This is a genomic window from Leifsonia williamsii, assembly GCF_030433685.1.
GTDB lineage: Bacteria > Actinomycetota > Actinomycetes > Actinomycetales > Microbacteriaceae > Leifsonia > Leifsonia williamsii.
Window position 1 is genome coordinate 1,808,710 of record NZ_JAROCF010000001.1, and the last position, 54,728, is coordinate 1,863,437.

General features: G+C 72.1%; 57 protein-coding genes (2 of these 57 only partly in view). 34 read left to right on the forward strand and 23 right to left on the reverse strand.

Features of this window, described 5'->3' with window-relative positions; all coding sequences use genetic code 11:
* Positions 1–3,235, reverse strand: the 5' portion of a protein-coding gene (locus P5G50_RS08445) for a multifunctional oxoglutarate decarboxylase/oxoglutarate dehydrogenase thiamine pyrophosphate-binding subunit/dihydrolipoyllysine-residue succinyltransferase subunit (RefSeq protein WP_301210973.1). It extends 668 nt beyond the left edge of the window; the window shows 3,235 of its 3,903 coding nt (coding positions 1–3,235); its start codon is at positions 3,233–3,235; its stop codon lies beyond the left edge, outside the window.
* A 133-nt stretch (positions 3,236–3,368) separates the two neighbouring features.
* On the opposite strand from P5G50_RS08445, the gene guaB1 reads away from it, so the two are divergent.
* From guaB1 to P5G50_RS08465, 4 genes are all read left to right on the forward strand, one after another.
* Positions 3,369–4,808 (forward strand): GMP reductase, encoded by a 1,440-nt coding sequence (gene guaB1, locus P5G50_RS08450; protein ID WP_301210970.1) that lies wholly within the window; start codon positions 3,369–3,371, stop codon positions 4,806–4,808.
* 193 nt (positions 4,809–5,001) lie between these two features.
* Entirely contained in the window at positions 5,002–6,330 is a 1,329-nt protein-coding gene (locus P5G50_RS08455) for a hemolysin family protein (RefSeq protein WP_301211406.1), read from the forward strand.
* A complete protein-coding gene (locus P5G50_RS08460) occupies positions 6,323–7,360 on the forward strand; it encodes a hemolysin family protein (RefSeq protein WP_301210969.1) in 1,038 nt (345 codons plus the stop codon). Before P5G50_RS08455 ends, P5G50_RS08460 begins: the two co-directional genes overlap by 8 nt.
* A gap of 153 nt (positions 7,361–7,513) precedes the next feature.
* Positions 7,514–7,891 (forward strand): VOC family protein, encoded by a 378-nt coding sequence (locus P5G50_RS08465; RefSeq protein ID WP_301210966.1) that lies wholly within the window; start codon positions 7,514–7,516, stop codon positions 7,889–7,891.
* A gap of 13 nt (positions 7,892–7,904) precedes the next feature.
* On the opposite strand, the gene P5G50_RS08470 is transcribed toward P5G50_RS08465, so the two are convergent.
* Both P5G50_RS08470 and P5G50_RS08475 read right to left on the reverse strand, forming a co-directional pair.
* A complete protein-coding gene (locus P5G50_RS08470) occupies positions 7,905–9,011 on the reverse strand; it encodes an NADH:flavin oxidoreductase/NADH oxidase (RefSeq protein ID WP_301210964.1) in 1,107 nt (368 codons plus the stop codon).
* 8 nt (positions 9,012–9,019) lie between these two features.
* On the reverse strand, positions 9,020–9,661 hold the full coding sequence (locus tag P5G50_RS08475; RefSeq protein WP_301210963.1) for an HAD family hydrolase: 642 nt from the start codon (positions 9,659–9,661) through the stop codon (positions 9,020–9,022).
* An 85-nt stretch (positions 9,662–9,746) separates the two neighbouring features.
* Between P5G50_RS08475 and P5G50_RS08480 the strand changes: the two genes are divergently transcribed.
* The 4 genes from P5G50_RS08480 (at position 9,747) to P5G50_RS08495 (ending at position 13,705) form a co-directional block, all read left to right on the forward strand.
* Positions 9,747–10,616 (forward strand): ADP-dependent NAD(P)H-hydrate dehydratase, encoded by an 870-nt coding sequence (locus tag P5G50_RS08480; protein WP_301210961.1) that lies wholly within the window; start codon positions 9,747–9,749, stop codon positions 10,614–10,616.
* A gap of 24 nt (positions 10,617–10,640) precedes the next feature.
* A complete protein-coding gene (locus P5G50_RS08485) occupies positions 10,641–11,930 on the forward strand; it encodes a hypothetical protein (protein WP_301210960.1) in 1,290 nt (429 codons plus the stop codon).
* Between the two features lie 39 nt (positions 11,931–11,969).
* A complete protein-coding gene (locus tag P5G50_RS08490; RefSeq protein ID WP_301210959.1) occupies positions 11,970–12,275 on the forward strand; it encodes a thiamine-binding protein in 306 nt (101 codons plus the stop codon).
* Positions 12,276–12,424: 149 nt separating this feature from the next.
* Positions 12,425–13,705 carry an MFS transporter gene (locus tag P5G50_RS08495; RefSeq protein ID WP_435870856.1) on the forward strand — a complete coding sequence of 427 codons (1,281 nt, stop codon included), beginning with the start codon at positions 12,425–12,427 and terminating at the stop codon, positions 13,703–13,705.
* 25 nt (positions 13,706–13,730) lie between these two features.
* On the opposite strand, the gene P5G50_RS08500 is transcribed toward P5G50_RS08495, so the two are convergent.
* Genes P5G50_RS08500 through P5G50_RS08525 form a run of 6 tightly spaced genes read right to left on the reverse strand, consistent with a single transcriptional unit; the run spans position 13,731 to position 19,565 of the window.
* Entirely contained in the window at positions 13,731–14,384 is a 654-nt protein-coding gene (locus tag P5G50_RS08500) for a response regulator (RefSeq protein WP_301210957.1), read from the reverse strand.
* A 36-nt stretch (positions 14,385–14,420) separates the two neighbouring features.
* Positions 14,421–15,647 carry a hypothetical protein gene (locus P5G50_RS08505; RefSeq protein WP_301210956.1) on the reverse strand — a complete coding sequence of 409 codons (1,227 nt, stop codon included), beginning with the start codon at positions 15,645–15,647 and terminating at the stop codon, positions 14,421–14,423.
* Positions 15,644–16,810 (reverse strand): sensor histidine kinase, encoded by a 1,167-nt coding sequence (locus P5G50_RS08510; protein ID WP_301210953.1) that lies wholly within the window; start codon positions 16,808–16,810, stop codon positions 15,644–15,646. Before P5G50_RS08510 ends, P5G50_RS08505 begins: the two co-directional genes overlap by 4 nt.
* A 15-nt stretch (positions 16,811–16,825) precedes the next feature.
* Positions 16,826–18,031 carry a homoserine O-acetyltransferase MetX gene (metX, locus tag P5G50_RS08515; protein ID WP_301210952.1) on the reverse strand — a complete coding sequence of 402 codons (1,206 nt, stop codon included), beginning with the start codon at positions 18,029–18,031 and terminating at the stop codon, positions 16,826–16,828.
* A gap of 41 nt (positions 18,032–18,072) precedes the next feature.
* Positions 18,073–18,765, reverse strand: coding sequence for a potassium channel family protein (locus P5G50_RS08520; protein WP_301210950.1), 693 nt, complete (start codon positions 18,763–18,765; stop codon positions 18,073–18,075).
* Positions 18,766–18,791: 26 nt separating this feature from the next.
* Positions 18,792–19,565, reverse strand: coding sequence for an SDR family oxidoreductase (locus P5G50_RS08525; RefSeq protein WP_301210949.1), 774 nt, complete (start codon positions 19,563–19,565; stop codon positions 18,792–18,794).
* A gap of 138 nt (positions 19,566–19,703) precedes the next feature.
* Between P5G50_RS08525 and P5G50_RS08530 the strand changes: the two genes are divergently transcribed.
* Positions 19,704–21,026 (forward strand): bifunctional o-acetylhomoserine/o-acetylserine sulfhydrylase, encoded by a 1,323-nt coding sequence (locus P5G50_RS08530; protein ID WP_301210947.1) that lies wholly within the window; start codon positions 19,704–19,706, stop codon positions 21,024–21,026.
* 79 nt (positions 21,027–21,105) lie between these two features.
* Here P5G50_RS08530 and P5G50_RS08535 read toward each other — a convergent pair whose 3' ends face one another.
* Positions 21,106–21,915: a nucleotidyltransferase domain-containing protein gene (locus tag P5G50_RS08535; RefSeq protein WP_301210946.1), complete on the reverse strand. Its 810-nt coding sequence runs from the start codon at positions 21,913–21,915 to the stop codon at positions 21,106–21,108.
* A 35-nt stretch (positions 21,916–21,950) separates the two neighbouring features.
* Entirely contained in the window at positions 21,951–23,411 is a 1,461-nt protein-coding gene (locus P5G50_RS08540) for an MFS transporter (RefSeq protein WP_301210944.1), read from the reverse strand.
* Between the two features lie 41 nt (positions 23,412–23,452).
* Here P5G50_RS08540 and P5G50_RS08545 point away from each other — a divergent pair, with 41 nt between their 5' ends.
* From P5G50_RS08545 to P5G50_RS08570, 6 genes are all read left to right on the forward strand, one after another.
* Positions 23,453–23,974: a phosphoribosyltransferase gene (locus P5G50_RS08545; RefSeq protein WP_301210942.1), complete on the forward strand. Its 522-nt coding sequence runs from the start codon at positions 23,453–23,455 to the stop codon at positions 23,972–23,974.
* Positions 23,975–24,041: 67 nt separating this feature from the next.
* Positions 24,042–24,695, forward strand: a complete 654-nt coding sequence (locus P5G50_RS08550; protein WP_301211401.1) for a uracil-DNA glycosylase — start codon at positions 24,042–24,044, stop codon at positions 24,693–24,695.
* Positions 24,696–24,758: 63 nt separating this feature from the next.
* The gene (locus P5G50_RS08555; protein ID WP_301210941.1) at positions 24,759–25,337 is read left to right on the forward strand and encodes a GNAT family N-acetyltransferase; all 579 of its coding nucleotides are present in this window, start codon (positions 24,759–24,761) and stop codon (positions 25,335–25,337) included.
* Between the two features lie 25 nt (positions 25,338–25,362).
* Entirely contained in the window at positions 25,363–26,031 is a 669-nt protein-coding gene (locus P5G50_RS08560) for a class I SAM-dependent DNA methyltransferase (RefSeq protein ID WP_301210939.1), read from the forward strand.
* 10 nt (positions 26,032–26,041) lie between these two features.
* Positions 26,042–26,590 (forward strand): EXPERA domain-containing protein, encoded by a 549-nt coding sequence (locus P5G50_RS08565; RefSeq protein WP_301210938.1) that lies wholly within the window; start codon positions 26,042–26,044, stop codon positions 26,588–26,590.
* The gene (locus tag P5G50_RS08570; RefSeq protein WP_301210936.1) at positions 26,591–26,824 is read left to right on the forward strand and encodes a hypothetical protein; all 234 of its coding nucleotides are present in this window, start codon (positions 26,591–26,593) and stop codon (positions 26,822–26,824) included.
* Between the two features lie 9 nt (positions 26,825–26,833).
* Here the strand turns inward: P5G50_RS08570 and P5G50_RS08575 are convergent, their stop codons facing one another.
* Complete coding sequence (locus P5G50_RS08575) at positions 26,834–27,172, reverse strand: DMT family transporter (protein WP_301210934.1); 339 nt, start codon at positions 27,170–27,172, stop codon at positions 26,834–26,836.
* Positions 27,173–27,207: 35 nt separating this feature from the next.
* Here P5G50_RS08575 and P5G50_RS08580 point away from each other — a divergent pair, with 35 nt between their 5' ends.
* Positions 27,208–27,642, forward strand: a complete 435-nt coding sequence (locus P5G50_RS08580) for a VOC family protein (protein WP_301210932.1) — start codon at positions 27,208–27,210, stop codon at positions 27,640–27,642.
* Between the two features lie 14 nt (positions 27,643–27,656).
* Here the strand turns inward: P5G50_RS08580 and P5G50_RS08585 are convergent, their stop codons facing one another.
* Genes P5G50_RS08585 through P5G50_RS08595 form a run of 3 tightly spaced genes read right to left on the reverse strand, consistent with a single transcriptional unit; the run spans position 27,657 to position 29,733 of the window.
* A complete protein-coding gene (locus P5G50_RS08585) occupies positions 27,657–28,436 on the reverse strand; it encodes a hypothetical protein (protein WP_301210931.1) in 780 nt (259 codons plus the stop codon).
* A complete protein-coding gene (locus P5G50_RS08590; protein ID WP_301210929.1) occupies positions 28,433–29,374 on the reverse strand; it encodes an ABC transporter ATP-binding protein in 942 nt (313 codons plus the stop codon). The genes P5G50_RS08585 and P5G50_RS08590 overlap by 4 nt, the downstream gene beginning before the upstream one ends.
* Complete coding sequence (locus tag P5G50_RS08595) at positions 29,371–29,733, reverse strand: GntR family transcriptional regulator (protein ID WP_301210928.1); 363 nt, start codon at positions 29,731–29,733, stop codon at positions 29,371–29,373. Before P5G50_RS08595 ends, P5G50_RS08590 begins: the two co-directional genes overlap by 4 nt.
* A gap of 92 nt (positions 29,734–29,825) precedes the next feature.
* Between P5G50_RS08595 and P5G50_RS08600 the strand changes: the two genes are divergently transcribed.
* Both P5G50_RS08600 and P5G50_RS08605 read left to right on the forward strand, forming a co-directional pair.
* Positions 29,826–31,253, forward strand: a complete 1,428-nt coding sequence (locus P5G50_RS08600) for an amidase (protein WP_301210926.1) — start codon at positions 29,826–29,828, stop codon at positions 31,251–31,253.
* Positions 31,254–31,309: 56 nt separating this feature from the next.
* A complete protein-coding gene (locus tag P5G50_RS08605) occupies positions 31,310–32,689 on the forward strand; it encodes a pyridoxal phosphate-dependent decarboxylase family protein (protein WP_301210925.1) in 1,380 nt (459 codons plus the stop codon).
* A 38-nt stretch (positions 32,690–32,727) separates the two neighbouring features.
* Here the strand turns inward: P5G50_RS08605 and P5G50_RS08610 are convergent, their stop codons facing one another.
* Positions 32,728–34,533 carry a gamma-glutamyltransferase family protein gene (locus tag P5G50_RS08610; RefSeq protein WP_301210922.1) on the reverse strand — a complete coding sequence of 602 codons (1,806 nt, stop codon included), beginning with the start codon at positions 34,531–34,533 and terminating at the stop codon, positions 32,728–32,730.
* Positions 34,534–34,586: 53 nt separating this feature from the next.
* Here P5G50_RS08610 and P5G50_RS08615 point away from each other — a divergent pair, with 53 nt between their 5' ends.
* On the forward strand, positions 34,587–35,309 hold the full coding sequence (locus tag P5G50_RS08615) for a YoaK family protein (protein ID WP_363319461.1): 723 nt from the start codon (positions 34,587–34,589) through the stop codon (positions 35,307–35,309).
* 44 nt (positions 35,310–35,353) lie between these two features.
* On the opposite strand, the gene P5G50_RS08620 is transcribed toward P5G50_RS08615, so the two are convergent.
* Together P5G50_RS08620 and P5G50_RS08625 are read right to left on the reverse strand one after the other, a co-directional pair.
* On the reverse strand, positions 35,354–35,686 hold the full coding sequence (locus P5G50_RS08620) for an MmcQ/YjbR family DNA-binding protein (RefSeq protein ID WP_301210921.1): 333 nt from the start codon (positions 35,684–35,686) through the stop codon (positions 35,354–35,356).
* A gap of 6 nt (positions 35,687–35,692) precedes the next feature.
* Entirely contained in the window at positions 35,693–36,079 is a 387-nt protein-coding gene (locus P5G50_RS08625; RefSeq protein ID WP_301210919.1) for a DUF1844 domain-containing protein, read from the reverse strand.
* Positions 36,080–36,323: 244 nt separating this feature from the next.
* On the opposite strand from P5G50_RS08625, the gene infC reads away from it, so the two are divergent.
* The 3 genes from infC to rplT are packed head-to-tail and all read left to right on the forward strand — an operon-like array spanning position 36,324 to position 37,621.
* Positions 36,324–37,004 carry a translation initiation factor IF-3 gene (gene infC / locus P5G50_RS08630; RefSeq protein ID WP_435870918.1) on the forward strand — a complete coding sequence of 227 codons (681 nt, stop codon included), beginning with the start codon at positions 36,324–36,326 and terminating at the stop codon, positions 37,002–37,004.
* Positions 37,004–37,198, forward strand: coding sequence for a 50S ribosomal protein L35 (gene rpmI, locus P5G50_RS08635; protein ID WP_301210918.1), 195 nt, complete (start codon positions 37,004–37,006; stop codon positions 37,196–37,198). Before infC ends, rpmI begins: the two co-directional genes overlap by 1 nt.
* A gap of 30 nt (positions 37,199–37,228) precedes the next feature.
* Entirely contained in the window at positions 37,229–37,621 is a 393-nt protein-coding gene (rplT, locus tag P5G50_RS08640) for a 50S ribosomal protein L20 (protein WP_301210916.1), read from the forward strand.
* Positions 37,622–37,683: 62 nt separating this feature from the next.
* Here rplT and P5G50_RS08645 read toward each other — a convergent pair whose 3' ends face one another.
* Positions 37,684–38,103 (reverse strand): hypothetical protein, encoded by a 420-nt coding sequence (locus P5G50_RS08645; RefSeq protein WP_301210915.1) that lies wholly within the window; start codon positions 38,101–38,103, stop codon positions 37,684–37,686.
* 91 nt (positions 38,104–38,194) lie between these two features.
* On the opposite strand from P5G50_RS08645, the gene P5G50_RS08650 reads away from it, so the two are divergent.
* From P5G50_RS08650 to P5G50_RS08700, 11 genes are all read left to right on the forward strand, one after another.
* Positions 38,195–38,995 carry a TrmH family RNA methyltransferase gene (locus P5G50_RS08650; RefSeq protein WP_301210913.1) on the forward strand — a complete coding sequence of 267 codons (801 nt, stop codon included), beginning with the start codon at positions 38,195–38,197 and terminating at the stop codon, positions 38,993–38,995.
* A gap of 47 nt (positions 38,996–39,042) precedes the next feature.
* Positions 39,043–40,083: a phenylalanine--tRNA ligase subunit alpha gene (gene pheS, locus P5G50_RS08655; RefSeq protein ID WP_301210911.1), complete on the forward strand. Its 1,041-nt coding sequence runs from the start codon at positions 39,043–39,045 to the stop codon at positions 40,081–40,083.
* Positions 40,083–42,626 (forward strand): phenylalanine--tRNA ligase subunit beta, encoded by a 2,544-nt coding sequence (pheT, locus tag P5G50_RS08660; protein ID WP_301210909.1) that lies wholly within the window; start codon positions 40,083–40,085, stop codon positions 42,624–42,626. The genes pheS and pheT overlap by 1 nt, the downstream gene beginning before the upstream one ends.
* Positions 42,627–42,931: 305 nt before the next feature.
* Positions 42,932–44,002: an N-acetyl-gamma-glutamyl-phosphate reductase gene (gene argC / locus P5G50_RS08665; protein WP_301210907.1), complete on the forward strand. Its 1,071-nt coding sequence runs from the start codon at positions 42,932–42,934 to the stop codon at positions 44,000–44,002.
* Positions 43,999–45,153, forward strand: a complete 1,155-nt coding sequence (gene argJ / locus P5G50_RS08670; RefSeq protein ID WP_301210905.1) for a bifunctional glutamate N-acetyltransferase/amino-acid acetyltransferase ArgJ — start codon at positions 43,999–44,001, stop codon at positions 45,151–45,153. The genes argC and argJ overlap by 4 nt, the downstream gene beginning before the upstream one ends.
* 19 nt (positions 45,154–45,172) lie before the next feature.
* Positions 45,173–46,090 (forward strand): acetylglutamate kinase, encoded by a 918-nt coding sequence (gene argB / locus P5G50_RS08675; RefSeq protein WP_301211394.1) that lies wholly within the window; start codon positions 45,173–45,175, stop codon positions 46,088–46,090.
* The gene (locus tag P5G50_RS08680) at positions 46,087–47,283 is read left to right on the forward strand and encodes an acetylornithine transaminase (protein ID WP_301210903.1); all 1,197 of its coding nucleotides are present in this window, start codon (positions 46,087–46,089) and stop codon (positions 47,281–47,283) included. Before argB ends, P5G50_RS08680 begins: the two co-directional genes overlap by 4 nt.
* A gap of 28 nt (positions 47,284–47,311) precedes the next feature.
* Positions 47,312–48,250, forward strand: a complete 939-nt coding sequence (gene argF, locus P5G50_RS08685) for an ornithine carbamoyltransferase (protein WP_301210902.1) — start codon at positions 47,312–47,314, stop codon at positions 48,248–48,250.
* Positions 48,247–49,728 carry an argininosuccinate lyase gene (gene argH, locus P5G50_RS08690; RefSeq protein ID WP_301210900.1) on the forward strand — a complete coding sequence of 494 codons (1,482 nt, stop codon included), beginning with the start codon at positions 48,247–48,249 and terminating at the stop codon, positions 49,726–49,728. The genes argF and argH overlap by 4 nt, the downstream gene beginning before the upstream one ends.
* Positions 49,728–49,853 (forward strand): hypothetical protein, encoded by a 126-nt coding sequence (locus P5G50_RS08695; protein WP_301210898.1) that lies wholly within the window; start codon positions 49,728–49,730, stop codon positions 49,851–49,853. The genes argH and P5G50_RS08695 overlap by 1 nt, the downstream gene beginning before the upstream one ends.
* Before the next feature lie 16 nt (positions 49,854–49,869).
* Positions 49,870–50,499: a DNA-3-methyladenine glycosylase gene (locus P5G50_RS08700; protein ID WP_301210896.1), complete on the forward strand. Its 630-nt coding sequence runs from the start codon at positions 49,870–49,872 to the stop codon at positions 50,497–50,499.
* A 7-nt stretch (positions 50,500–50,506) separates the two neighbouring features.
* Here the strand turns inward: P5G50_RS08700 and P5G50_RS08705 are convergent, their stop codons facing one another.
* Positions 50,507–51,103, reverse strand: coding sequence for a hypothetical protein (locus tag P5G50_RS08705; RefSeq protein ID WP_301210894.1), 597 nt, complete (start codon positions 51,101–51,103; stop codon positions 50,507–50,509).
* Positions 51,100–51,732, reverse strand: coding sequence for a DNA-binding protein (locus P5G50_RS08710; RefSeq protein WP_301210892.1), 633 nt, complete (start codon positions 51,730–51,732; stop codon positions 51,100–51,102). Before P5G50_RS08710 ends, P5G50_RS08705 begins: the two co-directional genes overlap by 4 nt.
* A 132-nt stretch (positions 51,733–51,864) precedes the next feature.
* Between P5G50_RS08710 and tyrS the strand changes: the two genes are divergently transcribed.
* The gene (gene tyrS, locus P5G50_RS08715; RefSeq protein WP_301210891.1) at positions 51,865–53,166 is read left to right on the forward strand and encodes a tyrosine--tRNA ligase; all 1,302 of its coding nucleotides are present in this window, start codon (positions 51,865–51,867) and stop codon (positions 53,164–53,166) included.
* Positions 53,167–53,182: 16 nt separating this feature from the next.
* Here the strand turns inward: tyrS and P5G50_RS08720 are convergent, their stop codons facing one another.
* The gene (locus tag P5G50_RS08720) at positions 53,183–54,250 is read right to left on the reverse strand and encodes a glycosyltransferase (RefSeq protein ID WP_301210889.1); all 1,068 of its coding nucleotides are present in this window, start codon (positions 54,248–54,250) and stop codon (positions 53,183–53,185) included.
* On the reverse strand, positions 54,247–54,728 hold the 3' portion of the coding sequence (locus P5G50_RS08725) for a glycosyltransferase family 2 protein (protein ID WP_301210888.1). 415 nt of this gene lie beyond the right edge of the window; 482 of the gene's 897 nt are visible here — the last part of the coding sequence; its start codon lies beyond the right edge, outside the window; it ends in the stop codon at positions 54,247–54,249. The genes P5G50_RS08720 and P5G50_RS08725 overlap by 4 nt, the downstream gene beginning before the upstream one ends.

Consider the following 54,728-nt stretch of genomic DNA (forward strand, 5'->3'; position numbering starts at 1 on the left):
ACTTCTGCTCGGCGGACGAGATGAACTCGTCGATGATGATCTGGGCGCCGTTCGCGAAGTCGCCGAACTGCGCCTCCCACAGCACCAGGGCGTCGGGCCGCTCGACCGAGTAGCCGTACTCGAAGCCCATGGCCGCGTACTCGCTGAGCAGAGAGTCGTAGATCCAGAACTTCGCCTGGTTGTCGCTGAGGTTGGCCAGCGGCAGCCACTCCTGGCCGTTCTGCCGGTCGTGCAGAACCGCGTGGCGCTGCACGAACGTGCCGCGGCGGGCGTCCTGGCCGGCGAGGCGCACCGGGGTGCCCTCGATCAGCAGGGTGCCGAGGGCGAGCAGCTCGCCGAAGCCCCAGTCGATGTTGCCGTTGCGGCTCATGTCGCTGCGCTTGTTGAGCAGCTGCTGGAGCTTGGGGTGGACCGTGAAGCCCGCGGGCGGGTTGTTGAACGCGTCGCCGATCAACTGGATGACCTGCGCGCTCACCGCGGTGGTGTCCGGCTCGCCGACGTTGTCGTCGGACTGCTGGGCCGTGGGGGCCTCCAGGTCCTCCGCGCCGTCGCCGCCGATGACCGGCGTCGAGTTGGTCTGCGCGGCGTGCGTCTCCATGAAGGCGCGCTCCAGGCGCTCCTGGAAGTCCTTGTGCGCCTGCTCGTACTCCTCCTCGGTGATGTCGCCGCGGCCGACGAGGGCCTCGGTGTAGAGGCGGCGCACGGAGCGCTTGGCCTCGATGAGGTTGTACATGAGCGGCTGCGTCATCGACGGGTCGTCGCCCTCGTTGTGACCGCGGCGGCGGTAGCAGATCAGGTCGATGACGACGTCGCGCTTGAACTCCTGGCGGTACTCGAAGGCGAGCTGCGCGACGCGCACCACGGCCTCCGGGTCGTCGCCGTTCACGTGGAAGATCGGCGCCTGGATGGTCTTCGCCACGTCGGTCGAGTACACCGACGTGCGGCCCTCGCCGGGAGGCGTGGTGAAGCCGACCTGGTTGTTGATGTTGACGTGGATGGTGCCGCCGGTGCGGTACGCCCGCAGCTGCGACATCTGCATCTGCTCGACCACGATGCCCTGTCCGGCCATCGCGGCGTCGCCGTGGATGAGGATCGGCAGGGTGAGGAACGTTCCCGCCGGGCGACGGTCCTGCTTGGCGCGGACGATGCCCTCGAGCACGCCGTCGACCGCCTCCAGATGGGAGGGGTTGGCCGCGAGGTAGACCGGGATCTCCTCGCCGTTCGCGCCCTTGAACGTGCCCTCGGTGCCGAGGTGGTACTTGACGTCGCCGGAGCCCTGGACCGTGCGCGGGTCCTGGGTGCCCTCGAACTCGCGGAAGATCTGGCCGTAGGTCTTGCCGGCGATGTTCGTCAGCACGTTGAGGCGGCCGCGGTGCGCCATGCCGATCGCGACCTCGTCGAGCTCGGCCTCTGCCGCGCCCTGGAGGATCGTGTCGAGGAGCGCGATCGTGGACTCGCCGCCTTCGAGGCTGAACCGCTTCTGGCCGACGTACTTGGTCTGCAGGAAGGTCTCGAACGCCTCGGCCTCGTTGAGCTTGCCCATGATGCGCAGCTGCTCGTCGTGGGTCGGCTTCTCGTAGGGGCGCTCCAGCTTCTGCTGGAACCACTCGCGCTGGGCCGGGTCCTGGATGTGCATGTACTCGATGCCGACCGTGCGGCAGTAGGAGTCGCGGAGCACGCCCAGGATGTCGCGCAGCTTCATCGTGCGGCGGTCGCCGCCGAACTTGCCGGTGACGAACTCGCGGTCGAGGTCCCAGAAGGTGAGGCCGTGGTTCTCGATCTCGAGGTCGGGGTGCGAGCGCTGCTGGTACTCGAGCGGGTCGATGTCGGCCATGAGGTGGCCGCGCACGCGGTACGAGTTGATGAGCTCCTGGACGCGGGCGGTCTTGTCGACGGCGCTCGCCAGGTCGACGCTGATGTCCGGGTTCCAGTGGATGGGGGAGTACGGGATGCGCAGCTCGGCGAAGATGTCCTCGTAGAAGCTCCGCTTGCCGATCAGCAGCTCGTGCACGATCTTGAGGAACTCGCCGGAGCCGGCGCCCTGGATGACGCGGTGGTCGTAGGTGCTGGTCAGCGTGATCGTCTTGCCGATCGCGAGGCCGGCGAGCGTCTTCTCGCTGGAGCCCTGGAACTCGGCCGGGTACTCGAGGGCGCCGGCGCCGATGATGCAGCCCTGGCCCTTCATCAGCCGCGGCACGGAGTGGACCGTGCCGATGCCGCCCGGGTTGGTGAGCGAGATCGTGGTGCCGGCGAAGTCGCCGGCCGTCAGCTTGTTGTTGCGGGCCTTCGACACCAGGTCCTCGTAGGCGGCGAGGTACTCGCCGAACGCCATCGTGTCTGCGCGCTTGATGCTCGGGACGAGCAGCGCGCGCGAGCCGTCTGGCTTGGGGATGTCGATCGCGATGCCGAGGTTGATGTGCGCGGGGGCGACGACGGAGGGCTTGCCGTCGACCTCCTCGTAGAACACGTTCTGGCTCGGGAACTGCTTGAGCGCCTGGATGAGCGCCCAGCCGATCAGATGTGTGAACGAGACCTTGCCGCCGCGGGCGCGCTTCAGGTGGTTGTTGATGACGATGCGGTTGTCGATCATCAGCTTGGCCGGGATGGTGCGCACGCTGGTCGCGGTCGGGACCGTGAGCGAGGCGTCCATGTTGGTGGCGAGCGACTTGGCCATGCCGCGCAGCGGGGTGACCTTGTCCTCCTCGGCCGGCTCGGCGACCGCGTTGGGGGAGGTGACGGGCGCCTCGGCGGGGACGGGCTGCGGCTTCGGCGCGACGGAGGTCGTCCGCGCGACCGGCTGCTGGCCGATGATCGGGATGGGCGTCGTGATCGGGCGGGGCTCGCCGTTCGCGGTGGCGGGTGCGGCGGGCGCGGCCTGCGTCGTCGGGTCGACAGGGGTCGACGGCTGCGCGGGGGTGGTCGGCTCGGCCGGGGTCGGGACCGTCGGCTCGGCCGGGGTCGGTGCGACGGGCTCGGCGGGCGTCGGCGCTGTCGGCTCTGCGGGGGTCGGCGCCGGCGTCTCGGTCGGCGTCTCTCCGGGTGCGGGGGTCGACGACTCGGCGCCGTCCTCCTTCACCGTCGGCTGGTAGCTCTCGAGGATCGGCCACCAGGACTTGTCGACCGAGTTGCGGTCGTGGACGAACTGCTCGTACAGCTCATCCACCAGCCATTCGTTGGCTCCGAACTCGCCCGACGATCCGTCGTCGGTTCCCACTCCGGTCAATTGGCTCGACACAGCCGATCGCCCACTCTCCGTTGATTTTCGTCCGATCGGGCAGCTCGTGGCGCCCGCTTCCATCCGAGATTCAAGCCTAATCCCATCGCCGCCTCCGTGCCTGCGTCCAGCGCGGAGCGATACCGTTATTCCCATGCAGTTCTATGGAACGTCGCCCCGCCACGACCTCACCTACTCGGACGTCTTCCTCGTCCCCTCGCGGTCGGACGTCACCAGCCGGCTCGACGTATCGCTCGCCCCGAACGACGGCACCGGCGCGACGATCCCGATCGTCTCCGCGAACATGAACTCGGTGACGGGCAAGCGCCTCGCAGCGACCCTCGCCCGCAGGGGCGGACTGGGCGTTCTTCCGCAGGACATGCACCTGCAGGACCTCGACGAGGCGATCCGTTGGGTGAAGGCGCAGCCCGTCGCCTTCGACACCCCGTACGACGCGCACCCCGACGAGACCGTCGCCGACGTGCTGCGCCGCATCCCGGCCGTGGAGGGGCACGGCATCGTCGTGCAGGGCCCTGGCGGCGACTACCTCGGCTGCCTCGCGTCGAGCCAGCTCGGCTCCGCGCTCCCCGACGCCCGCATCGGCGACCTGCTGCACGGCGCGCTGACCTCGCTCGACGCGGAGGATCTCACCGACGGCAAGGCCGCCTTCGCGGTCATGGACGCCGCCGGCATCGACTTCGCCCCCGTACTCGACCACGGCAGGGTCGTCGGGACGCTCAGCCGCCGCAGCGCCCTGCGCTCCACCATCTACCAGCCCGCCCTCGACGCCGACGGCCGCCTGCGCGTCGCCGCGGCGGTCGGCATCAACGGCGACGTCGCCGGCAAGGCGAAGGCGCTGGCCGCCGCCGGCGTCGACGTGCTCGTCATCGACACCGCGCACGGCGACCAGGGCGGGATGCGCCGCGCGATCCGCGAGGTGAAGGCGCTGAACCTGGGCCTGCCGATCGCCGCGGGCAACGTCGTCACCGAGCAGGCCGTGCGCGACCTCGTGGAGGCGGGCGCCGACATCCTGAAGGTGGGCGTCGGCCCCGGCGCGATGTGCACGACCCGCATGATGACGGCCGTGGGCCGGCCGCAGTTCTCCGCGGTGCTCGAGACCAGCGCCGCGGCGCGCGAGCTGGGAGCGCACGTCTGGGCGGACGGCGGCGTGCGCTACCCGCGCGACGTCGCCCTCGCGCTCGCGGCGGGCGGCGCCTCCGTCATGATCGGCTCCTGGTTCGCCGGCACGATCGAGGCGCCGGGGCTGCTCGCGCGCGACGAGGCGGGCAGGCTCTACAAGGAGAGCTGGGGCATGGCGAGCACGAAGGCGGTCAAGGGCCGCTTCGAGCGGCTCGACGCCTTCGAGCTGGCCCGCAAGACGCTGTTCGCCGAGGGCATCTCGAGCTCGCGCATCTACCTCGACCCGCTGCGGCCGTCGGTGGAGGACCTGCTCGACATGATCACGACCGGCCTGCGGTCGTCGTTCACCTATGCCGGGGCGCGCACGCTCGCCGAGTTCCATGAGCGGGCGCTCGTGGGCATCCAGTCGGCTGCCGGCTACGAGGAGGGCAAGGCGCTGCCCGTCAGCTGGTGACAGGGGCCCGCGAGGGGTTCCTGGAGGCTGGGAATCCGCCTCCGGATTCCTGTCATGCCGTACAGGCGCCGTCGCTATACTGACCGGGAAATGGACGACCCTCCCTCTCATAGCCCATTCCATCCGCTGAGCCCGCGCACGTGGGGCGCCGACCGCCGCGAGCGGGGTGACCGCCGTGCTCTATGAGTGGATCATGCTCGCCGTCGGCCTCCTGCTGACCGTCGGCACCGGCCTCTTCGTGGCGAGCGAGTTCGCGCTGGTCAACCTCGACCGCGGCGACCTGGAGGCGCGGCGCGAACGCGGCGAGTCCCGGCTCAGCATGACGATCGCGGCGCTCCGCATCACATCGACGCACCTCTCGGCCGCGCAGCTCGGCATCACGCTGACGACACTGCTCACCGGTTACACCATGGAGCCCGCGATCAGCTCGCTGCTGCGCGGGCCACTGCTCGCCACCGGGCTGCCGGAGGGAGCGGTCACCCCGATCGCGACCGTCGTGGCCATCGCCGTGGCGACGCTGCTGTCGATGATCCTCGGCGAGCTGGTGCCCAAGAACTTCGCGCTTGCGCTGCCGCTCGCGACGGCCAAGCTGGTGATCCCGTTCCAGACGGTGTTCACAACTGTCTTCCGGCCCTTCGTCGCGCTTCTCAACGGCACCGCGAACGGCTTCCTGCGCCTGCTCGGCATCGAGCCGAAGGAGGAGCTGTCGGGCGCACGCACGGCCGACGAGCTGTCGTCGCTGGTGCGCCGCTCCGCCAGCGCGGGCGTGCTGGAGGCCGACACCGCGACCCTGCTCAGCCGCACGCTGGCCTTCTCGTCGCGCAACGCCTCCGACGTCATGACGCCGCGCCCGCGCATCGAGAGCGTGCAGCGCGCCGAGCCCGCGGAGGCCGTGATCGCGCTCGCCCGCCGCACCGGCTACTCCCGCTTCCCGGTCGTCGACGACGACGTGGACGACGTGGTCGGCTTCGTGCACGTCAAGCAGGCGGTCGGCGTGCCGCGCGAGCGCCGCAGCAAGGTCCCGGTCTCCGCGCTGCAGACGGATGCGCTGCGCGTTCCGGAGACGATGAGCCTGGAGACGCTGCTCGGCGAGCTCCGCGGCCAGGGCTACCAGATGGCGGTCGTGGTCGACGAGTACGGCGGCACCTCCGGCATCGCGACCCTCGAGGACCTGGTCGAGGAGATCGTGGGCGAGGTCGCCGACGAGCACGACCGCACGCGGGCCGGTGTGGTCCGCGGCCGCGACTCCATCACGTTCCCCGGCATCCTGCGCCCCGACGAGCTGCTCGAGCGCGCGGGTGTCACCGTGCCGGAGGAGGGTCCGTACGAGACCGTCGCCGGCTTCGTCATGAACGAGCTCGGCCGCCTCCCGAAGGTGGGCGACGAGGTGCCGATCGAGGGCGGGACGCTGCGCGTCGAGCGCCTCGAGGGCCGCCGCGTCGACCGCATCCGCTACACGCCGGACCCGGAGGCGCCCGCCACCGCGGACCCGGCCGCGAGCGAGAGGGGGCGCCATGAGTGACTGGGCAGGCATCGCCTGGCTGGTGGTGCTCCTCCTCGTGAACGCGTTCTTCGTCGGCGCGGAGTTCGCCGTCATCTCGGCGCGGCGCTCGCAGATCGAGCCGTTGGCCGAGCGCGGCAAGCGCAGCGCCAAGACCGCGCTGGTCGCGATGGAGCACGCCACGCTCATGCTGGCGACGACCCAGCTCGGCATCACCGTGTGCTCCCTGCTGATCCTGAACGTGTCGGAGCCGGCCATCCACCATCTGCTGGAGGGACCGCTCCACCTCACCGGGCTGCCGGAGGAGGTCACCGGCACGATCGCCTTCATCGTGACGCTGGTGCTGGTGTCGTTCCTCCACGTCGTGTTCGGCGAGATGGTGCCGAAGAACATCTCGTTCTCGATGCCGGACAGGGCCGCTCTGCTGCTCGCGCCTCCGCTCGTCGCCATCGGCCGCGCCGTGCGCCCGATCATCGTCGCGCTCAACGCGACCGCCAACGGCGTGCTGCGCCTGTTCGGGGTGGAGCCGAAGGACGAGGCCGCGAGCACCTTCACGCTCGACGAGGTGGCGACGATCGTCAGCCAGTCGACGCGCGAGGGCGTGCTGATGGACAGGACCGGTGCGCTGACGGCCGCGTTCGAGTTCACCGAGAAGAAGGTGCGCGACGTCATGGTGCTGCCGGACACGCTCATCTCGCTCCCGCCGAACCCGACTCCGGCCGACGTCGAGAAGGCCGTGGCCAAGCACGGGTTCTCGCGCTACGTGGTGCCGGACGCCGACGGGGAGCCGACCGGCTACCTCCATCTCAAGGACGTGCTCGACCTGGAGGAGACCGGCTTCGAGCTGCCGGTGCCCGCCAAGCGCATCCGCCGCCTCGTCACCGTCTTCGTCGACAGCGACCTGGAGGACGCCCTCGCGACCATGCGCCGCTCGGGCAGCCACCTGGCGCGCGCGGTCGACGGGGAGGGGTCGACGGCCGGCGTGCTGTTCCTCGAGGACATCATCGAGGAGCTCGTCGGCGAGGTGCAGGACGCGACCAGGCGCCGGTAGTTCCACGTCGAGGGGTCCCGACACGCCGTCCGGCCGAGCTCGGAACGGCGTGTCGGGACCCCTCTGTCGCGCTGTCTAGAACCTCCGTTCCAGCATCCCCGGGCGGTCCCCGCGCGCGTAGCATGCCGCCCGGATAGAAGAGGAGGAGCTCTCATGTTGGAGTCGTGTGTGACGTACTCCGTCCTTCCTGCCTCGGACCTGCGGCGGGCCACCCAGTGGTACCGCGACAAGCTCGGGCTGGAGCCGGAGGACACGATGGAGTCCGGGGTCCGCTACGCGACGGGCACGGACGCGAAGATCCTGATCTACGAGACCGCCAACGCCGGGTCGGCGAAGAACACCGCGATGTGCTGGATCGTCCCCGATATCGAGGACGCGATGGGTTCGCTGCGGGAGAAGGGCGTGGTCTTCGAGGACTACGACTTCCCGGGCCTGAAGACCGAGAACGGGATCGCAACCGACAGCAGCGGCCGGTCCAGCTGGTTCCGCGACAGCGAGGGGAACTACCTCTGCCTGACGGAACTCAGCTGAACCGGCGGACGCGTCAGCGCTGTCCGGCGACCGACCGCGTGCGCCACTTCGCGCGCAGGTACTGCGGCGGCCAGTAGCCGACCTCGACGCCCAGCTCGTGTGCGGCCCGCAGCGGGAAGTGCGGGTCGCGCAGGAGTTCGCGCGCCAGCATGACGGCGTCCGCGCGGCCGCTCGCGACGATCTCCGCGGCCTGCTCGGCCTCGGTGATGAGCCCGACCGCGCTCACGTCGACCTCGGCCGAGCTGCGCACGTGGTGCGCAAAGGGCACCTGGTAGCCCGGCTCGACGGGGATGCGCACGCCGGGGGCGATGCCGCCGCTGGAGATGTCGAAGAAGTCGGCGCCCGCCTCCTGCGCCCAGCCGGCGACGGTCGCGGTCTGGTGCTCGTCCCAGCCTCCCTCGACCCAGTCGCTGCCCGAGAAGCGGATGAACAGCGGGACGTCGTCGCCGATCTCGTCGCGGACCTCCGCGGTGATGCGCAGCAGGAGGCGCGCGCGGTTCTCGAGCGACCCGCCGTACTCGTCGGTGCGGTGGTTCGCGATCGGCGAGAGGAACTGGTGGAGCAGGTAGCCGTGGGCGGCGTGGATCTCGAGCACCCGGAAGCCGGCGTCGACGGAGCGGCGCGCGGCGGCACGGAAGTCGGCGACCACCTTGTCGATGCCGGCGAGGTCGAGCTCCACCGGGACGGCGAAGTCGTCGAAGGCGATCGCCGAGGGTGCGACCGGCGTCCAGCCTCCCTCCTCCGCGGGGACGCTGCCGGTGCGGCCCTCGAAGCCCCACGCGGCCCAGCTCGACGCCTTGCGGCCGGCGTGCGCCAGCTGGATGGCGGGCACGGCGCCCTCCGCGGCGATGAAGGCGGTGATCGGGCGCCAGGCGTCGGCCTGCTCGTCGGTCCAGATGCCGGTGTCCTGCGGGGAGATGCGCCCCTCCGGGCTCACCGCGGTCGCCTCGGTGAACACGATGCCGCTGCCGCCGGAGGCGATGGCGCCCAGGTGCACCAGCTGGAACGTCTGCGGGACGCCCGACTGGTCGAGCACCGAGTACATGCACATCGGCGAGGCCCAGATGCGGTTGCGGGCGGTGACGCCGCGCAGGGTGAAGGGATCGAAGAGAGAGACCATGTACCGATTCAAGCCGCGAGCGACTGAAGATATGCCCGGAGGTCGTCCGCGGTCGTGTAGACATGCCCGGTGATGCCGACGGCCTCGGCCCCGCGCACGTTCTCCTCCTTGTTGTCGATGAAGACCGCGTCGGCGGCGGTGATGCCGAGCTCTTCGAGCACGTGCCGGAAGATGTCGGGGCCCGGCTTGCTGGTGCCGAGCTCGCCGCTGACGAACACCTTCTCGAACAGGTCGCCGAGCGAGCCGTTGCGGTAGTACGAGCCGAAGTCGCGGCCGGCGTTCGAGAGCAGCGCGAGCCGCGTCCCACCCTCCTTCAGGTCGACCAGCACGTCGAGCGTGTCGCGGTCGACGGTGAGCCAGCTGCGGAAGTCGGCCAGCCACAGCCGGTGGATGGTCGCGTCGCCCCACTGCTCGCCCAGCTCGCGCTCGATGCTGCGCCAGTACTGCTGGATGCTGAGCGTGCCCTCGTCGAGCGCGGCCCGATGCCGCCAGTAGGCGGGCCAGAACACGTCGGCGTCGCCGCCGGCCAGCTCGGTCAGCGCCGCGCGGTCCTCGTCGGTGGGGGTGAGCGAGATGACCTCGCCGTAGTCGAACACGACGACCCGGCCGGGGAGGCTGATCGGACGGCTGCCGGAGGCGCTGCTGCTCATGCCGCTCAGCCTATTGCGGCCGCAGGGCCTGCGGGGGAGCGGGCCTCGCGGGCGGACGGGCCTATGGTGTGGGACGGAGGTGCCGATGAGCGAGGTCAGGCAGTGGGAGGAGCGCGACGCCGCGCAGTGGATCGCCGTGCCGGATGAGCGGAGCGACAAGTACACCCGCGGGGTGCTCGGCGTCGTCACGGGGTCGGACCTGTACCCGGGAGCCGCGGTGCTGGGCACGGAGGCCGCGGCGCGGACCGGGGTCGGCATGATCCGCTACCTCGGCGCGTCCCGCCCGGCGGAGGAGGTGCTGCGCCGCCGCCCGGAGGTCGTCACCGCGCCCGGCCGCGTGCAGGCGTGGCTGATCGGCTCGGGCATGGACGCCTCCAGCAGGCCGGAGGACGACGCCGTGCGCCTGCGCCACGCGATCGAGGACGGCACGCCGCTCGTGATCGACGCCGGAGCGCTCGACCTCGTCGGCGACGCCACAGGACCGGTTGTCATCACCCCGCACTACCGCGAGCTGGCCGGGGTGATCGCCAGGGCCGGCGAGGACGACGGGCAGGCGCCCAGCGCCGCCGACATCGCCGACGACCCGGGCGGGTGGGCGCTGCGCGCCTCCCACCTCCTCGGGGTGACGGTTCTGCTCAAGGGGCACACGACGCACATCGCGACCCCCGCCGGGACGCACCGGGCGGTCACCGCCGGGCCGCCGTGGCTCGCCACCGCGGGCAGCGGCGACGTGCTCGGCGGCGTGCTGGGCGCGCTGGTCGCCACGCACGAGCAGGAGCTCTCCGGGACGCGCGAGGAGACGCTGGAGGCGCTCGCCGCGCTCGCCGCCACCGCCGCGTGGGTGCACGGTCGTGCGGGGGAGCGCGCCTCGGCCGGCGGGCCGATCGCCGCACTCGACATCGCGGGCGAGCTCGCAGCCGTCGTGCGCGACCTCGTAACGGCCGGAGCGTCGTAGGCCGTTCCCCTAGGATGAGGCCTCATGGGGATGCTCCGGCGGGTCGCGGCGAGCCCCTACGCCCTCTGGATCGCGTTCCTCCTCGTGCACATCGTCGTCGGCGGTCTCGCGCTGATCGGCGGCAAGGGCCTCGGCGACGTGATCTTCGTCTACGAGCCGTGGGCGCGGCTGGCTGCGATGGGCAGCTCGGTCGTCGGCGTGACCACCGACTGGGTGTACCCGTTCGGCGCCCTCGTGCCGATCATGCTGCCGCTGTTGTTCGGGGTCGACAACTACGTCGGCGGATGGCTGACGCTGGTGCTGCTGGTGGACGCGGCGGCGTTCGCCGTGCTGATCGTGGGCCGGGAGCCACGGCGGCTCACCGCTGCGTGGTGGTGGCTGGCTTTCCTCCTGCTGCTCGGCCCGATCGCCGTCGGCCGGCTCGACGCGTTCTCGGCGGCGCTCGCGATCATCGGCCTGCTCTGGCTCACCGTGCACGAGAAGGCCGCGGTCGCGGTGCTGACGATCGCCACCTGGATCAAGGTGTGGCCCGCCGCGCTTCTGGCCGCCGCCGTGGTCGCATTCCGCACCCGGTGGCGGATCATCTCGGTGGCCGTCGCGACCTCCCTGATCATCGTCGCGGTGCCGCTGATCTTCGGCGCCGGGATGCACGTGCTCAGCTTCGTCACCGCGCAGACCGCCCGCGGCATCCAGGTGGAGGCACCGGTCAGCACCTTCTGGATGTGGCAGGCGCTGCTCCACGTGCCGGGCGCGCAGGTCTATTACGACGCGCCCCTCAACACGTTCCAGGTCAGCGGTGCCGGAACCGCGGCGGCGGGCGAGCTGATGAACCCGCTGTTCGCCGTGTCGGCCGTCGTCATCGTGCTGATCGGCATCCGCGCGGTGATGCGCGGCACGCCGGTGACCCGGGTGCTGCCGGAGCTGTCGCTGGCGCTCGTCACGGCCTTCATCGCCTTCAACAAGGTCGGCTCGCCGCAGTACGTCGCCTGGCTGGCGGCGCCGGTGGTCATCGGGCTCGCGTACCAGGGCCGCGGCTTCCGCACGCCGGCCGTACTCGTCGGGATCATCGCAGGACTGACGCAGGTGTTCTACCCGTTCCTGTACGACTGGCTGCTCGCCCTCGACCCGACGCTGGTCGTGGTGCTGACGCTGCGCAACCTGATGTACTTCGCCGTGCTCGCGTGGGCGGTCGCGGCGCTCTGGCGCAAGCGGCACCGGGCCGAGGCGGCCTGGGACCTGCTGCCCGCGCACGCCTGGCCGTCCCGGACGCCTCGCGGCGCCGAGCCGCAGCCGGCGACGGTGGAGCGGCACTGACTCCGCGGGTGTCCTGCTCGCGGCGATGAAGGAGGAATCATGCTGGTGGCGTTCTCGGTGGCCCCGAGCGGCGGCGAAGGCCCGGACGCGTCGGTGCACGACGCGGTCGCGGCGGCGGTGCGGATCGTGCGCGAGTCGGGCCTCCCGAACCGCACCTCCTCGATGTTCACGGAGATCGAGGGGGAGTGGGACGAGGTGTTCGACGTGATCCGCCGCGCGACCGAGGCCGTCGGGCAGTACGGGAGCAGGGTGTCGCTGGTGCTGAAGGCGGACATCCGGCCGGGCTACAGCGGCGAACTGACCGGCAAGCTCGACCGCTTGGAGCGGGCGCTCGACGCGCAATGACGCTCCGCGCCTGACATTCGTGCCGAATGTGCGTTTTGGCGGCTGTTTGACCAACATTCGTGCCGAATGTGGGCGGCTGCGGGGTGCCGCATTCGTGCCGAATTTCGTCGGCGGCAGCGCGGTCGAAACGATTCGACTAGAGTGGTGCGGTGATCCCGCTTACCGACGGGCCGACGCAGATGTCGTCGGCCCGTACTCGTCTTGCCCTCCTGGCGCTCGCCCTCGGCGGCTTCGGCATCGGCTCCACCGAGTTCGTCGCGATGGGGCTGCTGCCCAACATCGCGCACGACCTCCTGCCGCAGCTGTACGCGCAGTCCACGACCGAGGCGAATGCGCAGGCGGGGTGGATCATCTCGGCGTACGCGCTCGGCGTCGTCGTCGGCGCGCCGACCATCGCCGCGTTCGCCGCGCGGCTGCCGCGCAAGCAGCTGCTGCTGTGGCTGGTCGCCGCCTTCACGCTCGGGACGGTCGCCTCGGCGCTCGCCCCCACCTTCCCGCTCGTGATGGTCGCCCGCTTCGTGTCGGCGCTGCCGCACGGCGCCTACTTCGGGATCGCGTCGCTGGTCGCCGCCTCCCTCATGGGCCCTGGCAAGCGCGGGCAGGGCGTCGCGTTCGTCCTCTCCGGCCTCACGATCGCGAATGTCATCGGCGTCCCGATCATCACGTGGATCGGGCAGGCGCACGGCTGGCGCATCGCCTACCTGGTGGTCGCCGCGATCTTCGCGCTCACGTTCGTCGCGATCTCGCTGCTGGTGCCGCTGCAGGCGGGCAACCCGAAGGCGACGCTGCGCAACGAGCTACGGGCGTTCGGCCGGCTGCAGGTGTGGCTGGCGCTGCTGATCGGGGCGATCGGCTTCGGCGGCTTCTTCGCCGTGTACACGTACATCGCACCGATCGTGACGACCGTCACCGGGCTCCCGGAGTCGGCGGTGCCGCTGGTGCTGGTGCTGATCGGCGTCGGGATGACCGTGGGCAACCTCCTCGGCGGGTGGATGGCGGACCGCAGCGTGAAGCGCGGGATGCTGCTGTTCTTCGCCGTGCTGCTGGTGTCGCTCGCCACGCTCTATTTCACCGCGTGGAGCCTGGCCGGCCTCCTCGTCTCGGTGTTCGTCGTCGCCGGGGCGTGCGCGGCGCTCTCGCCGATGATCCAGACCCGGCTGATGGATGTCGCGCACGACAGCCAGTCGATCGCCGCGGCGCTCAACCACTCGGCCCTCAACATCGCGAACGCGGCGGGCGCCTACCTCGGCGGCTTGACGATCGCGGCCGGGCTCGGCTACCTGTCGCCGATCATGGTGGGCGCCATCCTCTGCGTTGCGGGCATCGTCCTCGCGCTCGTGTCGTTCGGGATCGACCGCTCGCGCATCCGCCGCGGCGTCGACACCGGCGTCGTGCACGCGCAGCGCCCGGACCCCGTCCCGGTCGACTGATCCCGCCCGTTCCCCGCCGGTAGGGTCAGTCGTTCTGGAGGAGGATGCCGTCCTGGATGGCGCGCTTGCGCAGGGCGACCTTGGTGCCGACGTCGTAGCCGGCCACGCGGTACTTCTCGCGGATGCGCTTGAGGTAGCTCTTGGCGGTCTCGTCCGAGATGCCGAGCTGGAACGCGACGGCCTTGACCGGCTCGCCCGCTCCGTACAGCGCCATCACGCGGCGCTCCTGCGCGCTCAGCTTGGGTGCGGCGCCGGTCTCTCCGGCGTTGAGCGCGAGGTCGAGCTCGGTCGAGATGAACGACTCGCCCTTGCTCGCGGCGCGGATAGCCTCCACGATCATCTCGGCGTCCTCGCTCTTGACCAGGTAGCCGAGCGCGCCGGCGGCCAGCGCCTCGCGCACGACGGCCGGCTCGGAGTAGGTGCTCATCAGCACGGTCCGCACGCCGGTGGTCTTGAGGGTCGACAGCTTGAGCGAGACCGGGATGTTGTCCTTGAGGTCGAGGTCGAGCAGCACGACGTCGACCGGGAACTCCGGGTGGGTCAGCAGCTCGGGCCAGCTCGCCACCGCGGCGACCATCCGGATGTCGTCCGCGACACTGCGGATCCATTCGGTGAGGGCGCCGAGCAGCATCTTGTGGTCGTCGACGATCGCGATACGGATGGGGGGTGCCTCGCTCACGGCTGCCTCTCTTCAGGTTCCAGCGGGCCGGCTGGATCAGCCCAGCTCGGCCGCGACATCGCTCACGGTGGTGATCTCGATCCGGAGCGTCGAGCGCGAGAACGACTCGACGTAGCGGCCCACCTTACGGATAGCTTGCCACGCCGCAGGGTCTACCCCGTTTCGCGGCACACCGGTCGTTCGGATCACGATGGACATTGTGGCACCGGTGCCGGGGGTGGCGGGCTGCTGGTCCGGCCGGGTGATGTCGAGCGACAGCGACCGCGGCTGTCCGGTGCCCGAGCGGACCGGGTCGCTGATCAGCAGCCACACCGCGGTCAGGAGGCCGTCGCGCTGCTCCCGCGCGAGGCCTGCGGCGAGTCCGTCGGCATCGGTGAGGGTCACGGCCGGGCCGAGCAGCGCCGACTCCGTGACCGCGTGGTACAGCCAGGTCTCCTTGCGGCCCTGGATGAGGTGGAGGCGCAGGTCGGTCGCGATCGCCGACGCCGTCTCGGCCGTGGTCTCGTCGAGCGGGAGCGGCGTGCGGCCGGTCGCGACACCGTCGAGCAGGCGCTCGGCGGCGAGGTCGAGCCGGGCGAGCTCCTCCGACGCCATCATGCCCACCGCGTAGCCGGGGGAGGAGACCGTGCTCTGCACCTGCACCAGGTCGAGCTCCAGCTGCACAAGGGTGCGCAGCGACCGCACGATCTGCACGCCGATCAGCGGAGGAGCGACCGCGATCGCGATGGTGGCGAACGACGGGCCGAGGAGCTGGGGGTCGATGCCCGCGCGGAGGCCGAACACGACGGCGAGCACCACGCCGAGCACCCCGGTGGCGGCGACGATCTCGCGGGCGGGCCGCACGGGAGCGCAGAGCAGAAGGCCCGGTCCGACGGCCGCGGCCGCGGTCAGCGGGTACCAGCCGGTGCTGCTCGCGGTGCCGGCCACGTCCAGCGCCACCGCGGCGCCCCAGACCACCAGGGCGACGACGAACAGCCAGAGGGGCAGCTGGTCGGGCAGCCGGAACCGCAGCACCAGCGCGGCGACCAGCGTGCCCGCGATCAGCGCCCACGCGCCGCTCGACAGCAGGAGGGCCGGGAGCACCGGCGCGGTGAGCAGGAACATCAGGAACAGGAAGAGGATCAGCGTCAGGGCGGCGACGTTGAAGCCCAGGTCGAGCCGGGCGCGCCCGAGCGCGTCGCGCTCGTCGCCCTCGGCGGGGTGGCCGAGCGGCCCGCGCGGGACGGTGCGCTCGTCGGCGCGGCTCACGTCGGCACGGCTCACTTCGGCACCTCCAGCACCACGGTCGTCCCGCTGCCGGGGGAGGAGAACAGGCGGGCGTTCCCGCCGACGTCGCGCAGCCGGGCGACGATCGACTCGGTGTAGCCGAGCCGGCCCTCCCCGATGGTGGAGACGTCGAAGCCCTTGCCGGCGTCGGTGACCATCGCGCGCACCGTGTTCTCGTCGTCGGTGATCGTCACGTGCGCCTCGTTGACGCCCGAGTGCCTGCGCACGTTCTCCAGGCACTCGCCGAGCGCCAGCAGGAACGAGTCCAGCACGTCGCTCGGCAGGAACACCTGGCCGGCGCCGTGCCAGTTGACCTCGAGGCCCATGCGCCGGAAGCGCTGCTTGACCGACTCCAGCGTGTTGCCGAGCGTCGACTCCTCGACGGGCTTGAGGCGGTAGTCGCCGGAGCGGGAGGGGTCGGGCGTGAAGCCGAGACGCAGCTGCCGCAGCAGCGCCGCGTCCTCGGCGGCCTGCTCCCGCAGCGCCCCGACGCTGACGCCGACGCCCGAGTGCGCGAGCAGGGTCAGGGTGGCCAGCACGGTGTCGTGCAGGAGGCGGGCGCCCTGCCGGCGGCGCGCCTCCGTCTCGCTCGCCTGCCGCTCCACCCGGTACGCGCGGCTCATGGTGGAGATGCGCTTGAGCGTGCGCGGGACGGTCCGCGCGAGCCAGATGCCGGTCGCCGTCAGCGTCACCCAGCCGGCGATGATCAGCAGCAGCGGCTCGATCATCCGCGAGCCGGTCGCCGCGAGCGTGACGGTGGAGGCGGCGAGGGTCGCGAGACCCGACCCGCCGAGAAGGAGGATGCGCGGCCGGGAGGTGACAGCCGGGATGCTGAGGCAGGCCACACCGACCGCCCCGATCACCGCGATCGCGCTCACCGCCGAGGCGCCCATCTGCTGCGCGGGGAGCAGGTGGAGGAGGATCAGCGAGACACCGGACACCGCGATCACCGACATCCACACCACCGGGCGCTGCAGGCCGGCCACCTCGTACTGCGCGACGCCCATGCAGGCCAGCAGCACGAGGGAGGCGAGGTACAGCGGAAGGGGGAGCGTGTCGGGGATGCTGAGGCAGAGGAAGGCGGTGGCGGTCGCGATCAGGCCGACCGTCCGTGCCGTGGAGGCGAGGAGTCGATCACGCTCCTTCTGGATGCGCGACATGCCCCTCCGTTCCCCTCACGCTGCGAGCAGCCTCCGCAGGTGCCCGCCGACGGCGTCGTCCTCGATCAGGAACGCGTCGTGCCCGAAGTCGGACCTGATCACCACTGGAACTCTACCGTCGATCGTGTCGGGCAGGTGCGCTGCGATCAGCTGCTGCCCCTCCACCGGGAACAGCCGGTCGGAGTCGACGCCGAGCACGAGCGTGCGCGCCGTCACCCGGGAGAGCGCCGCCGCCAGGCCGCCGCGGCCGCGGCCGACATCGTGGGAGTTCATCGCCTGCACGAGTGTGATGTAGCTGTTGGCGTCGAAGCGCCGGGTGAACTTGTTGCCGTGGAAGTCGAGGTACGACTCCACGGCGAACCGGCCGCCGCCGCCGAGCGGGCTGATCCCGCTCTGCCACGCCCGCTCGAAGCGCTCGTTGAGCTCGTCGGGGCTGCGGTAGTTGAGCAGCGCCATCCGGCGGGCGAGCGCGAGGCCGCGGTGCGGCCCGTCGCCGTCGCCGGCGTCGTAGTAGAGGCCGCCGCGGAACAGCGGGTCGGTGCGGACCGCCTCGATCTGCACCGAGTTGAGGGCGATCTGGTCAGCGGTCGAGAACGGGGGAGCGGCGAGCACGGCGAGCCGCTCGACGCGCTCCGGGAACATGACGGCCCACTCCAGCGCCTGCATGCCGCCCATCGACCCGCCGACGACCGCGGCCCAGCGGTCGATGCCGAGGGCGTCGGCCAGCGACGCCTGGGCGTTCACCTGGTCGCGGATGGTCGTGAACGGGAACCGCGGCCCCCACTCAGCGCCGTCGGGGGCGATGGAGGCGGGACCGGTCGTGCCCTGGCAGCCGCCGAGCATGTTCGGCACCACGACGAACCAGCGGTCGGTGTCGATCGCCTTGCCGGGGCCGATGATCCCCTGCCACCAGCCGGCGGTCGGGTGGCCGGGACCGGCCGCGCCGACCGCGTGGCTGTCGCCGGTGAGCGCGTGCGCGACCAGCACGGCGTTGTCGCGCTCCGGGCTCAGCTCGCCCCAGGTCTCGTACGCGACACGGACGAAGGGGAGGCTCTCGCCGCTCTCGAACGAGAAGGCGCCGATCCCGGCGAACCGCCGCGACCCCTCCGGGTCGGACTCCTTCCACGCGCCGCTCGCGGGAGGCTTGCCGAGCAGCGAGCGCGCCTGCGCCTCCGTGATGAAACTCGACGGGGCCGTGTCGGCGGAAGTCTGCCACTCCATGACACCCATTGTCCTGGAGGCGGGGAGCGCCGCCGTCCGTGTTACGGAGCGTCCCCGTCGCGATCGTCGCCCGAGTCCTCCGCGGACCGCGCCTCGCGCTTGCGCAGGTGCACGGTGCGCTCGTTGAGGTACGACACGATCGTCGCACTCGCCGTGCCGACGATCGCGACTCCGCCCATCATCAGGATGACGGCGAGGATGCGCCCCGGCACCGTCACCGGGTAGTAGTCGCCGTAGCCCACCGTCGCCATGGTGACGCAGGCCCACCAGACGGCGTCGCCGAAGCTGCGGATGTTGGAGCCCTGCGCGTAGCGCTCCACCTGGAACTCGGCGAGGGCGATCACATAGATGAACATGACCACGAAGCTCGCGGCGATGATGACGACCCGGCGGCGCAGGTGCGCGGCCGTGTTGCCGCGGAGCCCGGGAAGGCGGAACAGCCCGGTCAGCAGCCGGAACGGCCGCGCGACGGGCAGGAACACCGAGAGCAGGTCGACCGGGTTGCGCTGGACGAACCGCAGCTTGTGCTCGGCCAGGCTGAACCGGACGACGTAGTCGACGACGAAGAACAGCCAGATGGCCAGCAGGATGGCGAGCAGCACGACACCGAGGTCGCGCGGCTTGTGCTCCTCCAGCACGTTCCAGGAGTAGATGACGAGGAACAGCGCGCTGGCCGCGACGCCGGGCCACGCGGTGGCGCGCTCCCAGCGCTCGCGTTTCGCGTCGTCGGCCATGCTCGCCCCCTTTCCGGTCCGTGCGCTCAGTCTGCGACGCGCAGGGCCCCCTTGTGCAGACGGTACGGCGCCGCCTGGGCCACCGGCTTCACGACGATCAGGTCCAGGTCGACGTGACCGGGCAGCTCCAGGGCGTGCACGATGGTCTCGGCGACGTCCTCCGCCGAGAGCGGCTCAGGCACATCCTCGTAGACGGCGTCGCGGCGCGCCTTGTCGCCGCCGAACCGCACGAGCGAGAACTCCTCGGTCGCGACCATGCCGGGCGCGACCTCCACCACCCGGATCGGCTCGCCGTTCAGCTCCAGCCGCAGCACCTCGGTCAGCGCGTGCTGCGCGAACTTGGCGGCGTTGTAGCCACCGCCGCCGACGTACGCGGTGTGGCCCGCGATGGAGGTGAGGTTCAGGATGTCGGCGTGGCCGGCATCGCGCGCGCCGGCGCGCAGCAGCGGCAGCAGCGTGCCGATCATCCGCTTGGTGCCGAGCACGTTGACCTCGAACATCCACTGCCAGTCGTCGATGTCGGACCTCTCGACCGAGTCGAGGCCCTTCGCGCCGCCCGCGTTGTTGACGAGGGCGTGGACGGGGCCCGTCGCGGCGAGGTGGTCGCGGAGGGCGTCGACGTCCTCCTGGCGGGTCACATCGGCCGCGAAGACCTCTGCTCCGGTCTCCTCGGCCAGCTCGCGGAGGCGGTCCTCGCGCCGGGCGACGCCGACGACCTCCCAGCCCCGCTCCCGGAACAGGCGCACCGTCGCCGCACCGATCCCCGAACTCGCTCCCGTCACGACCACGCGTCTGCTCATGCCGCCCATTCTTCCGGGTTACGGCGTATTGCGCAGGCGTTGCCCGCCCCGGCGGGCGCCCCTAGCCTCGAAGAGGAGGCGGTGGCAGTGCCGCCACGACAGACCTCACGATCACGCTTCACCCGAAGGAGAGACGCCATGACCGACGCCGCCCAGTGGCAGTTCGAGACCAAGCAGATCCACAGCGGCGCAGCGCCGGACCCGGTCACCAAGGCCCGCGCCACGCCGATCTACCAGACCACCTCCTACGTCTTCGACAACGCCGAGCACGCCAAGAACCTGTTCGCCCTCGCCGAGTTCGGCAACATCTACACCCGCATCCAGAACCCGACCCAGGCGGTCGTGGAGGAGCGGCTCGCGGCCCTCGAGGGCGGCTCCGGCGCGCTGCTGGTCGCCTCCGGCCAGGCCGCCGAGACCTTCGCCGTGCTGAACATCGCGCAGGCGGGCGACCACATCGTCTCCTCCAGCTCGATCTACGGCGGCACGTACAACCTGTTCAAGTACACGCTCGCCAAGCTCGGCATCGAGACGACCTTCGTCGAGAACCAGGACGACATCGAGGAGTGGCGCCGCGCGGTCCGCCCGAACACCAAGCTGTTCTTCGCCGAGACCATCGGCAACCCGAAGATCAACATCCTCGACATCCGCACCGTCGCCGACGTGGCGCACGAGGCGGGCGTACCGCTGATCGTCGACAACACGATCGCGACGCCGTACCTGATCCGCCCGTTCGAGCACGGCGCCGACATCGTCGTGCACTCGGCCACCAAGTTCCTCGGCGGCCACGGCACGGTCATCGGCGGCATCATCGTCGATGGCGGCACCTTCGAGTGGTCCAAGAACGTCGACAAGTTCCCGGGCCTCACCGAGCCGGACCCGTCGTACCACGGCGCCAGCTACACGGCCGCTGTCGGCGACCCGCTCGCGTACATCATCAAGGCCCGCGTGCAGCTGCTGCGCGACCTCGGCGCGGCGATCGCACCGGCCAGCGCCTGGCAGCTGATCCAGGGCATCGAGACGCTCTCGCTCCGCGTCGAGCGCCACACGCAGAACGCGCAGGAGATCGCGGAGTTCCTCGAGGCGCACCCCGACGTCGCCTCGGTGAACTACTCCGGTCTGCCGACCAGCCCCTGGTACGCCGCCGCCAACACGTACGCCCCCAAGGGCGTCGGCGCGGTGCTGTCGTTCGAGCTCAAGGGCGGTGTCGACTCCGGCCGCGCGTTCGTCGACAATCTCGCGCTGTTCAGCCACCTAGCGAACATCGGCGACGTGCGCAGCCTGGTCATCCACCCGGCCTCGACCACGCACTCGCAGCTGACCCCGGAGCAGCAGCTCACCGCGGGCGTCACGCCGGGCCTGGTGCGCCTGTCGGTCGGTCTCGAGAACGTCGACGACCTGAAGGCCGACCTGGCCGGCGGTCTCGCCGCGGCCCGCGCGGTCGCCGAGGCCGCGCGCGCCTGACGACCGCCTCTCACGCAGAAGGGTCCCGACACGCCGCCCGGCTCCGGCCGGAACGGCGCGTCGGGACCCTTCTGCGTGGTCAGGACTGCTCGGCCAGCGCGACGCACTCGCGCAGCAGGCGGATCGCCTGGCGGGCGTCGCCGGTCGTGAACGTCTGCCGGTCGCCGGCGCGGTCGCGTGCCGCGCGGTCGAGCAGCTCGGCGTGCTCCGGCCAGCGCGCCGCGGCGACGGCCGCCGCCTCGCTCTTGGAGACGACCTCGCCGGTCTCCATCGAGGCCACCAGCCGGATGGGCCCGAGCGCGATCCAGCGCACGGTCTCGTTGCGCACCGGGTCGTCGTCGGAGCGCGGGGCGAGCTCGGCCTCCGCGCCGTCCCCGATCTGACGCCAGTAGTCGAGGAGGTTCGCGCGGGAGTACTCGCGCACCCCGGTCTGCGAGTCGGGATGCCGGTCGGAGGTGGGCGACCAGATGACGTCGCCGCCGTCCACGATGCCCTGCACGCCGCTCTCCAGCTCGCGCCAGGTGGCCCAGCTCAGCTGGCCGCCCGGCATGGCGGAGACGAGCACGCCGTCGACCACCTGCGGAGCCGTGAGCACCGCGTCGGGGCCCCGGGCGAGCTCCGACTCGGTGAGGTAGACGCCGTCGATGTGCGGGTCGGACTCCGCGTGCAGCCGGCCGAGCGCCTCCAGCTCGGGGGAGGGATCGCGGTTGACCACGAAGACGACGTCGATGTCGCTGACGCCGTCGTGCCAGTCGCCGGTGCTCGCCGATCCGGTGACGATCGCGCGGCTCACCAGCCCGGGAGCGAGACGGCGTTGCTCGAGGAGGAAGCGAGTGAGCGCCTGCGCCACGGCGGGCGGGAGCTCGGGCATCGGCGGTTGGCGATCCATGGCGGTTTCCTTCCCTCGGGCGGTCTGGGGCGGTGTCAGGCGGCGGGGACCTCCGCGTCCCCGAATGCGAGCCTCGGCACGAAGAACAGCAGCACGGCCGCGACGAGCGCGCCGAGACCGCAGATCGTCCACACGACCATGTAGCCGAGGAGGCTGGCCGCCGTCGCCGTGACGGTCGCGGCCCCGCTCAGCAGCACGACCCCGAACACGGCGGAGGCGAAGGAGCCTCCGATCGTCTTGGTCGTGTTCGTCATCGCCGTCGCGACCCCGGTCTGGCCGCGCGGAGCCGCTGCGGCCGCTGCGGCGGGGAGCGCGCCGACCAGGGCGCCCGAGCCGATGCCCGCGATGGCCATGTTGAGGAACACCTCCCACGTCTGCAGATGGAAGGGCAGGAACATCAGGTAGCCGATGGCGACGAGGAACGAGGCCCCGATCAGGGTGACCCGCGGCGTGAGCCGCGACGAGATCACCGGGAACAGCAGCGCCCCGACGATCATCGAGATCAGATAGGCGCCGATCAGGATGCTGCGCTGGCCGGCCGACAGCCCCAGCCCGTAGCCGTTGACCGGGTCGGTCCCGGCGTAGGTGCTGAGCGGCGCCTGCGCCCCGAGGAGGCTGATGCCGATGAGCCCGGCCGTGAGCTGCACCGGCCACATCGCCGGGCGGCGCAGCACCCGCAGATCGATGGCGGGGTCGGCCTGCTGCAGCTCCCAGCGCGCGAACGGCACGAAGGCGAGCACGCCCACCAGGATCAGTGCCCAGACCCACCACGTCCCGACGCCGTTGATCCGCAGGAACGTGAGCCCGGAGGTGATCAGCAGCAGCGCAAGCGCCAGCAACGTGAAGCCGATGCCGTCGAGCCGGCGGCCGGGCACCGGCTCCGACTCAGGGACGCCGAGGAGGATCGCGAAGAAGACGAGCGTCACCGCGACCGCCGGCACGACCAGCGTCAGCGTGACGTCTCCACCGAGCGCCTCGAACAGGAGGCCCGCGCCGACCGCGCCCAGGATCGCTCCCGCCTCCAGCGCCACGACCAGCAGGCCGGCTGCGCGCCGGGTCTGCGACGCGGCGGTGCCGGTGCGGCGGCCGCGGTCGAAGATGAGCGCCACCTCCAACGGCAGCCAAACCACGTAGAAGCCCTGCAGCGCGAACGCGATCAGGTATGTCGTGAAGTCGCCCGAGAACGCGACCGCCCAGGTGGCCAGGGCGGTCAGCAGCGTCGCGGCGAGCAGGATGCGCTTGTGCCCGAACATGTCGCCCAGCTTCGCGAGCACCGGCACGACCAGCGCCGAGAGCAGCAGCTGGGCCGCCTCGAACCAGTTGTAGTCGGCGTCGTGGATGCCGAGATGCGTGACGATGTCCGAGATCAGCGGCACGTAGTAGCCCTGGAGGATGCCGCTCGTGAGCTCGACGAGCGCCAGCCAGCCGATCAGGCCCGCCGTGACGCCGATCGCGGCGGACGCCCTGCGCTGGACGCCCGTCTGCTGCGTGGTCATGCTGGATGCTAACACCGGCCGCGCCCCGGTACGGTAGAGGGATGGCCGCCCCTCTCGACGACTCAGGAACTGACGTGCTCGCGACCTCGGAGCGGGAGGTCCTGGGCTGGTTGGAGTTCGGCGAGGCCTCCCGGCACCTGGCCGGTGAGGTGATGGAGAGCGGCTACGAGCCCGACATGGTCGTCGCCATCGCGCGCGGCGGGCTGCTGCTCGCCGGGGCGATCTCGTACGCGCTGGGCATCAAGGCGTGCGGCGCGCTCAACGTGGAGTTCTACACGGGCGTCGACTCGCGCCTCCCGGAGCCGGTGGTGCTGCCGCCGATGCTCGACTCGGCCGCGCTCGACGCCAAGCGCGTGCTGCTCGTCGACGACGTGTCCGACTCGGGCCGCACGCTCGCGATGGTGGTCGACCTGATCGCCGCCTCCGGCGCCGAGGTGCGCACCGTCTGCCTGTACTCGAAGCCGCGGACCGTGCTCGAGCCCGACTTCGTCTGGCGCCGCACCGACCGCTGGATCACCTTCCCGTGGTCGGCGTTGCCGCCGGTCACGGCCGCCACCCACTGACGCGCGAGCGGAGCATCCGGTGACTGCCGCGCCGAAGACGCTCGAGGAGCTCGCCGCCGACGGGTCGATGGATCAGGGCTGGGCCGAGGCTCTGCACCCGGTCGCCGACCGCATCCGCGACATGGGCGACTTCCTGCGGGCGGAGGTCGCCGCCGGCCGGCACTACCTGCCCGCCGGGGAGAACGTGCTCCGCGCCTTTCGCGCCCCGATCGCCGACGTGCGCGTGCTGATCGTCGGGCAGGACCCGTACCCGACGCCCGGGCACCCGATCGGGCTGTCGTTCGCGGTCGAGCGGCACGTGCGGCCGCTGCCGCGCAGCCTCCAGAACATCTACCGCGAGCTGCGCGACGACCTCGGCGTCGCGCCGCCCCCGCACGGCGACCTGAGCGCCTGGTCGGCGAACGGCGTGATGCTGCTCAACCGGGTGCTCACGGTGCGGCCCGGCGAGCCGGCCTCCCATCGGGGCAAGGGGTGGGAGGCGGTGACCGAGCACGCGATCCGGTCGCTGGTGGCGCGGGGCCGGCCCTTCGTGTCGATCCTCTGGGGGCGCGATGCGGCCACGCTGAAGCCGCTGCTCGACGGCAACCCGGTGATCGAGTCCGCCCATCCGAGCCCGCTGTCGGCGTCGCGCGGGTTCTTCGGGTCGCGCCCGTTCTCGCGCACGAACGCGCTGCTGGAGGAGGCGGGGGAGCGCCCGGTCGACTGGTCGCTGGAGCCCTGATCCGTGGCGGCATCCACAGCCTCCCGTAACGCGCCCGCAACGGCGGCGACGTACGCTGGAGCGGTGCTGGAAGAGGAGTACCAGGAGCGCCGCGTGCTGCCGCGCCATCTGCGCAAGACGGAGCCGCAGGAGGCGCCGTTCGAGTACTCCCTCCGCGAGGCGCGGCCGGAGGATTTGCCGGACGTGCGCGAGATCTACAACCACTACGTCGCGAACAGCACCGTCACCTTCGACGAGGACCGCATGACGTTGCGCGAGTGGCGCAGCAAGTACGCGTACCTGAAGAAGCTCGGGATGCCGTTCATCGTGGCCGAGTCGCCCAGCGGGCAGATCCTCGGCTACGCGCTGGTCACGCCGTGGAAGCAGAAGCGCGCCTACCGCTTCACGGTCGAGAACTCGATCTACCTGCGCGCGGCCGCCACGGGCAAGGGCCTCGGCCGGGTGCTGCTGCAGGAACTGATCGACCGGTCGAAGGCCGCGGGGCTCAAGGAGATGATCGCGGTCATCGCCGACAAGGGGGCGGAGGCGTCCATCCGGCTGCACGAGAGCTTCGGCTTCACCGAGATCGGCCGCATGGGCAGGGTCGGCTACAAGTTCGACCGCTGGCTCGGGACCGTGCTGCTGCAGAAGTCGCTGAAGTAGCGCCGACCGCCGGTACTCTCGGCGCATGGACGACGCGATCACCGACCGCAAACGCGCGCTGTACGAGGAGGTGGCGGACACCTATGCCGAGTGGCTTCCCGACACGAGCTTCGAGGCCGGCATCGACCTCGCCCTGATCCGGGATCTGGTGGAGCAGTTCGCCGCGCAGGCCCCGGACGGCCGGGTGGAGGTCCTCGACGCCGGCTGCGGCACCGGACGCCTGATCCCGTACCTGCGGTCGCTGGGCGACGGCGTCGTGCCGACGGGCGCGGACCTCTCGCCGGCGATGCTCGCGCACGCGAGAGCCGCGCACCCCGGCGTGGAGTTCGTGGCGGCGGACCTCGCCGCGCTGCCGTTCGCCGATGGCCGGTTCGACGGGGTCGTGGCCTGGTACTCGATCATCCACACGCCGCCGCACGCGCTGCCGCGGGTCTTCGGTGAGCTGCGTCGTGTGCTGCGGCCGGGCGGACTCCTGCTGCTCGCCTATCAGGCCGGCGTGGGGGAGCGCGTCCGTGCGGGCGCGTACGGGCACCAGGTGGAACTCCTGGCGTTCCTCCACCACACCCCGTACGTCCAGGCCGCCCTGGAGGCCGCCGGTCTCGCGGTCGAGCTCACGCTGGACCGCGCGCCGCGCGACTCGCGCGCGCAGGAGCGCCAGCCGCAGGGCTTCGTCCTGGCGAGGCGTCGGGACTAGGCTCCCGCCCGTGACCACTGTGAGCCAGGACAGCAGCGGGCTCGCCTCCGCCGCCCCCGCGACGCCCGCGAACCTGCCGCTGCGCAAGCGCCCGATCGACATCCTGTTCATCGTCGTGTTCTCGCTGTTCATCGTCACGTGCGTGATCAGCGACGCGATCCCGACGCTCGGCATCCCGCAGGCGGAACACTCGCCGAACCTGCTGGCCCAGTGGAACTGGTGGTACTCGCACCAGTGGGATCCGCTCTACGAGCACCCGCCGCTGTGGCTGCGGTTCATCACGGGCACGAGCGCCTTCCTCTACCTGCCGTTCTACGTGCTCCTCGTCGTGTGCCTCGCGAAGGGCATCAACGGTATCCAGCTGTTCGCCGTCATCTACGCCACCATGATCATCAGCCTGACGGCCATCCCGATCTTCGGCGTCGAGTTCTTCGGGCCGGAGGGACAGCGCACGCCGAACCCGGCGATGTTCCTGCTCTACAACGGCCCGTACGTGCTGTTCCCGTTGCTGCTGCTCATCCGCATGCGCAAGCCGCTCCCGTTCACCAGGAGGTTCTGAATGCCACTGCTCGAAGATCTGACCGTCTACGAGGACGGCGACGACTACACCGTCTACGACCACACCGAGGTCCTCGAACAGGACACGGAGCTCGGCCGCGGGCGGCAGCTCGGCGTCATCCGGGCGCAGGCCGACGGCACGTACGTGCCGGAGGGTGCGGGCGCGGTCTACGAGTACGCGTCGCCGGCGCGCACGCTGGACGAGGCGCTGGAGGCGTTCGTCGGTTCGGCGTGACCGCGCCGCTCAGGCGGCGGGCTGCTTCGCGCCCAGCTCCAGCAGGCCCACCCCGCCGACCACGAGCACCAGCCCGACGATCTGCACCCAGGTCAGCGGCTCCTTGAAGAACAGCCACGAGATCAGCGCGATCGCGGCGACCCCGACGGCCGACCAGATCGCGTACGCGATCCCGAGCGGCACGCCGCGGGCGAGCGTCTGGCTGAGGGCGAAGAACGAGGCGACGTAGCCGACGACCACGACGACGTACGCCCACCACTTGGCGTCCTCGCCCGAGGTGAACTTGAGGAAGGTCGTCGCGACGACCTCGGTGGCGATCGCGACCGCGAGGTAGACATAGCCCAGCACGAGAGGCAACGCTACCGAGTGGAGGTGACGCGGGGATGGACGACGCGACAGGACAGAACGATACCGACCGGGTGCGCCAGCTGCGGATCGTGGTGGAGGCCGCGGACTACGACGACGCGCTCGCCTTCTTCCGCGACGTGCTCGGCCTGCCCGAGCAGGAGTCGTATCAGGGCGACGGCGGGGCGCGGGTGGCGATCCTCGACGCCGGCCGGGCGACGCTCGAGCTGGCGAACCCCGCGCAGAAGGCGATGATCGACGAGGTGGAGGTCGGCCGTCCGGTCGCGCCCGCCATCCGGCTGGCGTTCGAGGTCGGCGACGGCCGCTCCGTCACCGCCCGGCTGGTGGCGGCCGGTGCCGAGCAGCTCGCGCCTCCCACCGTCACACCGTGGAACTCGCTGAACGCGCGGCTGGCGGCGCCCGCCGGGCTCCAGATCACGGTGTTCCAGGAGCTCGGGGACGCCGCCGGCTGAGGCGGGCTGACGGATCAGCTCTTCGGTGTCGCCCTGCTGAGCGCCGCGTACCCGATCAGCGCGGCCAGGGCGGTCGGCACGAGCAGCCACGCCACCACACCGACTGAGCCCATCGTCACGAACCACTCGCCGACCGCCGGCCAGTTCTGCGTGAAGGTGATCAGCGCGACGCTGCCGACGATCAGCAGGGCGAGGACCGCGCCCGCCACGAGCACCCCGTACATCCGCCAGCGCATGTACAGCGTGCCGGCGGCGGCGCCGATCGCGAAGAAGAACAGCATCGCGACGAACACGATGAACAGCCGGGAGAGCACCCCGCCGTCGGCGAAGTACACGCTGGTGAACATGTGGCCGCCGAGGCCCCAGCCGTTCGTCCACTCCTCGACGTAGGAGAGCAGCGTGAACGCGACGGCGTAGCCCGCTGACAGCAGCACGAAGGTGAGCCCGGCGCCCAGCGCGAAGTCGCGTCGGGTGGCGCTGTAGCCGAGCGCGAACGGGAAGGTCAGGGTGATGGCCTGGATGCCCACCACGAGCATGTAGACGAAGATGTAGAAGGCTCCGCCGCTCCACTGCGTGCCGTCCATGGCGTCCGCCCGGTCGGCCGGACCGGTCGCGCCCCAGATGATCCACCAGATCAGCCAGTTCACGAGCCAGATGAAGCCCATGATCATCGCGGGCACCCAGATCGTGGTGGCCTTGTTGGCGACGATCAGCCGGACGACGCGCCAGATGCGGCGGGCGGAGGCGGGGGCGGCGCTCAGAGTGGGAGCTGCGGTGTCGGTGATCGCGGTCATGCGCTCTGCTCGAATTCTGTCTCACGGACGTTGGTCTTGCGGACGATGAGTTGCTGGAGGGAGACCGGCGCGAGCTCGAGCCCGGCGCTCGCGGCCTCCGCCCGGTCGGCCGGGCCGAGGCCCGCCACGGTCACCGAGGCGAGGCCGCCGATGCCGTCGCGGTGCAGCACCTCGCGGGAGGCCACGAACGCGTCGACCGCGGTGCGCGGGCCCACGACGGTGGTGGCGGAGCCCCGCAGCACGTCCGCGTCCTCGTCCATCAGGATGCGGCCCTGGTCGATGACGACGACGTGCTCGAGGAGGTTGGCGACCTCGTCGATCAGGTGCGTCGAGAGCACCACGGTGCGCGGGTGCTCCGCGTAGTCCTCGAGCAGCCGGTCGTAGAACAGCTGCCGTGCCACGGCGTCCAGGCCCAGGTACGGCTCGTCGAAGAAGGTCAGCGGCGCGCGGGAGGCGAGCCCGACGATGACGCCGAGGGCCGAGAGCTGCCCCCGGGAGAGCTTCTTGATGCGGCGGTTCAGCGGCACGCGGAACTCGTCGATCAGCTGCCCGGCGAACTCCTCGTCCCAGTGCTCGAAGAACCAGGGCGCGCTGCGGAAGACGTGCTTGGGCTGCCAGTCGTCGGGGTAGCGCTGGCTCTCTTTGATGAAGCAGATGTTCTGCAGGACGCGGGCGTTCTCGGTCGGCTTCTCGCCGAAGACGCGGAGGTCGCCCTGGCTGGCGAAGTCCTGCCCGGTGATGAGGTGCATCAGCGTCGTCTTGCCGGCGCCGTTGCGCCCGAGCAGGCCGTGGATGCGGCCAGGCCGCAGGGTGAGCGTGACGTCGTCGATGGCGGTGAAGCCGCCGAACCGCTTGCTGACGCCGGTGAGCTGCACCGCCGGGGCGATGGAGGCGGGCGCGGCGGTGCCGTGCGCGGTGGAGGTCGTGGGCGCGTTCATGCGCTGATGCCTTCCTTCTCGATCATGCTGGTGAGCTGGTCGGGGCCGATCCCGAGCTTCGCCGCCTCGGCGAGCAGCGGGCGCAGGTACTCGTCGCGGAAGGCCTCTCGCCGTTTGGCGACGAGCTTCTCGCGAGCGCCGGTGGAGACGAACATTCCGATTCCTCGCTTCTTGTACAGGATCCCCTCGTCGACGAGGAGGTTGACGCCTTTGCCGGCGGTGGCCGGGTTGATGCGGTAGAAGGCCGCGAACTCGTTGGTGGACGGCACCTGGCCCTCGGCGGGGTAGACCCCGTCGATGATGTCGTCCTCGATCTGCTCGGCGATCTGCACGAAGATCGGCTTGCCTTCGTCGATCACCGAGACCTCGTGGGTTCATTACTCATGTAACTAACCAACCAGGTCGGACCGGCGTTTGTCAAGAGCCGATTCGCGCGGGATAGCCTGGCGGCATGGCCGACCTTCACGAGCTGACCGCGCTGGCCCTCTGGCAGGAGCTGCAGAGCGGCCGCATCTCGCCGCGCGAGCTGACCGAGCACTACCTCGACCGGATCGAGCGGCTGAACCCGTCGATCGGCGCGTTCGTCACCGTCGACCGGGAGGCGGCACTCGCCAGGGCGGAGGAGGTCGCCGAGCGCGTGCCGCACACCGCGCCGCTCTGGGGGCTGCCCTCGGGCGACAAAGACCTCTGGCAGCGGGCCGGCGCCCCGGCCGGCTTCGGGTCGCGGGCGCTCGCCGGATTCGTCGCCGACACCTCCGACGAGATCGTGCAGACCCTCGACGCGGCGGGCACGGTGAGCCTGGGCCGGACCGCCGCCCCCGAGTTCGGCCTCCCGTCGTACACCGAGTCGCTCGCGAACCCGCCCGCGCGCAACCCCTGGGACCTCGCGCTCGGTGCCGGAGGGTCGAGCGGAGGCGCGGCCGCGGCGGTCGCGGGCGGCCTGCTGCCGTTCGCGCCCGGCTCCGACGGCGGCGGCTCCGTACGCATCCCGGCCGCCGCGTGCGGCCTGGTCGGGATCAAGCCGTCCCGCGGCCTCGTGCCGGCGGGCAGCGGACTGGAGTCGCTCGGCGGTCTGGTGGTCGCCGGGCCGCTGGCGCGCACCACGGCCGACGCGGCCCTCCTGCTCGACGGCATGATCGCGCAGCACAACGGCCGGATCGACCACCACTACACGCTGCGGGCGCCGTACGACGACGACGGGCCTTTCCTCGGCACGGCCGTGCGCGGGGAGGGACGCTTCCAGCTCGGCGTCATGACCACCTCCGCCTGGGACGACGCCTACGACATCACCGTCTCGCCCGAGGCGCACGCCGCACTCGACGCCGCCGTCGCGGCCTTCAGCGCCATGGGGCACGGGATGGAGGAGACGGCGCTCGCGCCCGACCCGACCTATGCGCCCGCGTTCCGCACGCTCTGGCAGGCGGGCGCCGCCTCCATACCGGTCGAGGGGGAGCAGCTCGACCTGCTGGAGCCGCTGACCTCGTGGCTGGTCCGCCGCGGCCGCGAGCTGACCGCCCGCGAGCTCGCGGAGGCGCTGCGCGCGCTGACCGCGTACGAGCGCTCGTTCATCGCGCAGCTCTCCGGCTTCGACGCCGTGCTCACCCCGGCGCTCGCCCTGACCCCCCGACCGGTGGGCTGGTACGACCAGGAGGACGGCGAGCGTAACTTCGCCCAGCAGGTGCAGTACACGCCGTTCACCTCGATGGTGAACGTGACCGGACTGCCCGCGATCGTGCTGCCGATCGCGCAGACGGAGGACGGCCTCCCGATGGGTGTGCAGCTGATCGGCCGCCCCGGGGGCGAGCGCACCCTGCTGTCGCTCGCGGCGCAGCTGGAGCGGCGCGTGCGCTGGTCGGAGCGGCGGCCGCCGGTCTGGTGAGAGGCGCTGCGACTCCGCTGGTGTGCGGGGAGGCCGCCCGCCGCTAGCATGCGCGTGTGGGCGATCGGGAGGATTTCGGTCCGACGCTCGACGAAGCGCTCGTGCTCGCCGAGCGCTGGCTCGACGGCGTGCGCGAGGGCCGCATCCCTCCGCAGGTCGACGTGGAGGCGGTGAAGGACGAGCTCGGCCGTCGCCTGCCCCAGCGCGGCGCAGACGCGGTGGAGGTGCTGCGCCGCCTGGCCGATGCGGTCGAGCCCGGCCTCATGCGGATGCACTCGCCGCGCTTCCACGGCTGGGTCATCGGCGGAGCGGAACCGGTCGCGCTCGGGGCCGACTGGCTGGTCTCCGCCTGGGACCAGAACACGGCGCTGCGCGAGGTCACGCCGGGCGTCGTCGCCGCCGAGGAGCTGGCGGGCGAGTGGCTGATCGACCTGCTGGGCCTCCCGGCCGGTGCGGAGGTCGGCTTCGTGACGGGAGCGACCGTCGCCAACCTCGTCGGACTGGTCTGCGGACGCGACGAGGTGCTGCGCCGCTCCGGATGGGACGCGCGCACCGACGGGCTGGCCGGCGGCCCCGCCGTCCGCCTCCTGGTCGGGCGCGAGCGCCACGGCTCGGTCGACAGCGCCGCCATCCTCGCCGGGCTCGGAGCCGGGCGGGTGGTGGAGGTGGACGACCAGGGCCGCATGCGGGTCGACGCCCTGCGCGAGGCGCTCGCCGAGGGGGAGGGGCCCGCCGTCGTGTGCCTGCAGGCGGGCAACATCCACTCGGGCGCCTTCGACCCGCTCGCCGAGGCCGCCGCCGTCGCGCACGAGGCCGGTGCGTGGGTGCACGTCGACGGCGCGTTCGGACTGTGGGCCGCCGCCTCCCCGCGGCTGCGGCACCTGGTGGAGGGCGTGGAGACCGCGGATTCGTGGGCGACCGACGCGCACAAGACCCTGAACGTGCCGTACGACTGCGGCATCGCCGCGGTCGGGCACCCGGAGACGCTGCACGCCTCATTGGCGCAGCATGCGGCGTACCTCCCCGGCTCCATCGACATCGCCGACCCGGCCGACCGGGTACCGGAGCTCTCCCGCCGCGCCCGCGGCGTCCCGGTGTACGCGACGCTGGCCCAGCTGGGTCGCGCCGGCGTCTCCGACCTGGTCGAGCAGCTCGCGGACGCCGCGTCCGCCATCGCCGACGGCGTGCGCGCACTGCCCGGCGCCGAGATCCTGAACGAGGTCGGCTACACGCAGGTCTGCGCGAGCTTCGGCGACGACGAGCGCACCCGTGCCGTGGGGGAGGCGCTGCGCTCCTCCGGCACCGCCCTCGCCTCGCCGTCGACCTGGCACGGCCGCGCCGTGCTGCGCTTCTCGGTCAGCAACTGGCTGACGGACGCGCACGAGGCCGCCCGCACGGTCGCCGCGGTGAAGGCGGCGGTCGCCGCCGTCGGCTGACGCCGCCGTTGCGCCGGAAACGGAGGCGACCCGCCCCGTCAGCGCCCGGCCGCGTACCCCTGCATCCCGCGCGGGTTCGCCGCCGCCTCCAGCAGCCCGGTCGCGGGGTCGCGGGTGACGGCCGACAGCCGGCCCAGCGTCCAGTCGCCGGCGCGGGTCACGCGGTGGCCGCGTGCCTCCAGGCCGGCGATGACGTCGTCACCGAGGCGGTCCTCGACGACCGCGCCCGCCGGCTCCCACGTCCGCGGCCAGAACGACCCCGCGATCGCCGTGCTGTGCAGGGTGGGCGCGTCGATCGCCTGCTGCGGCGTGTAGCCGCCGACGATCGTGCGCAGCAGGTAGGGCAGCTGCCACTGGTCCTGCTGGTCGCCGCCCGGCGATCCGACCGCGGTGACGGGGAGGCCGTCGCGCAGCACCAGGGTCGGCGTGAGCGTCGTGCGGGGGCGCCGGCCGGGCGTGAGGGTGGAGGGGGAGCCCGCCTCCAGCCACGTCATCTGCAGCCGGGTGCCGAGGCAGAAGCCGAGCGACGGGATGGTCGGGGACGACTGCAGCCAGCCTCCCGACGGCGTCGCGGACACGATGTTGCCCCAGCGGTCGACGACGTCGAGGTGGCAGGTGTCGCCGCGGGTCTCACCGGTGCGGGAGACGGTCGGCTCGCCGACGCCCGCGGTCGCGGCGCCCGTCGGCGGCGTGTACTCGACGCGCAACGGCGGGAGGAACGGCTCCACACCCTCCACACGGCCGGGGCGGCACTCCGCCGACGCCTCTTCGCCGATCAGGGCGCGGCGCTCGGCGGCGTACTCGGGCGAGAGGAGGCGCTCGAGCGGCACCTCGGCGTCGCCGTAGTAGGCGTCGCGGTCGGCGTAGGCGAGCTTCTGCGCCTCCAGGAGGGTGTGCGCGCCGAGCTCGGTGGCCGGGTCGAGCCGGTCGTCGTCGAAGCCGTCGAGAATGGCGAGCGTCTGCAGGAGCGCAGGCCCCTGCCCCCACGGCCCGGACTTCGCGATCGTGTGCCCGCGGAACTCCAGCGTCACCGCGGGCTCGTACGAGGCGCGGAAGGCGGCGAAGTCGCTCTCGGCGATCACGCCGGCGTGGTCGGTGCCGGGGGAGTGGCGGTGCGGGGTGCGCGCGAACGCGGCGGCCTCCCGAGCCACGAGGCCGGTGGCCCACTCCGTGCGCGCCGCTTCGATCCGCTCCTCGCGGGTGGCGGATGCGCCGAGCCCGTCTCCGGCGGCGACGAGCCGGTCGAGAACCGCCGCGTATGGCTCGTTGCGGATGATCTCCCCGGGCTCGGGAACGCGGCCTCCCGGCATCCAGCGCTCGGCCGACGTCGGCCAGTGCTGCTCGAACAGGTCGGAGACGGCGCGGATCGTCGCGGTCACCCGCTCCAGCACCGGATGCCCGTCCCGCGCGTAGCCGATGGCGAAGGCGAGCACGTCTGCCAGCTCCCACGTGCCGTGGTCCTTCAGCAGCAGCAGCCAGGCGTCGACGGCGCCCGGCACCGCGGCCGCCAGAGCGCCGGAGCCCGGCACCAGCTCCAACCCCTCCGCCCGGTAGTGCTCGGGCGTCGCCGCGGCCGGCGCCGGGCCCTGGCCGATGAGCACGACCGGCTCCGGGGCGTCGCCGCGGGCGAACAGCGCGACGAGGTCGCCGCCCGGGCCGTTGAGGTGCGGCTCCACCACGTGCAGCACGAACGCCGTGGCGACGGCGGCGTCGAAGGCGGTGCCTCCGCGCTCCAGCACGGCCTGGCCGCTCGCGGTGGCGAGCCAGTGGGTGGAGGCGGTCATCCCGAACGTCCCCTGCAGCGTCGGGCGCGTGGTGAAGGCGGGTGGAGGGGTGAAGGTCATGCCTCCATCCTGCCCCCGGCCCGCCGGTCCTCCCCGGGCTAGGGTGGGGGACCGTGTTCTCCCACCGCATGGCCCGTGTCGACCGCGACCGGCTGCACCTGGCCCTGATGCTCGCCCTGACCTTCTCGACCGGTGTCGTCGACGCCGTCGGCTACCTCGGCCTCGACCGCGTGTTCACCGGCAACATGACCGGCAACGTCGTGCTGCTCGGCATGGCGCTGACCGGAACGACGAACCTGCCGATCGTCCGGCCGCTGCTCGCGCTGTTCCTCTTCCTCGCCGGAGCGGTCGTCTCCGGCCGGGTGGTGCGCCGGGGGCCCGAGGGATGGTCGGGAGCCGTCTCGTGGATGCTGTGGGTCATCGCCGCCCTGCTCACCGCGATCGCGGCCGTGCTCGCCTTCCTGCTCCCGCTCGACACCGAGCTGGTCGGCACGATCGCCACCTCGGCGCTCGGCTTCGCCATGGGGATGCAGGCGGCACTCGCGCGGCGGGTGAAGGTGGCCGACGTGACGACCGTGGTGGTCACCTCCACGCTCACCGGCCTCGCCGCCGACAGCAGGCTCGCCGGAGGGAACGGCGCCTTCTGGCTGCGGCGCCTGCTCGCTGTCGTCCTGATCATGGCGGGCGCGGCGGCCGGAGCCCTCGCCCTGCTGGTGCACGTCTCGCTCGGCGTGCTGGTGTCGGCCGTCATCTCGATCGTCGTCGCGATCCTCGGCCACAGCGGCCACACCGGGCGGCGTCGCGCCGCGGCGGAGGCGGAGCCCGCGACTGCCTGACCCGGCGACCGCCTGACCCGGCGTGCGCCTGACCCGGCGTGCGCTCAGTCGAGCAGCCGGCGCAGCGCGGCCGGCGCCCGGTTGCGATACGCGTCGGTGACCAGCTCGCGCATCAGCGCGGGCTCGATGGCGGCGAAATCGACGCGCGCGGCGTTGAGCCGCCCGGCGTACCAGCTCTCCGAGCAGTGCTCCGGCCATGCGGCCGCCGCCTCCCGGATCCCCGCCTCTCCCAGCATCAGGTTGACCGTGCGGGAGCCGGCGTCGAGCATCGTCGCGAACCGGGCGCCGCGCACCCGGAACGCGGGCAGGCCGCCGTGGTCGTACTCCTCGGCCTCCGGGAGGCCGAGGGCGAGAGCGCGGACGGCGGCGGCGTCCATCGGCGGCTAGCTGACCGGCCCGGTGTACTTCTCGCCGGGGCCCTTGCCGATCTCGTCGGGGATGGGGGAGGCCTCGCGGAAGGCGAGCTGCAGCGACCGCAGGCCGTCGCGCAGGCTGCGCGCGTGCTGATCGCCGAGATGCTGGGCGCTCGCGGTGACGAGCCCGGCGAGGGCGTCGATCAGCTTGCGCGCCTCGTCGAGGTCGGTCTGGTCGTCGGGGTCGTCGGCGAGGCCGGTCTTGACCGCCGCCGCGCTCATGAGGTGAACCGCCGTCGTCGTGATGACCTCGACCGCGGGCACCTCCGCGATGTCGCGGGTGGCGTCGGCGATCGCCGCCTCCTCGTCGTGGCCGTGCTGGTCGCCCTGGTCGGCGAAGGCGAAGGTGTCGCTCACTGCATTCCTCTGCTAGAATCGTTCGGGCTCCGGGGCTTCTGCCTCGGTACGAAAGTGGAGAATCCTCCCACCCGCGTTGACCGCTTCATCAAGGTTACCGGGTCGTTGCACTCCGCCGCCGCTCTCCGGAGCGGGGGTAGTCAGGGTGCTGTACCAGGCCTGCGAATGAATCGCAGGGCTGCGCTGGTGCGTGGATTCTCTCCTTCCGCTCGGCGGTCACCGACCGCCAGAGGCACATCGAAGCATCGCTCGATCAGAGGAGAAAGACATCAGCGATCCCCGTACGAATGACCGTATCCGCGTCCCCGAAGTTCGACTCGTCGGCCCCAGCGGAGAGCAGGTCGGCGTCGTCAAGATCGAGGTCGCACTGCGACTCGCGCAGGAGGCCGACCTCGACCTGGTCGAAGTCGCCCCCAACTCCAAGCCGCCGGTCGCCAAGATCATGGACTACGGCAAGTTCAAGTACGAGGCTGCGCAGAAGGCCAAGGAGGCCAGGCGCAACCAGGCGAACACCATCCTCAAAGAGGTGCGGTTCCGCCTCAAGATCGACAAGCACGACTACGAGACCAAGCGCAAGCGCGCCGAGGGCTTCCTGAAGTCCGGCGACAAGGTGAAGGCCATGATCCTCTTCCGCGGACGCGAGCAGTCGCGCCCGGAGCAGGGTGTGCGCCTCCTGCAGCGCTTCGCGGAGGACGTGGCCGAACTCGGCACCGTCGAGTCCAACCCGACCATCGACGGTCGGAACATGGTCATGATCATCAGCCCGCTGAAGAACAAGTCCGAGGCCAAGCAAGAGGCCAACGCAGTACGTGCCGCTTCCAAGGCGCGCGCCCAGGGGCGCGACCAGGATGCGGCTGCTGACGCAGACGACTCTGCGCAGTCCGACGACAGTTCGCCCGCCACGGCGACGAACGAGGAGAAGTAATGCCCAAGCAGAAGACCCACTCCGGCGCCAAGAAGCGCTTCAAGATCACCGGCAGCGGCAAGGTCATGAAGCAGCAGGCCGGCATGCGCCACAACCTCGAGGTCAAGGGGAGCGACCGCAAGCGCCGCCTCAACTCCGACCAGGTCGTGCCCGAGGTGGACGCCAAGGTCGTCCGCCGGATGCTCGGCAAGTAGTAGACCCGAAGACGTAAGGAAGAACGACTAATGGCAAGAGTGAAGAGGGCTGTCAACGCCCACAAGAAGCGTCGGGTCATCCTCGAGCGCGCCGAGGGCTACCGCGGCCAGCGTTCGCGCCTCTACCGCAAGGCGAAGGAGCAGGTCACCCACTCGCTCGTCTACGCGTACCGCGACCGCCGCCAGAAGAAGGGCGACTTCCGCCGCCTCTGGATCCAGCGGATCAACGCCGCGAGCCGCCAGAACGGCCTCACCTACAACCGCTTCATCCAGGGCCTCGGCCTCGCGGGTGTCGAGGTGGACCGTCGCATCCTCGCCGACCTGGCCGTGAACGAGCCCGCCACCTTCGCGGCCCTCGTCGAGACCGCCAAGGCGGCCCTCCCGGCCGACACCTCGGCCCCGAAGGCCGACGCCGCCGCGTAAGTCTCTGCAGCGCAGAACGGCCCGGACGACATCAGTCGTCCGGGCCGTTCGTCGTTCCCAGGTCAGTCGTCGGCGCCGTGGCCGCCGGAGCCGTGGTCGTCGCCCGCGTCGTGGCCGGCAGGGTCGTCGGCGCCGTGGCCGCCGGACCCGTGGTCGTCGCCCACGTCGTGGGTGGCGGGGTCGTCGGCGCCGTGGTCGTCGCCCACGTCGTGGGTGGCGGGGTCGTCGGCGCCGTTGCCGCCGGACCCGCTGTCGTCCACGGCCGGCACGGGCGCGGGCGCGGGGATGCTGTCCGGCGTGGCCCGGGGTGATGGCGTCGTGGAGGCGGGCGCCTGCGTCGGCGCCACCACCCGGTCCTCCACCTGCGGCGGGTCGTCGCTGCCGCCTCCGCCTCCCGTCGCCGCCACCGCGCCCGCCGTGCCGACACCCAGCGCGAGCACCGCTGCTCCCGCCATCAGTGTGATCCTGAGTCGTCTCTGCATCGTTCCGCCTCCTTCGCGTTATGGATGACACGAGGTGGAGGCGCGAACGGATCAATCGCGGACGAACCTCGCGGCCCACTACTCTGGTCGCATGCTCGACAACCCGCGCTCGCCGCGCGTCCGCGCTGTCGCCAAGCTCGCCAAGCGGCCCGCCCGCTCCGAGACCGGGCTGTTCCTCCTGGAGGGTCCGCAGGCCGTCGCCGAGGCCCTCCAGTTCCGCCCCGAGCTCGTCGTCGAGCTGTACGCGACGCCGACGGCTCTCGAGCGCTACACCGACATCGCGCAGACCGCCGTGGAGGCCGGGGTCGACGTCGAGTTCGTCACCGAGCACGTGCTCGACGCGATGGCCGACACGGTCACCCCGCAGGGCTTCGTCTCGGTCTGCCGCCAGTTCCCGACCTCGGTGAAGGACATCTTCGCCTCCGGTCCGAAGCTCGTCGCCGTGCTGGAGGAGGTGCGCGACCCCGGCAACGCCGGCACGATCATCCGCGCCGCCGACTCCGCGGGCGCCGACGCCGTCGTGCTCACCGGCCGCACGGTCGACCTCTACAACCCGAAGGTGGTCCGCTCCACCACCGGCTCGCTGTTCCACGTGCCGGTCGCCGTCGGCGCCGACCTCGCCGACGTCGTGGGCCGCGCCCACTCCGCAGGGCTGCAGGTGCTCGCCGCCGACATCAAGGGTGAGGACCTGCTGGACGCCCGCCGGGAGGGGACGCTCGCGCAGCCCACGGCGTGGGTGTTCGGCAACGAGGCGCACGGCCTCGCCGACGAGCTGCTGGAGCTCGTCGACCGCGTCGTCACCGTCCCGATCTACGGCCAGGCGGAGTCGATGAACCTCGCGACCGCCGCCAGCGTCTGCCTCTACGAGTCCGCCTTCGCCCACCGAGCCTGACGGTCGCCGGGGGCCGGGCGCGGCTGCGCCGACTAGACTTGTGAACCGTGTCCGAACCCACTGAGATCACCGAGAGCGCGGTCGAGGCGGCCGTCGCCGCGGCCCTGGCCGCGATCGACGCCGCGGAGGATTCGGCGGCGCTGAAGGCCGTCCGCCACGACCACACCGCCGAGGGCTCGCCGCTCGCCCGGCTGAACGCCTCCATCCGCTCCGTCCCGAACGACCAGAAGGCCGCCGCAGGCAAGCTCGTGGGCGGCGCCCGCGGCCGCGTCGCCCAGGCGTTCGCGGCGAAGGAGGCGGCGATCGCCGTCGCCGAGGAGGCCGCCCAGCTCACCGCCGAGACGGTCGACGTGACCGCGCTGCCGAGCCGCTGGACCCCCGGCGCCCGCCACCCGCTCAGCCTCCTGCAGGAGCGCATCGCCGACGTCTTCGTCGGCATGGGCTGGGAGGTCGCGGAGGGCCCCGAGCTCGAGAGCGAGTGGTACAACTTCGACGCCCTCAACTTCGACGCCGACCACCCGGCGCGCGCGATGCAGGACACCTTCTTCGTCGAGCCCACCGACTCGCACCTCGTGCTGCGCACGCACACCTCGCCCGTGCAGCTGCGCGCGCTGCTCGGCAACGAGCTGCCGGTGTACCGCATCGCCCCTGGCCGCGTCTTCCGCACCGACGAGTTCGATGCGACGCACCTCCCCGTCTTCACCCAGACCGAGGGCATCGCCGTCGACAAGGGCCTGACCATGGCGCACCTGCGCGGCACGCTCGACCACTTCGTGAAGGCGTTGTTCGGCGACGAGGCGAAGGTGCGTCTGCGCCCGAACTACTTCCCGTTCACCGAGCCGAGCGCCGAGCTCGACCTCTGGCACCCGACCTTCAAGGGCGGCGCGCGCTGGATCGAGTGGGGCGGCTGCGGCATGGTCAACCCCAACGTCCTGCGCTCCGCCGGCATCGACCCCGACGTCTACTCGGGCTTCGCGTTCGGCATGGGCGTGGAGCGGGCGCTGATGTTCCGCAACGACGTCAAAGACATGCGCGACATGGCCGAGGGCGATGTCCGCTTCTCCCAGCAGTTCGGAATGGTGGTCTGATGCGCGTCCCCCTGAGTTGGCTCGGCGAGTACGTCGACCTCGCCCCCGGCACGACCGCCGACGAGGTGCACGCCGCCCTGGTGGCGGTCGGCCTCGAGGAGGAGGACGTCCACACCTTCGAGATCTCCGGCCCTGTCGTCGTCGGCCAGGTGCTGGAGTTCGAGGAGGAGCCGCAGAGCAACGGCAAGACCATCCGCTGGTGCCAGGTGCGCGTCGCCCCCGACGGCCAGACGGCGGCGGACGGCGGGGAGGCCGTGCGCGGCATCGTCTGCGGCGCGAGCAACTTCCTCCGCGGCGACAAGGTCGTGGTGACCCTGCCGGGCTCCGTGCTGCCCGGCCCGTTCCCGATCGCCGCGCGCAAGACGTACGGCCACATCTCGGACGGCATGATCGCCTCCGCGCGCGAGCTCGGGCTCGGCGACGACCACGCGGGCATCCTGCGCCTGGTGACGCTCGGCCTCGACCCCGAGGTCGGCACCGACGCCGTGTCGCTGCTGGGCCTGGACGACACCGCGGTGGAGGTCAACGTGACCCCCGACCGCGGCTACGCCTTCTCGATCCGCGGCATCGCGCGCGAGTACTCGCACGCGACCGGCGCGGCGTTCCGCGACCCCGCCGAGGCCGTCACGGTGTACCCGGCGGGCGAGCACGCCCACGGCTTCAGCGTCGCGATCGACGACCGCGCGCCGATCCGCGGCCGTGTCGGCGCGAGCGTCTTCGTGACCCGCGTCGTGCGCGACGTCGACGGCACGCGGCCGACCCCGCCGTGGATGGTCGCGCGACTCAAGCTCGCGGGCATCCGCTCGATCTCGCTGATCGTCGACATCACCAACTACGTGATGCTCGAGCTCGGCCAGCCGATCCACGGCTACGACCTCGACAAGCTCGACGGCGGCATCGTCGTCCGCCGCGCACACCCGGGGGAGACCCTGGTCACGCTCGACGACCAGACCCGTGCGCTGCACGAGGAGGACCTCCTGATCACCGACGGCTCGGGGGCCATCGGACTCGCCGGCGTCATGGGAGGCGCCTCCACCGAGATCGGCGCCGGAACCCGCAACGTGCTGATCGAGGCCGCCAACTTCGACCCGGTGTCGATCGCCCGCACCGCCCGCCGCCACAAGCTGCCGAGCGAGGCGTCGAAGCGCTTCGAGCGCGGCGTCGATCCGCGCGTGGCCGTCGCCGCGGCGGCCCGCGTCGTCCAGCTGCTGGAGCAGCTCGCCGGCGGGCACGCCGACGAGCTCGGCTCGCTCCATGACGCCGCCGTCGAGGCGGAGCCGATCCTGCTGCCGGCGACCTACATCCCGTCGCTGATCGGCGTCGACTTCACCGACGACGAGGTGCGCGGCGCGCTCGCCGAGATCGGCGGCACGGTCGCCGAGACCGAGGGCGGCCTGCTCGTCACGCCGCCGAGCTGGCGCCCCGACCTCACGGACAAGTCGGACCTGGCCGAGGAGGTCGCCCGCATCGTCGGCTACGACCGCATCCCCTCGGTGCTGCCGGTCGCCCCTCCCGGCCGCGGCCTCACCCGCGAGCAGAAGCTGCGCCGCTCGGTGGCGCAGGCGCTCGCGGCGGGCGGCGCGACCGAGGTGCTCGCCTTCCCGTTCGTGTCGGAGGCGCAGAACGACCGGTTCGGCGCGCCCGAGCAGGGAAGCGTCGCGGCCGTGAAGCTCGCCAACCCGCTCGACGCGACCGCGCCGTACCTGCGCACGTCGCTCCTCCCCGGACTGCTGGAGGTCGCCAAGCGTAACCTCGCCCGCGGCCTCGTCGACCTCTCGGTCTACGAGATCGGCACGGTGTTCCTGCCCACGGTCTCGCCGCTCGGCAGCACCGACCTGCCCGTGGGTGCGGCCCTGCCGGACGCGGAGACGCTCGCCGGGCTCAACGCGGGCATCCCGCGTCAGCCACGCCACCTCGCCGGTCTCGTCGTCGGGCACCCCGTGCTCAAGCAGCCGGGGCAGGAGGCGGTGGCCGCCGGCCTCGCCGACGTGCTGACGATGGTGCGCCAGACGGCCGCCGCGCTCGGCCTCGCCGTCGAGCCCGTGCAGGGGCGCCACCAGGCGCTCCACCCGGGGCGGACCGCCGAGCTGGTGGCGCGCGGCGCGGACGGTTCCGCCACTCCCGTCGGCTACGCGGGCGAGCTGCTGCCCGCCCTTGCGCACGAGCTCGACCTCCCGCGCGTCGTCGCCGTGTTCGAGCTCGACCTCGACGCGCTCGTCGCGGTCGCCCCCGCGGACATCGTCGCGCGCGTGATCGCGGGCTTCCCGGCAGCCACGCAGGACCTCTCGCTCGTCGTGCCGAGCGACGTGCCCGCGGCGGAGGTGCTGGTCGCCGTGCGCGACGGCGCGGGCCCGCTGCTGGAGGACATCCGCCTGGTCGACGACTACCGCGGCACCGGCCTTCCGGAGCAGCGCAAGTCGCTGACCTTCGCACTCCGCTTCCGCGCGGAGGACCGCACGCTGACCGCCGCCGAGGCGAGCGAGGCGAAGCTGAACGGCGCCGCGAAGGCGGCCGAGCGCTTCGGAGCGACCGTCCGCGAGTGACCGCGTTCCGCACAGGGGTCCCGACACGCCGCGCCGCCACCCGCGCGGACGGCGTGCCGGGACCCTTGTGCGTTCGGGCGCACGCGGGCTCCGCACACGATTTGGCGGGTGACTGGGGCGGAGCGCTAGGGTTGACGCATGCTTTCCGTCCGGTGCACCCCGAGCCCGCGCGCGGCCCTCGCCGCCCGCTCGCTGCGCCGACGCCTGCGCGACCGCCGAAGCTAGGCGGCGCTCTGGCGACCCTCAACGGGGTCGGGTGGGCGTCGCCGTCGCCGACGCACTGTCCACTCTGAAAAGGGAGAAGCATGACTTTCTCGGTCGCCGTCGCCGGCGCCTCCGGGTACGCGGGAGGCGAGCTGCTGCGCATCCTCGCCGGCCACCCGGACTTCGAGATCCGCACCGTCACCGCGCACTCGAACGCCGGCAGCCCGCTCATCGAGCACCAGCCGCACCTGCGCTCGCTCGCGCACCTGACCCTCGCCGAGTCGACGCCGGAGAACCTCGCCGGTCACGACGTCGTCTTCCTCGCGCTGCCGCACGGCCGCTCGGCCGAGATCGCCGCGCAGCTGCCGGACGACACCCTCGTGGTCGACTGCGGCGCCGACCACCGGCTGGAGGACCCTGCCGACTGGGCCGCCTTCTACGGCGGCGAGCACGCCGGCTCCTGGGCGTACGGCGTGCCGGAGCTGATCGTCGGAGGCCAGGCAGGAGGCACGGCCGGAGGCGCGACCAAGCAGCGCGAGCGGCTCGCCGGGGTGAAGCGGATCGCCGCCCCCGGCTGCAACGCCAGCGCGGTCGCCCTCGCGCTGGGCCCCGGCCTCCACGCGGGGATCATCGAGGAGCAGGACATCGTCGCCGTGCTCGCCGTCGGTCCGTCGGGCGCGGGCAAGAGCCTCAAGACGATGTACCTGGCGAGCGAGATCCTCGGCTCGGCCGGCCCGTACGCCGTCGGCGGCACGCACCGGCACATCCCCGAGATCCAGCAGAGCCTCCGCAAGGCGGGCGCGCAGGCGCCGACGCTGTCGTTCACGCCGGTGCTCGTGCCGATGGCGCGCGGCATCCTCGCCACCTCCACCGCCCGGGTGAAGCCGGGAGTGACGGCGGCGCAGGTGCAGGAGGCGTGGGAGCAGGCCTACGCGGGCGAGCCGTTCGTGCAGGTGCTCCCGGCCGGTTCCGTGCCGCGCACCGCCGACGTGCTCGGGGCGAACACCGTGCTGATCGGCGTCGCCCTCGACGAGGCGGCCGGGCGGGTCGTGACCGTGCTCGCGATCGACAATCTGTACAAGGGGACGGCCGGCGCCGCCATCCAGTCCGCCAACATCGCCCTCGGCCTCCCCGAGACCACGGGCCTGAACGTGAACGGAGTCGCGCCGTGAGTGTGACCGCAGCATCCGGGTTCGAGGCGGCGGGCGTCGCCGCGGGCCTCAAGTCGAGCGGCAAGCGCGACCTCGCGCTGGTGCGCAACACCGGCCCGCTGAACGCGGCGGCGACCGTCTTCACCACCAACCGCTGCAAGGCGAACCCGGTGCTGTGGAGCGAGCAGGTGATCGGCGACGGCGTCGTCTCGGCGATCGTGCTCAACTCCGGCGGCGCCAACTGCTACACGGGCGCCCGGGGCTTCCAGACCACGCACGCGACAGCGGAGGCGGTGGCCGAGAAGCTCGGCGTCTCCGCCGGCGACGTGCTGGTGTGCTCCACGGGACTGATCGGCGAACAGCTCGACCTGGCCAAGCTGACCGCGGGCGTCGAGGAGGCCGCGGGCGCGCTGTCCGCCGACGCGGGCCTCCACGCGGCCGAGGCCATCATGACGACCGACACCCGGCCCAAGGAGGCCGTGCGCCGCGACCCGTCCGGCTGGACCGTCGGCGGCATGGCGAAGGGCGCCGGGATGCTGGCGCCGGGTCTCGCGACGATGCTGGTCGTCCTCACGACCGACGCGGTGCTCGACGCGGAGACGCTGGATGCGGCCCTCCGCGCCGCCACCCGGGTCACCTTCGACCGGCTCGACTCGGACGGCTGCATGTCGACCAACGACACCGTCGCGCTCCTCGCCTCGGGGGCGAGCGGGGTCGCGCCCGACGACGCCGCGTTCCGCCTCGCCCTCACCGACGTGTGCCGCGAGCTCGCCGAGCAGCTGCAGGCCGACGCCGAGGGCGCCTCCCACGACATCGCGATCGAGGTCGTGAACGCCCGCAGCGAGGAGGACGCGGTCGTGGTCGGCCGTGCGGTCTCGCGCAGCAACCTGTTCAAGGCCGCGATCTTCGGCAACGACCCCAACTGGGGCCGCGTGCTCGCCGCCGTCGGCACCACCGACGCCGCGTTCGACCCGTACGGCATCGACGTCGCGATCAACGGCGTGCAGGTGTGCACGAAGGGGGAGCCGGACCAGCCGCGCGACCTGGTCGACCTCACCCCGCGCGCGGTGCACATCCTGATCGACCTGCACGCGGGCGACGAGACGGCGACCATCCTCACCAACGACCTGACCCACGACTACGTGCACGAGAACAGTGCGTACGCCAGCTGAGATGCCAAAGCCCGCCGAGATGACCGACGCCATGCAGACCGAAGACGCCGACCGGGCCGACAGGCGGCTCGCCGCCGAGAAGGCGGCCACCCTCATCGAGTCGCTGCCCTGGCTGCAGACCTTCCACGACCGCATCATCGTCGTGAAGTTCGGCGGCAACGCCATGGTCAGCGAGGAGCTGCAGCGCAGCTTCGCGGAGGACATGGTGTACCTGCGCTACGCGGGCATCCACCCCGTCGTCGTGCACGGCGGCGGGCCGCAGATCTCGGCCATGCTCGACCGGCTCGGCATCGCCTCCGAGTTCCGCGGCGGCTACCGGGTGACGACGCCGGAGGCGATGGACATCGTCCGCATGGTGCTCACCGGCCAGATCAACCGCGACATCGTCGGCAACATCAACAAGCACGGCCCGCTCGCCGCAGGCCTCTCCGGCGAGGACGCCGGCCTGTTCCAGGGCCGTCGCCGCGGTGCGGTGGTGGACGGCGAGGAGGTCGACCTCGGCCTCGTCGGCGATGTCGTCGGCGTCAGCCCGGAGGCGGTGCTCGCGCAGATCGCCGCGGGCCGCATCCCCGTGGTCTCCTCGATCGCCCCGGACATCGACGACCCCGGCCAGGCGCTCAACGTCAACGCCGACGCGGCCGCCGCCGCCCTCGCCGTCGCGCTCGGCGCGGCCAAGCTGGTCATCCTCACCGACGTCGCCGGACTCTACAGCGACTGGCCGAACCGCGAGTCGCTGCTGTCGAAGATCGACGCGGGCGAGCTGCGCGCACTGCTGCCGTCGCTCGAGTCGGGCATGATCCCGAAGATGGCGGCCTGCCTGGCCGCGGTCGACGGCGGGGTGGAGAAGGCGGCGATCATCGACGGACGCGTGCCGCACTCCATCCTCCTCGAGGTGTTCACGCAGTCCGGGATCGGAACGGAGGTGGTGCCCTCGTGACCGAGGTGACGCAGGGGCAGTGGAAGGGCCGGTTCGGCAGCGCCATGATGCGCACGCTCGCGACGCCGCAGCTCATGCTGGAGCGCGGAGAGGGCTGCCGGGTGTGGGACGTCGACGGCAACGAGTACCTCGACTTCCTCGCGGGGATCGCGGTGAACTCGCTCGGGCACGCGCACCCCGCGCTGGTGGAGGCGGTGAGCCGCCAGGTCGGCACGCTCGCCCACGTCTCGAACTACTTCTCGACCCGGCCGCAGCTGGAGCTCGCCGAGCGCCTCCGGCAGATCACGGGTGCGGGGGAGCAGGGCCGGGTGCTGTTCGGCAACTCCGGCGCCGAGGCCAACGAGGCGGCCTTCAAGCTGGCCCGCCTCAACCGCGGTCGCAGCGGCAGGCGCACCCGCGTGCTCGCCCTGCACAACGCCTTCCACGGCCGCACTATGGGCTCCCTCGCGCTCACCGGCAAGCCGCCGATGCGCGAGGCGTTCGAGCCGCTCCCCGGCGGCGTCGAGCACATCGACTCCACCATCGAGGCGCTGGAGGCGGCGATCGACGACCGCGTCGCCGCCCTGTTCGTCGAGCCGATCAAGGGCGAGGCGGGCGTGCTGGAGCTGCCGGACGGCTTCCTGCAGCGGGCGCGCGAGCTCACCGAGCAGCACGGCGCGCTGCTCATCCTCGACGAGATCCAGACCGGCGTCGGGCGCACGGGCCGCTGGTTCGCGTATCAGCACGCCGGCATCCTCCCGGACGCGGTCACCGTCGCGAAGGGCATCGCCGGCGGCGTGCCGATCGGCGCGCTCGTCACCTTCGGCCGCGCCTCCGAGCTGTTCACGCAGGGCCAGCACGGGTCGACCTTCGGCGGCAACCCGCTGGCGACCGCCGCGGGCAACGCCGTGCTCGCCGAGATCGAGGGCGCCGACCTGGTCGGCAACGCGGCACGCCGCGGCGAGGAGCTGCGCGCGATCATCCGCTCGTTCGACCACCCGCTGATCGGCGACGTCCGCGGCGCCGGCCTGCTGATCGGCATCGGCCTCACCGACGGCGAGGCGCACCGGCTCTCCGCGGCGGCGCTCGCGCAGGGGCTGATCATCAACGCCCCCAACGAGTCGAGCATCCGCCTCGCGCCGCCGCTGATCGTGGGCGACGCCGAGCTGGCGGAGTTCCGCGAGAAGTTCGGCCGCGCGCTCGCCGCCCTCTGACCCTCCACCCCACACACGAAAGACTGCGATGACCAGGCACTTCCTCCGCGACGACGATCTCAGCCCCGCCGAGCAGGCGGAGGTGCTGCAGCTCGCCGCCGCGCTCAAGCGCGACCGCTTCTCGGCGAAGCCCCTCGCCGGCCCGCAGACCGTGGCGGTGATCTTCGACAAGACCTCGACCCGCACGCGCGTCTCGTTCGCGGTCGGCATCGCCGACCTCGGCGGCTCGCCGCTGATCATCCAGAGCGGCGAGAGCCAGCTGGGCGGCAAGGAGTCGCTGGCCGACACCGCGCGCGTGCTGGAGCGCATGGTCTCCGCGATCGTGTGGCGCACCTACGCGCAGGCGGGCCTGGAGGAGATGGCGGCGGGCACCCGCGTCCCCGTGATCAACGCGCTGTCCGACGACTTCCACCCCTGCCAGATCCTTGCCGACCTGCAGACCGTGCAGGAGCACAAGGGCGAGCTGGCCGGGCTGACCATGAGCTACTTCGGCGACGGCGCGAACAACATGGCGCACTCGTACCTGCTCGGTGGTGCCACCGCGGGCATGCACGTGCGCGTCGCCGCGCCGGCCGGCTACCTGCCCGACCCGGCGATCGTGGCGGACGCGGAGGCGATCGCAGCGCGCACCGGCGGCTCGGTGTTCGTGACCACGGACGCGGGGGAGGCCGCCGACGGCGCCGACGTCATGGTCACCGACACCTGGGTGTCGATGGGCAAGGAGGACGAGAAGGCCGAGCGCCTCTCCGTCTTCGGCGACTACGCGGTGGACGCAGCGCTCATGGCGCGCGCGGACGCCGACGCGATCTTCCTGCACTGCCTGCCCGCCTATCGCGGCTACGAGGTGAGCGCCGACGTGATCGACGGCCCGCAGTCGGTGATCTGGGACGAGGCGGAGAACCGCCTCCACGCGCAGAAGGCGCTGCTGGCCTGGCTGCTTTCGAAGAACGAGGAGGCGGCGGCGTGACCGACGAGACCACCGAGAACGGCGCCGGCGAGAACGGCGCCGGCGGCGGCAAGACCGGCGAGGGCTCGCTCTGGGGCGCGCGCTTCGCGGGCGGCCCCTCGCCCGAGCTGGCCGCGCTGAGCAAGTCGACGCACTTCGACTGGGCGCTCGCGCCGTACGACATCGCCGGGTCCCGTGCCCACGCCAAGGCGCTGGCGGCGGCGGGCTACCTCACCGACGACGAGCTGGCGGGGATGCTGGAGGCGCTCGACCGCCTCGACGCCGACGTCGCGTCCGGCGCGTTCGTCGCCGCGGAGACCGACGAGGACGTGCACGGCGCCCTGGAGCGCGGCCTGATCGAGCGCGCCGGCGCGGACCTCGGCGGCAAGCTGCGCGCGGGCCGCAGCCGCAACGACCAGATCGCGACGCTCATCCGGCTGTACCTCCGCGACCATGCGGGCGTCATCGCCGAGCGGCTGATCGCGCTGGTCGACGCCATCGCGTCGCAGGCCGACGCGCACCCGGCGGCCATCCTGCCGGGCCGCACGCACCTCCAGCACGCCCAGCCGGTGCTGCTCGCGCACCACCTGCTCGCGCACTGCTGGCCGCTCGTGCGCGACCTGGAGCGGCTCGCCGACTGGGACCGCCGGGCGAACGTGTCGCCGTACGGCGCCGGCGCGCTCGCCGGCTCCACCCTCGGCCTCGACCCGGCGCTGGTCGCCCGCGAGCTGGGCTTCGCGCACAGCTCGGAGAACTCGATCGACGGCACCGCCGCGCGCGACGTCGTGGCCGAGTTCGCCTTCATCGCCGCGCAGATCGGCATCGATGTCTCGCGGTTCGCCGAGGAGGTCATCCTCTGGAACACCCGCGAGTTCGGCTTCGTCACGCTCGACGACGCGTACTCCACCGGCTCGTCGATCATGCCGCAGAAGAAGAACCCCGACATCGCGGAGCTCGCGCGCGGCAAGGCCGGGCGGCTGATCGGCAACCTGACCGGCCTCCTGACCACGCTGAAGGGCCTCCCGCTCGCGTACAACCGCGACCTGCAGGAGGACAAGGAGCCGGTGTTCGACTCGGTCACGACGCTCGAGGTCGTGCTGCCCGCGTTCGCCGGGATGGTCGCCACCATGCGCTTCCACACCGAGCGGATGGCCGAGCTCGCGCCGCAGGGCTTCTCGCTCGCCACCGACGTGGCCGAGTGGCTGGTCAAGCAGCACGTGCCGTTCCGCGTCGCCCACGAGCTGACCGGCAGCCTGGTCCGCGTCGCGGAGGAAAACGGGCTGGAGCTGCACGAGGTGAGCGACGAGCAGCTCGCGGCCATCTCTCCGGTGCTGACCCCGGAGGTGCGCTCGGTGCTGACCGTGGAGGGCTCCGTCGCCAGCCGCGCCGGCGTCGGCGGGACCGCTCCGGAGCGGGTCGCCGAGCAGCTCGCCGCACTGACCGAGCGGGTGCGGGCCGTGACCGGCGCGCTCACCGCCACGAGAAGGGATCTCGTCTGATGGCCCGTCCGGATCGTCGTGCCCCCAAGTACCCGTGGATCATCCCGGCCGTGGTCGGCCTGGCGGTGGCGGTCATCGTGATCGGCCTCATCGTCACGGTCGCCGTCGGCGGCCGGATCTTCTGACGGGCCCGCTGCCGACGTGACGCTGTACCGCCCCGACCGCGACGCCTTCCTCGCCTCCTCGATCGAGGTCGCCCCCCGCCTGCTCGGCGCGGTGCTGCGGCACACGACCGACGAGGGCACGGTCGGGCTGCGCATCACCGAGGTGGAGGCGTACATCGGCGACGGCGCCGACCCCGGTTCGCACGCCTTCCGCGGCCGCACCCGGCGCAACGCCGTGATGTACGGGCCGCCCGGGTACCTGTACGCCTACTTCACCTACGGCATGCACGTGTGCGCGAACATCGTGTGCTCACCCGAGGGCGAGGCGTCGGCCGTGCTGCTGCGCGCAGCGGAGGTCGTGGAGGGGGAGGAGCTGGCCGCCCTGCGCCGCTCCGGCCGCACGGGCCGCACGGTCCCGCACCGCGACCTGGGACGCGGCCCGGCCCGCCTGGTCGTCGCGGCCGGCATCACGCTCGCCGACGACGGCGCCGACCTGTTCGGCGACCGCTTCGCGCTGTCGCTGCCGACGGAGCAGGCGGTCTACGAGACCGGCCCGCGCACGGGCGTGTCGGGAGCGGGAGGCGGCACGGCTTTCCCCTGGCGGTTCTGGCTCCCCGGCGACCCCAGCGTGTCGCCGTACAAGCGCCACCCGAAGTCGCACGACTGACCAGGGGTCAGGAGGCCGCGAAGCGGAACAGGCCCGCGCACACGCACGCCCAGACGATGCTGGCGAGCGTGCCGATGATGAACCGCTCGCGCGCCTCCGCCGCGTCGAGCTCGGTGAACCGGCCGACGCCCTTGATCGCGATGATCACGCCCAGCGCCTCCGGGAACCCCGCCATGATCGCGCCCGTGGTGGCGAAGCGCTCCAGGACGCCGATCGTCGCTCCGCCGCGCAGCACCTCCCGCGTCGCCTCGGCGCCCGTGGTGCGGTCGTGCACCACGAGGCCCTCATTGCCGGGGACCGAGACGGTGCGCGTGGCCAGCGCCAGCACGACCTGCGCGGCCGGCCCTCCGCCCGCCACGCTCAGTGCGAGCGCCACGATGCCGATCAGCACCCGGAAGACGAGCGGGGCCTCCTGCTGCGGCAGCGCCACCACCACGATCGCCAGCGCGAGCAGGCCCGCCGACGTGTAGACGAGCGGGCGGCGCGGCGTGCGCAGCGTCGCGATCATGCAGCACAGGGAGGCGATGGCGAGGATCAGCGTGAGGGCCCACAGCGCGTGCGGCAGGAGGGCGTTCCAGAAGGCGGCCGGTGGCAGCGCGGTCATTCGTCCTCCGATCCTGCGGCCGTCGCCCGCTCCTGGGCGGCATCCGCGTCCGCCAACAGCCTAGCCAGCGCCGGCAGCGCGGCCAGCTCGACACGGAGCCCCGCCGCGCGGGCGCGGTCGCTCGCCGACTGCGGGGTGATGCCGAGCCTGGACCCGGCCTCCGCCTGCGTGAGGCCGGAGACGACCAGGTCGTACAGCTCCCAGCCCGCCTCGGAGCGCGCATCCCGCAGGGTGAGCAGGAGGCCGAGCAGGGCCTCCGCGTCCGCGGCGGGCTGCGGGTCGGCCACCGCCTCCACCGCCAGCCGGACGGGGGACCGCTTGGCCCTGGTCACGGCGGCCCGGGCGGCGACGAAGGCGTCGCCGCTGGCCTCCCTGGTCTGCTCGGGCAGCGGCGTGCGGACCGCGCCCAGGCCCAGCCCGACGCTCCACTCCCGCGTGCGGGTGAGGGCGAGCACGAGCTCCAGCGCGGTCTCCGCGTCGGCCGTGAGCGCCTGCAACTCGTCGCCGGCGTTGCGGTCGACGGGGAGGCGGAGGCGCTCGCCGAAGCGCCCCTGCAGCTGCTCGAGCGCGGGACCGGCGAGGTCGGGCCCGGAGCGGCTGCCGATCTGGTCGGCGGTGACGACGAACATGAAGTCCTCCCATCAGGGCTGCTGGCCTGATCCATACGATATCAGGTCTGCAGTCCTGATGAAAGTCTGATCAGGCGTACAGCCCTGATCCGTGTCCGAGGAGTGCCGGAGCGCCGCTGATAATCTGTGGGAATGTCCGACTCCTCCCTCCTCGACGCCCAGGCCAACGACCCGACGTTCGACGACGTGTGGGACGAGCTCCGCTGGCGCGGACTCGTGCACGTCTCGACCGACGAGTCCGCGCTCAAAGAGCTGCTCGCGGGGGAGCCGGTCACCTATTACTGCGGGTTCGACCCGACCGCGCCCAGCCTCCACCTCGGCAACCTGGTGCAGCTGCTCACCATGCGCCGCCTCCAGCTCGCCGGCCACAAGCCGCTCGGGCTCGTCGGCGGCTCGACCGGACTGATCGGCGACCCGCGCCCGACCGCGGAGCGCACGCTCAACACGCGCGAGACGGTCGCGGAGTGGGTGCGCTCGCTGCAGGGCCAGGTCTCGCAGTTCCTCAGCTTCGAGGGCGACAACGCGGCGCGCCTGGTCAACAACCTCGACTGGACGGCCCCGATGTCGGCCATCGACTTCCTGCGCGAGATCGGCAAGCACTTCCGGGTCGGCACCATGCTCAAGAAGGACGCCGTCGCCGCGCGCCTGAACTCCGACGAGGGCATCTCGTACACCGAGTTCAGCTACCAGATCCTGCAGGGCATGGACTACCTCGAGCTGTACCGCCAGTACGGCTGCGTGCTGCAGACCGGCGGCAGCGACCAGTGGGGCAACCTCACCAGCGGCACCGAGCTGATCCGCAAGGTGGAGGGCGCCCACGTCCACGCGATCGGCACCCCGCTGATCACGAACAGCGACGGCACCAAGTTCGGCAAGAGCGAGGGCAACGCCGTCTGGCTCGACGCGCGCCTGACCAGCCCGTACGCGTTCTACCAGTTCTGGGTCAACACCGACGACGCCGACGTGATCCCGCGGCTCAAGGTCTTCACGTTCCTCACCCGCGACGAGATCGCCGCGTACGAGCGCGCGGTCGCCGAGGAGCCGTTCCGCCGGGAGGCCCAGCTGCGGCTCGCGCGCGAGGTCACCACCCTGGTGCACGGCGCCGGGGCGACCGAGGCCGCCATCTCGGCCTCGCAGGCGCTGTTCGGGCAGGGCGACCTCGCCGGGCAGGACCGCGCGACGCTCGAGTCCGCGCTGCGCGAGCTGCCGAACACCACGACGGCACCGGCGACGACCATCGCGCAGGCGCTGGTCGACACCGCGCTGACCAAGAGCCTGGGGGAGGCGCGGCGGGCCGTGCAGCAGGGCGGCGTCTACGTCAACAACGCGAAGGCGGAGGACGCCGACGCCCCGGTCGGCGACCAGCTCCTGCCCGGCGGCATGGTGGTGCTGCGCCGCGGCAAGAAGACGCTCGCCGGCGTGTTCGTGGAGTGAGGGCAGGCAGGCCGCCTCACCGCACGCGGTCGGCCAGCCAGTCGTCGAGCGCCCGGTAGCGCTCGCGCACGAACTCCTCCAGCCGCTCGGCGACCTGCGCGTCCTCGGGGAACCGTCCCCGGGCACGCAGGTCGTCGAGCGCGCGGGTCAGCCCCGCGGCATCGTCGACGAGCGTGAGCAGCCCGCCGGCGTGCGGGAGCAGCTCCTCCGTCGCGGGCGTCCGCAGCGTCACCACCGGGCGCCCGGCCGCGAGACCCTGCCACACCTTGTTCGCGACGACCCCGCGCGCCTTGGGGGAGTCGCCGAAGATGCCCAGCACCACGTCGGCGTCCTCCATCCGCTCCACCAGCTCCCGGTGGCTGACCGGGGGGTGGATCGTGCAGCGGTCGCCGATGCCGAGCGCGTCGATGCGGGCCTGCACGACTTCCCGCGGTCCGGAGAGCACGAGGTCGAGGCGGACGCGCGGATCGGCAGCGGCCACCGCCTCCAGCGCCAGGGGCAGACCGTGCAGCGGGATGTTGCCGCCGGAGTACAGCACCCGCAGCGTGCCGTCGGCGGCCCGCGGCGGGTGGGGTGCGATCCAGCGCGGCGCGCCGACCGGGAGCCCGATCACCGGGGTCCGCCTGCCGTGATGCTCGCGCAGCGCCTCCGCACGCGCCTCCGTGTCGATCAGATAGAGATCGGCTGCGCGGACCGACGCCCGGTCGACGAGCCGCAGCAGAAGGGCCCGCAGCGAGCGCGGGGAGGCGTAGCCCCAGTCCTCGATGGCGGTCTCGTGCTTGCCGACGAAGCCGTCGACGATCAGCGGGATGCCGCGCAGCCGGGCGATCACGCGAGCCGCGGGCGCCGACGGCAGCGAGAACTCGGACAGCACGGCGACGCGCGCGCCGCGGGTGTCCCGCAGCATGGCGAACAGGTCGGCCAGGAGGCGCAGCGGCTTCGGGCCGCGCTGCGCGCGCGGCGAGACCCGCACCTCCATCCCGAGCAGGCGCAGGTGCTCGCGCAGCCGGGCGTTGCGCGGATAGCCGATGTCGTGGACGCGCAGCTGCACGGCGACGGGCTTGGCGGGGCCTTCGCCGGTCATGCGCGCGCCTCGATCCCGCGTGCGCGCAGCTCCATCCGGTGCAGCCGCTCGATCAGCGGGCGGCGCTCGTCCGGCGCCAGGCGCAGGGCGAGGTCGCGGAAGCGCTCGATGTCCTCGAGCACACCCGCCGGAGCCTCCCCGAGCGGGAAGCCGTCGCGCCGCCAGGCGAACCAGCGCGGCACGAAGCCGAGCGCCTGCCAGGCGACGACGCCGAACACCTCCTCCACCCGGGAGTCGGCCGAGCGCGCCTCCCACCAGTCCGGTTGCGCGGTGGTCTGTGCGGCGTACCGGCGGTAGACCAGCCGCGGGATGCGCAGCCGCTCCAGCTGGTAGCCGGCCGCGGCCGCGCGCAGGTACAGGTCGAAGTCCTCGCTCGCGACCGTGCGGTAGCCTCCGAGCGCGTGGACGGCGCCGGTGCGCGCGACCATCGTCGGGTGCATGAAGGGGTTGGTGAGCAGCAGCAGGAGGGGCGCGGTCG

What these genes read in the sequence shown, in the direction of transcription:
- guaB1 (WP_301210970.1), top strand. Translation starts at nt 3,369, where the DNA reads ATGCAGTTCTATGGAACGTCGCCCCGCCACGACCTCACCTACTCGGAC.
- P5G50_RS08455 (WP_301211406.1), top strand. Translation starts at nt 5,002, where the DNA reads ATGCTCGCCGTCGGCCTCCTGCTGACCGTCGGCACCGGCCTCTTCGTG.
- P5G50_RS08460 (WP_301210969.1), top strand. Translation starts at nt 6,323, where the DNA reads ATGAGTGACTGGGCAGGCATCGCCTGGCTGGTGGTGCTCCTCCTCGTG.
- P5G50_RS08465 (WP_301210966.1), top strand. Translation starts at nt 7,514, where the DNA reads ATGTTGGAGTCGTGTGTGACGTACTCCGTCCTTCCTGCCTCGGACCTG.
- P5G50_RS08470 (WP_301210964.1), bottom strand. Translation starts at nt 9,011, where the DNA reads ATGGTCTCTCTCTTCGATCCCTTCACCCTGCGCGGCGTCACCGCCCGC.
- P5G50_RS08475 (WP_301210963.1), bottom strand. Translation starts at nt 9,661, where the DNA reads ATGAGCAGCAGCGCCTCCGGCAGCCGTCCGATCAGCCTCCCCGGCCGG.
- P5G50_RS08480 (WP_301210961.1), top strand. Translation starts at nt 9,747, where the DNA reads ATGAGCGAGGTCAGGCAGTGGGAGGAGCGCGACGCCGCGCAGTGGATC.
- P5G50_RS08485 (WP_301210960.1), top strand. Translation starts at nt 10,641, where the DNA reads ATGGGGATGCTCCGGCGGGTCGCGGCGAGCCCCTACGCCCTCTGGATC.
- P5G50_RS08490 (WP_301210959.1), top strand. Translation starts at nt 11,970, where the DNA reads ATGCTGGTGGCGTTCTCGGTGGCCCCGAGCGGCGGCGAAGGCCCGGAC.
- P5G50_RS08510 (WP_301210953.1), bottom strand. Translation starts at nt 16,810, where the DNA reads ATGTCGCGCATCCAGAAGGAGCGTGATCGACTCCTCGCCTCCACGGCA.
- metX (WP_301210952.1), bottom strand. Translation starts at nt 18,031, where the DNA reads ATGGAGTGGCAGACTTCCGCCGACACGGCCCCGTCGAGTTTCATCACG.
- P5G50_RS08520 (WP_301210950.1), bottom strand. Translation starts at nt 18,765, where the DNA reads ATGGCCGACGACGCGAAACGCGAGCGCTGGGAGCGCGCCACCGCGTGG.
- P5G50_RS08525 (WP_301210949.1), bottom strand. Translation starts at nt 19,565, where the DNA reads ATGAGCAGACGCGTGGTCGTGACGGGAGCGAGTTCGGGGATCGGTGCG.
- P5G50_RS08530 (WP_301210947.1), top strand. Translation starts at nt 19,704, where the DNA reads ATGACCGACGCCGCCCAGTGGCAGTTCGAGACCAAGCAGATCCACAGC.
- P5G50_RS08535 (WP_301210946.1), bottom strand. Translation starts at nt 21,915, where the DNA reads ATGGATCGCCAACCGCCGATGCCCGAGCTCCCGCCCGCCGTGGCGCAG.
- P5G50_RS08540 (WP_301210944.1), bottom strand. Translation starts at nt 23,411, where the DNA reads ATGACCACGCAGCAGACGGGCGTCCAGCGCAGGGCGTCCGCCGCGATC.
- P5G50_RS08545 (WP_301210942.1), top strand. Translation starts at nt 23,453, where the DNA reads ATGGCCGCCCCTCTCGACGACTCAGGAACTGACGTGCTCGCGACCTCG.
- P5G50_RS08550 (WP_301211401.1), top strand. Translation starts at nt 24,042, where the DNA reads ATGGATCAGGGCTGGGCCGAGGCTCTGCACCCGGTCGCCGACCGCATC.
- P5G50_RS08560 (WP_301210939.1), top strand. Translation starts at nt 25,363, where the DNA reads ATGGACGACGCGATCACCGACCGCAAACGCGCGCTGTACGAGGAGGTG.
- P5G50_RS08570 (WP_301210936.1), top strand. Translation starts at nt 26,591, where the DNA reads ATGCCACTGCTCGAAGATCTGACCGTCTACGAGGACGGCGACGACTAC.
- P5G50_RS08580 (WP_301210932.1), top strand. Translation starts at nt 27,208, where the DNA reads ATGGACGACGCGACAGGACAGAACGATACCGACCGGGTGCGCCAGCTG.
- P5G50_RS08585 (WP_301210931.1), bottom strand. Translation starts at nt 28,436, where the DNA reads ATGACCGCGATCACCGACACCGCAGCTCCCACTCTGAGCGCCGCCCCC.
- P5G50_RS08590 (WP_301210929.1), bottom strand. Translation starts at nt 29,374, where the DNA reads ATGAACGCGCCCACGACCTCCACCGCGCACGGCACCGCCGCGCCCGCC.
- P5G50_RS08600 (WP_301210926.1), top strand. Translation starts at nt 29,826, where the DNA reads ATGGCCGACCTTCACGAGCTGACCGCGCTGGCCCTCTGGCAGGAGCTG.
- P5G50_RS08610 (WP_301210922.1), bottom strand. Translation starts at nt 34,533, where the DNA reads ATGACCTTCACCCCTCCACCCGCCTTCACCACGCGCCCGACGCTGCAG.
- P5G50_RS08620 (WP_301210921.1), bottom strand. Translation starts at nt 35,686, where the DNA reads ATGGACGCCGCCGCCGTCCGCGCTCTCGCCCTCGGCCTCCCGGAGGCC.
- rpmI (WP_301210918.1), top strand. Translation starts at nt 37,004, where the DNA reads ATGCCCAAGCAGAAGACCCACTCCGGCGCCAAGAAGCGCTTCAAGATC.
- rplT (WP_301210916.1), top strand. Translation starts at nt 37,229, where the DNA reads ATGGCAAGAGTGAAGAGGGCTGTCAACGCCCACAAGAAGCGTCGGGTC.
- P5G50_RS08645 (WP_301210915.1), bottom strand. Translation starts at nt 38,103, where the DNA reads ATGCAGAGACGACTCAGGATCACACTGATGGCGGGAGCAGCGGTGCTC.
- P5G50_RS08650 (WP_301210913.1), top strand. Translation starts at nt 38,195, where the DNA reads ATGCTCGACAACCCGCGCTCGCCGCGCGTCCGCGCTGTCGCCAAGCTC.
- pheT (WP_301210909.1), top strand. Translation starts at nt 40,083, where the DNA reads ATGCGCGTCCCCCTGAGTTGGCTCGGCGAGTACGTCGACCTCGCCCCC.
- argC (WP_301210907.1), top strand. Translation starts at nt 42,932, where the DNA reads ATGACTTTCTCGGTCGCCGTCGCCGGCGCCTCCGGGTACGCGGGAGGC.
- argB (WP_301211394.1), top strand. Translation starts at nt 45,173, where the DNA reads ATGACCGACGCCATGCAGACCGAAGACGCCGACCGGGCCGACAGGCGG.
- argF (WP_301210902.1), top strand. Translation starts at nt 47,312, where the DNA reads ATGACCAGGCACTTCCTCCGCGACGACGATCTCAGCCCCGCCGAGCAG.
- P5G50_RS08695 (WP_301210898.1), top strand. Translation starts at nt 49,728, where the DNA reads ATGGCCCGTCCGGATCGTCGTGCCCCCAAGTACCCGTGGATCATCCCG.
- P5G50_RS08705 (WP_301210894.1), bottom strand. Translation starts at nt 51,103, where the DNA reads ATGACCGCGCTGCCACCGGCCGCCTTCTGGAACGCCCTCCTGCCGCAC.
- P5G50_RS08710 (WP_301210892.1), bottom strand. Translation starts at nt 51,732, where the DNA reads ATGTTCGTCGTCACCGCCGACCAGATCGGCAGCCGCTCCGGGCCCGAC.
- tyrS (WP_301210891.1), top strand. Translation starts at nt 51,865, where the DNA reads ATGTCCGACTCCTCCCTCCTCGACGCCCAGGCCAACGACCCGACGTTC.
- P5G50_RS08720 (WP_301210889.1), bottom strand. Translation starts at nt 54,250, where the DNA reads ATGACCGGCGAAGGCCCCGCCAAGCCCGTCGCCGTGCAGCTGCGCGTC.